The organism is Xanthocytophaga flava (assembly GCF_030068545.1).
Lineage (GTDB): Bacteria > Bacteroidota > Bacteroidia > Cytophagales > 172606-1 > Xanthocytophaga > Xanthocytophaga flava.
The window spans coordinates 1-55,697 of sequence record NZ_JASJOR010000037.1 but is presented as its reverse complement, the minus strand read 5'-3'; the positions used below and the strand labels follow the sequence as shown (position 1 = coordinate 55,697).

At 39.4% G+C, this 55,697-nt stretch carries 66 protein-coding genes and 3 tRNA genes (1 of these 69 running past the window's edge); 51 read left to right on the top strand and 18 right to left on the bottom strand.

The genetic code is table 11. The features are described from left to right. Window positions 1-943, top strand: partial view of a catalase/peroxidase HPI gene (katG, locus tag QNI15_RS33795; RefSeq protein WP_314036268.1) — the final stretch only. Its footprint begins 1,331 nt before the window's first position; 943 of the gene's 2,274 nt are visible here — the last part of the coding sequence; the start codon falls outside the window, past its left edge; its stop codon occupies window positions 941-943. A 126-nt stretch (window positions 944-1,069) separates the two neighbouring features. Here katG and QNI15_RS33790 read toward each other — a convergent pair whose 3' ends face one another. Continuing rightward, complete coding sequence (locus QNI15_RS33790; protein ID WP_314005046.1) at window positions 1,070-1,609, bottom strand: dihydrofolate reductase family protein; 540 nt, start codon at window positions 1,607-1,609, stop codon at window positions 1,070-1,072. A gap of 215 nt (window positions 1,610-1,824) precedes the next feature. Between QNI15_RS33790 and QNI15_RS33785 the strand changes: the two genes are divergently transcribed. Continuing rightward, window positions 1,825-2,865: a serine hydrolase domain-containing protein gene (locus QNI15_RS33785; protein ID WP_314036267.1), complete on the top strand. Its 1,041-nt coding sequence runs from the start codon at window positions 1,825-1,827 to the stop codon at window positions 2,863-2,865. A 313-nt stretch (window positions 2,866-3,178) separates the two neighbouring features. Here the strand turns inward: QNI15_RS33785 and QNI15_RS33780 are convergent, their stop codons facing one another. Beyond that, complete coding sequence (locus tag QNI15_RS33780) at window positions 3,179-3,622, bottom strand: helix-turn-helix domain-containing protein (RefSeq protein WP_314036265.1); 444 nt, start codon at window positions 3,620-3,622, stop codon at window positions 3,179-3,181. 253 nt (window positions 3,623-3,875) lie between these two features. Here QNI15_RS33780 and QNI15_RS33775 point away from each other — a divergent pair, with 253 nt between their 5' ends. The 13 genes from QNI15_RS33775 to QNI15_RS33715 all read left to right on the top strand — a co-directional run bounded on the left by QNI15_RS33775 (window position 3,876) and on the right by QNI15_RS33715 (window position 9,705). Beyond that, the gene (locus QNI15_RS33775) at window positions 3,876-4,082 is read left to right on the top strand and encodes a hypothetical protein (protein WP_314036263.1); all 207 of its coding nucleotides are present in this window, start codon (window positions 3,876-3,878) and stop codon (window positions 4,080-4,082) included. A gap of 100 nt (window positions 4,083-4,182) precedes the next feature. After that, window positions 4,183-4,359 carry a hypothetical protein gene (locus tag QNI15_RS33770; protein WP_314036261.1) on the top strand — a complete coding sequence of 59 codons (177 nt, stop codon included), beginning with the start codon at window positions 4,183-4,185 and terminating at the stop codon, window positions 4,357-4,359. Continuing rightward, window positions 4,356-4,565: a hypothetical protein gene (locus QNI15_RS33765; protein ID WP_314036259.1), complete on the top strand. Its 210-nt coding sequence runs from the start codon at window positions 4,356-4,358 to the stop codon at window positions 4,563-4,565. Before QNI15_RS33770 ends, QNI15_RS33765 begins: the two co-directional genes overlap by 4 nt. A 124-nt stretch (window positions 4,566-4,689) precedes the next feature. After that, a complete protein-coding gene (locus QNI15_RS33760; RefSeq protein ID WP_314036257.1) occupies window positions 4,690-4,929 on the top strand; it encodes a hypothetical protein in 240 nt (79 codons plus the stop codon). A gap of 137 nt (window positions 4,930-5,066) precedes the next feature. Further along, a complete protein-coding gene (locus QNI15_RS33755) occupies window positions 5,067-5,306 on the top strand; it encodes a hypothetical protein (RefSeq protein WP_314036255.1) in 240 nt (79 codons plus the stop codon). A gap of 20 nt (window positions 5,307-5,326) precedes the next feature. Further along, the gene (locus QNI15_RS33750) at window positions 5,327-5,596 is read left to right on the top strand and encodes a hypothetical protein (protein WP_314036253.1); all 270 of its coding nucleotides are present in this window, start codon (window positions 5,327-5,329) and stop codon (window positions 5,594-5,596) included. Next, the gene (locus tag QNI15_RS33745) at window positions 5,593-5,817 is read left to right on the top strand and encodes a hypothetical protein (RefSeq protein ID WP_314036251.1); all 225 of its coding nucleotides are present in this window, start codon (window positions 5,593-5,595) and stop codon (window positions 5,815-5,817) included. The genes QNI15_RS33750 and QNI15_RS33745 overlap by 4 nt, the downstream gene beginning before the upstream one ends. Before the next feature lie 98 nt (window positions 5,818-5,915). Then, entirely contained in the window at window positions 5,916-7,403 is a 1,488-nt protein-coding gene (locus tag QNI15_RS33740) for a hypothetical protein (RefSeq protein WP_314036249.1), read from the top strand. A 4-nt stretch (window positions 7,404-7,407) separates the two neighbouring features. After that, a complete protein-coding gene (locus QNI15_RS33735; RefSeq protein WP_314036247.1) occupies window positions 7,408-7,698 on the top strand; it encodes a hypothetical protein in 291 nt (96 codons plus the stop codon). 47 nt (window positions 7,699-7,745) lie between these two features. After that, window positions 7,746-8,171, top strand: a complete 426-nt coding sequence (locus QNI15_RS33730) for a hypothetical protein (RefSeq protein ID WP_314036245.1) — start codon at window positions 7,746-7,748, stop codon at window positions 8,169-8,171. Between the two features lie 5 nt (window positions 8,172-8,176). Further along, window positions 8,177-8,566 (top strand): hypothetical protein, encoded by a 390-nt coding sequence (locus tag QNI15_RS33725; protein WP_314036243.1) that lies wholly within the window; start codon window positions 8,177-8,179, stop codon window positions 8,564-8,566. Between the two features lie 35 nt (window positions 8,567-8,601). Beyond that, the gene (locus QNI15_RS33720) at window positions 8,602-8,991 is read left to right on the top strand and encodes a hypothetical protein (RefSeq protein ID WP_314036241.1); all 390 of its coding nucleotides are present in this window, start codon (window positions 8,602-8,604) and stop codon (window positions 8,989-8,991) included. A gap of 9 nt (window positions 8,992-9,000) precedes the next feature. Continuing rightward, window positions 9,001-9,705, top strand: coding sequence for a hypothetical protein (locus QNI15_RS33715; protein WP_314036239.1), 705 nt, complete (start codon window positions 9,001-9,003; stop codon window positions 9,703-9,705). Here the strand turns inward: QNI15_RS33715 and QNI15_RS33710 are convergent. Next, on the bottom strand, window positions 9,702-10,397 hold the full coding sequence (locus QNI15_RS33710; protein ID WP_314036237.1) for a hypothetical protein: 696 nt from the start codon (window positions 10,395-10,397) through the stop codon (window positions 9,702-9,704). The genes QNI15_RS33715 and QNI15_RS33710 overlap by 4 nt on opposite strands. A 104-nt stretch (window positions 10,398-10,501) precedes the next feature. Here QNI15_RS33710 and QNI15_RS33705 point away from each other — a divergent pair, with 104 nt between their 5' ends. From QNI15_RS33705 to QNI15_RS33645, 13 genes are all read left to right on the top strand, one after another. Then, window positions 10,502-10,999 carry a hypothetical protein gene (locus QNI15_RS33705; protein ID WP_314036235.1) on the top strand — a complete coding sequence of 166 codons (498 nt, stop codon included), beginning with the start codon at window positions 10,502-10,504 and terminating at the stop codon, window positions 10,997-10,999. Between the two features lie 431 nt (window positions 11,000-11,430). After that, window positions 11,431-12,009 carry a hypothetical protein gene (locus tag QNI15_RS33700; RefSeq protein ID WP_314036233.1) on the top strand — a complete coding sequence of 193 codons (579 nt, stop codon included), beginning with the start codon at window positions 11,431-11,433 and terminating at the stop codon, window positions 12,007-12,009. A gap of 119 nt (window positions 12,010-12,128) precedes the next feature. Beyond that, window positions 12,129-12,764 (top strand): hypothetical protein, encoded by a 636-nt coding sequence (locus QNI15_RS33695; protein WP_314036231.1) that lies wholly within the window; start codon window positions 12,129-12,131, stop codon window positions 12,762-12,764. Between the two features lie 11 nt (window positions 12,765-12,775). Continuing rightward, the gene (locus QNI15_RS33690; protein WP_314036229.1) at window positions 12,776-14,764 is read left to right on the top strand and encodes a hypothetical protein; all 1,989 of its coding nucleotides are present in this window, start codon (window positions 12,776-12,778) and stop codon (window positions 14,762-14,764) included. Between the two features lie 14 nt (window positions 14,765-14,778). Next, a complete protein-coding gene (locus tag QNI15_RS33685; RefSeq protein WP_314036227.1) occupies window positions 14,779-15,576 on the top strand; it encodes a hypothetical protein in 798 nt (265 codons plus the stop codon). A gap of 4 nt (window positions 15,577-15,580) precedes the next feature. Next, complete coding sequence (locus QNI15_RS33680; RefSeq protein WP_314036225.1) at window positions 15,581-16,093, top strand: hypothetical protein; 513 nt, start codon at window positions 15,581-15,583, stop codon at window positions 16,091-16,093. Continuing rightward, window positions 16,090-16,569, top strand: a complete 480-nt coding sequence (locus QNI15_RS33675; protein ID WP_314036223.1) for a hypothetical protein — start codon at window positions 16,090-16,092, stop codon at window positions 16,567-16,569. The genes QNI15_RS33680 and QNI15_RS33675 overlap by 4 nt, the downstream gene beginning before the upstream one ends. A gap of 149 nt (window positions 16,570-16,718) precedes the next feature. Further along, on the top strand, window positions 16,719-17,006 hold the full coding sequence (locus QNI15_RS33670) for a hypothetical protein (protein ID WP_314036221.1): 288 nt from the start codon (window positions 16,719-16,721) through the stop codon (window positions 17,004-17,006). Between the two features lie 155 nt (window positions 17,007-17,161). Next, window positions 17,162-18,523, top strand: a complete 1,362-nt coding sequence (locus tag QNI15_RS33665) for a S49 family peptidase (RefSeq protein ID WP_314036219.1) — start codon at window positions 17,162-17,164, stop codon at window positions 18,521-18,523. Window positions 18,524-18,601: 78 nt separating this feature from the next. Continuing rightward, window positions 18,602-19,549 (top strand): hypothetical protein, encoded by a 948-nt coding sequence (locus QNI15_RS33660; RefSeq protein ID WP_314036217.1) that lies wholly within the window; start codon window positions 18,602-18,604, stop codon window positions 19,547-19,549. A gap of 114 nt (window positions 19,550-19,663) precedes the next feature. Further along, the gene (locus QNI15_RS33655) at window positions 19,664-20,089 is read left to right on the top strand and encodes a hypothetical protein (protein WP_314036215.1); all 426 of its coding nucleotides are present in this window, start codon (window positions 19,664-19,666) and stop codon (window positions 20,087-20,089) included. Window positions 20,090-20,195: 106 nt separating this feature from the next. Continuing rightward, window positions 20,196-20,726, top strand: a complete 531-nt coding sequence (locus QNI15_RS33650; protein WP_314036213.1) for a hypothetical protein — start codon at window positions 20,196-20,198, stop codon at window positions 20,724-20,726. A gap of 61 nt (window positions 20,727-20,787) precedes the next feature. Further along, entirely contained in the window at window positions 20,788-21,006 is a 219-nt protein-coding gene (locus QNI15_RS33645) for a hypothetical protein (RefSeq protein ID WP_314036211.1), read from the top strand. A 56-nt stretch (window positions 21,007-21,062) separates the two neighbouring features. Here the strand turns inward: QNI15_RS33645 and QNI15_RS33640 are convergent, their stop codons facing one another. From QNI15_RS33640 to QNI15_RS33630, 3 genes are read right to left on the bottom strand one after another with little or no spacing between them, the layout of a single operon-like run. Beyond that, window positions 21,063-22,715 carry a hypothetical protein gene (locus QNI15_RS33640; RefSeq protein ID WP_314036209.1) on the bottom strand — a complete coding sequence of 551 codons (1,653 nt, stop codon included), beginning with the start codon at window positions 22,713-22,715 and terminating at the stop codon, window positions 21,063-21,065. A 7-nt stretch (window positions 22,716-22,722) separates the two neighbouring features. Continuing rightward, window positions 22,723-23,511, bottom strand: coding sequence for a hypothetical protein (locus tag QNI15_RS33635; RefSeq protein ID WP_314036207.1), 789 nt, complete (start codon window positions 23,509-23,511; stop codon window positions 22,723-22,725). Beyond that, entirely contained in the window at window positions 23,480-24,142 is a 663-nt protein-coding gene (locus QNI15_RS33630) for a hypothetical protein (RefSeq protein ID WP_314036205.1), read from the bottom strand. Before QNI15_RS33630 ends, QNI15_RS33635 begins: the two co-directional genes overlap by 32 nt. A 256-nt stretch (window positions 24,143-24,398) precedes the next feature. Between QNI15_RS33630 and QNI15_RS33625 the strand changes: the two genes are divergently transcribed. The 9 genes from QNI15_RS33625 to QNI15_RS33585 all read left to right on the top strand — a co-directional run bounded on the left by QNI15_RS33625 (window position 24,399) and on the right by QNI15_RS33585 (window position 30,841). Then, window positions 24,399-24,722 (top strand): hypothetical protein, encoded by a 324-nt coding sequence (locus QNI15_RS33625; RefSeq protein ID WP_314036203.1) that lies wholly within the window; start codon window positions 24,399-24,401, stop codon window positions 24,720-24,722. 16 nt (window positions 24,723-24,738) lie between these two features. Then, complete coding sequence (locus QNI15_RS33620) at window positions 24,739-26,115, top strand: hypothetical protein (protein ID WP_314036201.1); 1,377 nt, start codon at window positions 24,739-24,741, stop codon at window positions 26,113-26,115. Window positions 26,116-26,135: 20 nt separating this feature from the next. Next, window positions 26,136-27,134, top strand: coding sequence for a DUF6712 family protein (locus QNI15_RS33615; protein WP_314036199.1), 999 nt, complete (start codon window positions 26,136-26,138; stop codon window positions 27,132-27,134). Window positions 27,135-27,180: 46 nt separating this feature from the next. Beyond that, window positions 27,181-27,696, top strand: coding sequence for a glycoside hydrolase family 73 protein (locus QNI15_RS33610; RefSeq protein WP_314036197.1), 516 nt, complete (start codon window positions 27,181-27,183; stop codon window positions 27,694-27,696). 27 nt (window positions 27,697-27,723) lie between these two features. Further along, window positions 27,724-28,278, top strand: coding sequence for a hypothetical protein (locus QNI15_RS33605; protein ID WP_314036195.1), 555 nt, complete (start codon window positions 27,724-27,726; stop codon window positions 28,276-28,278). 10 nt (window positions 28,279-28,288) lie between these two features. Next, entirely contained in the window at window positions 28,289-28,666 is a 378-nt protein-coding gene (locus tag QNI15_RS33600; protein ID WP_313976857.1) for a hypothetical protein, read from the top strand. Continuing rightward, entirely contained in the window at window positions 28,663-29,133 is a 471-nt protein-coding gene (locus QNI15_RS33595) for a hypothetical protein (protein ID WP_314036193.1), read from the top strand. The genes QNI15_RS33600 and QNI15_RS33595 overlap by 4 nt, the downstream gene beginning before the upstream one ends. A 70-nt stretch (window positions 29,134-29,203) precedes the next feature. Then, the gene (locus QNI15_RS33590; protein ID WP_314036191.1) at window positions 29,204-30,058 is read left to right on the top strand and encodes a hypothetical protein; all 855 of its coding nucleotides are present in this window, start codon (window positions 29,204-29,206) and stop codon (window positions 30,056-30,058) included. A gap of 57 nt (window positions 30,059-30,115) precedes the next feature. Next, window positions 30,116-30,841: a hypothetical protein gene (locus QNI15_RS33585; protein WP_314036189.1), complete on the top strand. Its 726-nt coding sequence runs from the start codon at window positions 30,116-30,118 to the stop codon at window positions 30,839-30,841. 13 nt (window positions 30,842-30,854) lie between these two features. On the opposite strand, the gene QNI15_RS33580 is transcribed toward QNI15_RS33585, so the two are convergent. The 3 genes from QNI15_RS33580 to QNI15_RS33570 form a co-directional block, all read right to left on the bottom strand. Beyond that, a complete protein-coding gene (locus QNI15_RS33580) occupies window positions 30,855-31,436 on the bottom strand; it encodes a recombinase family protein (RefSeq protein WP_314036187.1) in 582 nt (193 codons plus the stop codon). Between the two features lie 3 nt (window positions 31,437-31,439). Next, on the bottom strand, window positions 31,440-32,153 hold the full coding sequence (locus QNI15_RS33575) for a hypothetical protein (protein ID WP_314036185.1): 714 nt from the start codon (window positions 32,151-32,153) through the stop codon (window positions 31,440-31,442). A 166-nt stretch (window positions 32,154-32,319) separates the two neighbouring features. After that, entirely contained in the window at window positions 32,320-32,928 is a 609-nt protein-coding gene (locus tag QNI15_RS33570; RefSeq protein ID WP_314036183.1) for a hypothetical protein, read from the bottom strand. A 106-nt stretch (window positions 32,929-33,034) separates the two neighbouring features. On the opposite strand from QNI15_RS33570, the gene QNI15_RS33565 reads away from it, so the two are divergent. From QNI15_RS33565 to QNI15_RS33555, 3 genes are read left to right on the top strand one after another with little or no spacing between them, the layout of a single operon-like run. Continuing rightward, window positions 33,035-33,556, top strand: coding sequence for a hypothetical protein (locus QNI15_RS33565; protein ID WP_314036181.1), 522 nt, complete (start codon window positions 33,035-33,037; stop codon window positions 33,554-33,556). Next, on the top strand, window positions 33,556-35,718 hold the full coding sequence (locus QNI15_RS33560) for a SprB repeat-containing protein (RefSeq protein WP_314036179.1): 2,163 nt from the start codon (window positions 33,556-33,558) through the stop codon (window positions 35,716-35,718). The genes QNI15_RS33565 and QNI15_RS33560 overlap by 1 nt, the downstream gene beginning before the upstream one ends. A 9-nt stretch (window positions 35,719-35,727) precedes the next feature. After that, entirely contained in the window at window positions 35,728-37,212 is a 1,485-nt protein-coding gene (locus tag QNI15_RS33555; RefSeq protein WP_314036177.1) for a hypothetical protein, read from the top strand. A gap of 7 nt (window positions 37,213-37,219) precedes the next feature. On the opposite strand, the gene QNI15_RS33550 is transcribed toward QNI15_RS33555, so the two are convergent. Continuing rightward, complete coding sequence (locus tag QNI15_RS33550; RefSeq protein WP_314036175.1) at window positions 37,220-37,669, bottom strand: SLATT domain-containing protein; 450 nt, start codon at window positions 37,667-37,669, stop codon at window positions 37,220-37,222. Between the two features lie 176 nt (window positions 37,670-37,845). On the opposite strand from QNI15_RS33550, the gene QNI15_RS33545 reads away from it, so the two are divergent. After that, window positions 37,846-38,259 (top strand): hypothetical protein, encoded by a 414-nt coding sequence (locus QNI15_RS33545; protein WP_314036173.1) that lies wholly within the window; start codon window positions 37,846-37,848, stop codon window positions 38,257-38,259. 41 nt (window positions 38,260-38,300) lie between these two features. Then, the gene (locus QNI15_RS33540; protein WP_314036171.1) at window positions 38,301-41,645 is read left to right on the top strand and encodes a hypothetical protein; all 3,345 of its coding nucleotides are present in this window, start codon (window positions 38,301-38,303) and stop codon (window positions 41,643-41,645) included. Window positions 41,646-41,648: 3 nt separating this feature from the next. Here QNI15_RS33540 and QNI15_RS33535 read toward each other — a convergent pair. From QNI15_RS33535 to QNI15_RS33525, 3 genes are all read right to left on the bottom strand, one after another. Beyond that, window positions 41,649-41,750, bottom strand: a tRNA-OTHER gene (locus QNI15_RS33535). Between the two features lie 546 nt (window positions 41,751-42,296). Continuing rightward, window positions 42,297-43,562: a Y-family DNA polymerase gene (locus QNI15_RS33530; protein WP_314036169.1), complete on the bottom strand. Its 1,266-nt coding sequence runs from the start codon at window positions 43,560-43,562 to the stop codon at window positions 42,297-42,299. Window positions 43,563-43,645: 83 nt separating this feature from the next. Continuing rightward, on the bottom strand, window positions 43,646-44,128 hold the full coding sequence (locus QNI15_RS33525) for a LexA family protein (RefSeq protein ID WP_314036167.1): 483 nt from the start codon (window positions 44,126-44,128) through the stop codon (window positions 43,646-43,648). Window positions 44,129-44,491: 363 nt separating this feature from the next. On the opposite strand from QNI15_RS33525, the gene QNI15_RS33520 reads away from it, so the two are divergent. Both QNI15_RS33520 and QNI15_RS33515 read left to right on the top strand, forming a co-directional pair. Next, window positions 44,492-44,758: a hypothetical protein gene (locus QNI15_RS33520; RefSeq protein ID WP_314036165.1), complete on the top strand. Its 267-nt coding sequence runs from the start codon at window positions 44,492-44,494 to the stop codon at window positions 44,756-44,758. Between the two features lie 433 nt (window positions 44,759-45,191). Next, window positions 45,192-45,488: a hypothetical protein gene (locus QNI15_RS33515; RefSeq protein ID WP_314036163.1), complete on the top strand. Its 297-nt coding sequence runs from the start codon at window positions 45,192-45,194 to the stop codon at window positions 45,486-45,488. Window positions 45,489-45,558: 70 nt separating this feature from the next. Here QNI15_RS33515 and QNI15_RS33510 read toward each other — a convergent pair whose 3' ends face one another. The 3 genes from QNI15_RS33510 to QNI15_RS33500 all read right to left on the bottom strand — a co-directional run bounded on the left by QNI15_RS33510 (window position 45,559) and on the right by QNI15_RS33500 (window position 47,295). After that, the gene (locus QNI15_RS33510) at window positions 45,559-46,692 is read right to left on the bottom strand and encodes a tyrosine-type recombinase/integrase (protein ID WP_314036161.1); all 1,134 of its coding nucleotides are present in this window, start codon (window positions 46,690-46,692) and stop codon (window positions 45,559-45,561) included. Window positions 46,693-46,997: 305 nt separating this feature from the next. Next, a tRNA-Lys gene (locus QNI15_RS33505) sits at window positions 46,998-47,070 on the bottom strand. Window positions 47,071-47,222: 152 nt separating this feature from the next. Beyond that, window positions 47,223-47,295 (bottom strand) — tRNA-Lys (locus tag QNI15_RS33500). 73 nt (window positions 47,296-47,368) lie between these two features. On the opposite strand from QNI15_RS33500, the gene QNI15_RS33495 reads away from it, so the two are divergent. Next, window positions 47,369-48,106 carry a tetratricopeptide repeat protein gene (locus tag QNI15_RS33495; RefSeq protein ID WP_314005042.1) on the top strand — a complete coding sequence of 246 codons (738 nt, stop codon included), beginning with the start codon at window positions 47,369-47,371 and terminating at the stop codon, window positions 48,104-48,106. Window positions 48,107-48,151: 45 nt separating this feature from the next. On the opposite strand, the gene polX is transcribed toward QNI15_RS33495, so the two are convergent. Then, window positions 48,152-49,840 carry a DNA polymerase/3'-5' exonuclease PolX gene (polX, locus tag QNI15_RS33490; RefSeq protein ID WP_314005041.1) on the bottom strand — a complete coding sequence of 563 codons (1,689 nt, stop codon included), beginning with the start codon at window positions 49,838-49,840 and terminating at the stop codon, window positions 48,152-48,154. 259 nt (window positions 49,841-50,099) lie between these two features. Here polX and QNI15_RS33485 point away from each other — a divergent pair, with 259 nt between their 5' ends. The 6 genes from QNI15_RS33485 (at window position 50,100) to QNI15_RS33460 (ending at window position 55,337) form a co-directional block, all read left to right on the top strand. Beyond that, on the top strand, window positions 50,100-50,585 hold the full coding sequence (locus QNI15_RS33485; RefSeq protein WP_314005039.1) for a hypothetical protein: 486 nt from the start codon (window positions 50,100-50,102) through the stop codon (window positions 50,583-50,585). Window positions 50,586-50,696: 111 nt separating this feature from the next. Further along, window positions 50,697-51,107: an EVE domain-containing protein gene (locus tag QNI15_RS33480; protein ID WP_314005038.1), complete on the top strand. Its 411-nt coding sequence runs from the start codon at window positions 50,697-50,699 to the stop codon at window positions 51,105-51,107. A gap of 140 nt (window positions 51,108-51,247) precedes the next feature. Next, window positions 51,248-52,852 (top strand): hypothetical protein, encoded by a 1,605-nt coding sequence (locus tag QNI15_RS33475; protein ID WP_314005036.1) that lies wholly within the window; start codon window positions 51,248-51,250, stop codon window positions 52,850-52,852. Window positions 52,853-53,011: 159 nt separating this feature from the next. Beyond that, window positions 53,012-54,112 carry a type III polyketide synthase gene (locus QNI15_RS33470; protein WP_314005034.1) on the top strand — a complete coding sequence of 367 codons (1,101 nt, stop codon included), beginning with the start codon at window positions 53,012-53,014 and terminating at the stop codon, window positions 54,110-54,112. Between the two features lie 107 nt (window positions 54,113-54,219). After that, on the top strand, window positions 54,220-54,921 hold the full coding sequence (locus QNI15_RS33465; protein WP_314005033.1) for a methyltransferase domain-containing protein: 702 nt from the start codon (window positions 54,220-54,222) through the stop codon (window positions 54,919-54,921). A gap of 59 nt (window positions 54,922-54,980) precedes the next feature. Then, entirely contained in the window at window positions 54,981-55,337 is a 357-nt protein-coding gene (locus QNI15_RS33460) for a carboxypeptidase regulatory-like domain-containing protein (protein WP_314005032.1), read from the top strand. Window positions 55,338-55,431: 94 nt separating this feature from the next. On the opposite strand, the gene QNI15_RS33455 is transcribed toward QNI15_RS33460, so the two are convergent. Further along, window positions 55,432-55,697: T9SS type A sorting domain-containing protein (locus tag QNI15_RS33455; protein ID WP_314036159.1), on the bottom strand; the 266-nt coding region annotated here is incomplete at its 5' end.

The following is a 55,697-nucleotide window of genomic DNA, read 5'->3' as shown; positions in this document are numbered from 1 at the left end:
AGGTCCTGAAGTACCACAGGAAGAACTGATCTGGCAAGATCCTATCCCAGCTGTTAATCATGCGTTAATAGATGAGAATGATATTGCAGTCCTGAAAGCAACAATATTAGCATCTGGACTAACTATATCAGAACTGGTATCCACAGCATGGGCTTCAGCTTCTACCTTCCGTGGTTCTGATAAACGTGGTGGGGCAAACGGTGCGCGTATTCGTCTGGCACCACAAAAAGACTGGCAGGTAAATAATCCGGCACAGTTGCAAAAAGTATTAAGTAAACTGGAGGGTATCCAAAAAGAATTCAATAATGCACAAACAGGAGGTAAAAAAGTTTCTCTGGCAGATTTAATTGTACTGGCAGGTAGTGCTGCAGTTGAAAAAGCAGCACAGGATGCCGGACAGCCAATCACTGTTCCTTTTGCACCAGGTCGTATGGATGCATCACAAGAACAAACAGATGTAGAATCAATCAGCTACCTGGAGCCTCGTGCTGATGGATTCCGAAACTATCGCAAATCAAAATCTTCTGTAGCAACTGAAGCATTGTTGATAGATAAGGCACATTTACTTACACTTACGGCACCTGAACTGACAGTGTTAGTAGGTGGTATGCGTGCATTGAACACTAACTTTGATGGCTCCAAACATGGGGTTTTCACTGCGCGTCCAGGTCAGCTTACAAATGATTTCTTTGTGAACCTGCTCGATATGAGTACAGAATGGAAAGCCATCTCCGAAGATAAGGAACTTTACATAGGAAACAGTCGCGCTACAGGTCAGCCGAAATGGACTGCTACCCGTGCAGATCTGGTATTTGGTTCTAACTCAGAACTGAGAGCTATCGCTGAAGTATACGGAAGTGCAGATGCACAGAGCAAGTTTGTAAAAGACTTTGTTGCAGCCTGGACTAAGGTGATGAATCTGGACAGATTTGACTTGGCCTGATTGTCAATCAAATTTGTGATTCATTACTAGTGAATAATACTAAAAAAGGGGTATCGTGATTCGATGCCCCTTTTTTATTGACTTCCTTAAAAACCAGAGTTTGAACTATCTTACACTCATAACATATTATCTTTCTCTCACAAAATGATTTTGAACAACTTTACTTAGAAAGATTTTTGTATCAATACATCTGAATGATAACTGTTCAGAAAGATCTGAGAATAATGGAACTCCTCCACCCAATAGATAAGGAATAAGCGTAATTGTCATTTCATCAATCAGATCTTCTTTTAAGAAGCTTTGAATTGTTACACCACCATCAATGTACAGGCTATAAAATCCTTTCCTATGAATTTCTCCTAAAATCTCTCTCAATTCTCCCTTCACTAACGACACCTTATCCTTATATTTCTCAGGGACACTTACCATACTTTTGCTTAAAACAAAAACAGGTTTTTGATAAGGCCACTCTATATCAAATCCACAAACTACTTCAAACGTTTTACGCCCCATTATAATCGCATCAATATGAGACATAAATTCAGCGTACCCCATGTCATTGTTGTCTGGATTTGGAATTGAATGCAGCCAATCTATTCCACCATCTTTATCTGCGATATATCCATCTATACTTGTAGCAATGAACACAAGATTTCTTTTATTCATAACAATCCGTTTTAAAACTGAAAGATAAAAGTATCAATAAGTAGCTATACAAGAAGTTACAGCAAAACCTATAACGGGTGTATATTTCTCAATGGATAGAAAGATCATTGAGATTGTAACAGAAAATCATGCAACCTATCTTATTCAAATTGCATCCTCTTAGTAACTAACCCTGACGTTCGCATTTTATAATTCACCAATAATAGACATAATCTATGAGACCTATACGTTTTGCGATCTTAATCTTATTATTTGCAAACTGCCATGCACAGCAAGTAGATAAGTCCATTGTTGAAGAGTTAAAAACAAAAATAGCCAGCAAAACATATCCTAAAATTGATGCTATTGTAGTTGAGCAGGACAATAAGATCATCATAGAAGAATATTTTAATGAATTTAAAAAAGACAGCCAACACGACATGCGCTCGTCTTTTAAATCCATAACAAGTCTTCTGGCAGGAATTGCCATCGACAAAAAACTGATTTCACTTGATGACAAACTGGGTCGTTTTTTTCCTGAACTCAAGAATGAAGCTAAACGCAATATCAGTGTTCGGAACTTATTGGAAATGCGTTCAGGATTAAATTGTGAAGAGTTTTATGGTATGGGACCGGAATGTGAAGAAGACATGTCTAAATCTGAAGATTGGGTAGCCTACTGTTTGGGCGTTGACTTAATTAGAGAACCAGGACTAAACTGGTCATATAACTCCAACGAACCCATGCTTGTGGGAGAAATCATAGCACGAGCTAGCAGAATGACAGTGATGGAATTTGCAAAACTGAATCTTTTTCAACCTTTGGAAATTAACGAGTACAAATGGACTATCTCACCCAAAGGCCAGGGCATGACAGCCGGTTCCTTTTACATGAAGCCTACAGATATGCTCAAAATTATAGACCTGGTCCGAAACAATGGCAAATGGAAAGGCAAACAGATTATAAGTGCAGACTGGATAAAACTATCAACAGATTGCCACATTAGTATTGATTTTTCGTTTGCTCGCTATTCCAGAATCCCAAATGCAAAATATGAAAGTGCACGTTACGGTTTCTTCTGGTACAAAGAGAACTTGACATACAAAGATATCAATACTGAAATTCTCTTTGCTTCCGGAAATGGAGGACAATACATGATGTTGCTTCCAGAATACAATCTAACAGTGGTATTTACAGGTAGCAACTACGGCAACTGGAGAGGCAAGCTTCCTTTTGAGATAATCCTGAAATATATTATTCCTGCATTACATAAATAAACGCGACTAATGAGTTGTATGCACTATTTTATAAAAATTCAACAGTCAGTCTACCATAATCATAGTCTGTTGCTGAGATGCCTAGAGTAGCTTATTCAGTCTTTCTGTATTCTCAAACCAGAAACAGCATGATTGGTGTTTTTTCCGTATAACACAATTCTTTCGTTTTCGGAAAGGAAATAAAAAAGCTCTAAAAACAATGTTCTTAGAGCTTTTTTAGTGATCCCGCTGGGATTTGAAAATCTTCATTTACAGCCTAATTTCCGACATTTTCGGAATGAGCAAGCAAATTCATTTTATAGGGGTAAAAAAATTATGCAGCTGGTGCATATTCATTATTTTTTACCTCTATAGAATGTAAGGCACCTTCACTTGCTGGAGACTTTCCCGCTAAACTGTTAACGGCTTCGGTTAATAGTTTGTTTTGCTCCAAGAGCTGCTCACTAAGTTGCCTGTACTCTTCTTTTTGTCTGAGAATATCAATTACATCTGCTCCAAATTGTCCATTATCCAGAGGCTTATTTGGTAACACTGGCTTTAACATTTCTCCTTCACCTTTAATCAGCCAATCACTGTCAATTTGAGGATATGCACTTAAAATCTTCAGTATAACTCCGTAACTAGGCTCATTTCTCCCTCCTAATATACTATTAACAACTGAAGGGTTTACATTAATTTTCTTCGCAAATGAGGCTTGTTTATGCCCCGCTAATTCATCAATAATAATTTTTAGCCTTTGATTTACAGTCGTTTCCATATAATAAATCCTTAAATGTGAACAAATTTTTTTCACGTTACTTGTTTTATTCTCAAATGTAAATAAATTTGCATTCGCAATTAGATGCATTGGGATGCAAACGGGCGCAATTGAGCGCAAATGTACGCAAATGTTCGCAACTTAAAATATTTGCGATGTAAAAATTTGCGATGTAAAAAATTACGGCGTAGACAAATTTAGACAAGTTCAGGCAACTAGGGGCAAATTGAAACAACCACTTAACAAAAATGACATGACAGAACTTGAAAGGTATCAATCACTTCCACGAGTCATTCGGGGAAGAATCTCGGAAGCATTCTGTAATCACTTTGGATTGAGTTACGATACTTTTAGAAGGCGATTAAGTGCCAATAAATTCTCTGTGCCTGAGAAAACTTTCATTGATAGCTGGTTTCAGAAGCTAGAAAATGATGCCATGGTATCAAATAGTGAAAAATAAGGCGTAAACTAAAAACACCTCAAATGTAGTTAGCCTATTTTTTTTATTCACAAATGTAAATGATTCATATTTCTTCATGCAACCCCTTAACTCTTTTTATATGAAACAGTGGGCAATTATCACAATAGAGATTGAGTGTAGCCCTTATGGAGAGATGCCAATTCAAAGAAAGCGTATTTTCTTTTTAGGAATTCCCGTCTATGATATGGCTATGTGGTTCAACAACAAAACTATCAGAGATCAAAGAAAGGAAAAAGAAGAAAAAGCGCTCGCATGAAGAAAGGACAACCAAAATCTCAGTGGGAAACTATGCTTACAGGCATGAGCCTGGAGTCCCTGCAGGAGTTACAGACCAAAATGCAGGATGTACTCGATAACTGGAAGACTGGAGAGAATGGGCAGTATGTTTTGCAGTTAGATCAGGTGAAACTAGAGATTCAGAAAAAACAGCCAAAAGAAGCGTCTAAACCTAAAAAGTCATGAAATACCGTTACCCTTTTTCGCAACCCCATCAACTGTATAGCTATCATTTTAGAGTGATTTTCGCTCTTGTGATCGCTGTTTTTATAAGTCTGTTTGCTCTTTACTTAACTCTATACTACAGCCTATGAGCCACCCAGATTTTATTACTGCAATAGATGAGTTAACAGCTGAGATAGATAAGCTTCAGGATCTGCTGGTAAAGCTTAAACAACGTGTAGAAGGTCTAGGAATAGATGAGAGTGATGATCAGGTAAGAAGGCAGATAGATAGTCAATTCATCCTGTGTGTTGGAAAATTGGCAGAGTTTCAGGATCAATATCAAAAGCTTATAAAAAGCAAAAACCCTGGATATACCAGGGCTTAAAAAGTTCTTTGAACTGCTTTCAGATTTCGACCCCTCAAAGCAGATCCTATTTTAAGTTGTAAGTATGGAAGGAAAGCTGTTTGCAGCAGCCTCCCTCTATGCATTTAGTTTATTGTTGTCTCAAAACCCTTATCCAAATGCACAGCAAAATTAGTCAGGAAACACCTGAAAACCAAATTATCATGCTTGAATCGCAAGCCCAACAAATTTTTAATTCAGTTCAGAGACGAATTATCGTTATCACCATTTTTCCTAATAATAAGCTTAACAAAAGCTATTGGGAGAAAATCTCTGATGCCATGAATTTATATGGTCAGATAAAAGCTCAAGCTGATTTTATCAGATATGAACTTTCCAGGAAGGAGGTGGCCGCGTGAAATTCTTTGTACGAATTGCTATGCAATACATACCTAAGAATCAGCTTCAGGAAGCTATCCAGGTATATACAAAAGAGTTGGATCATACCATTATTGAAGACCCGGACACATTTATTACTCAGCTCAATAATAAGATAATTCAGCTTAGGGGCTTGCATCCCCGATGTAATCCGACTTCGGCACAAATCAACAGAATCAGGCATAGTGGAGAAGAAAATATACGGTTACACCTGGAAGGTAACGGATCTAGTTTTCTAACCTTAGAGATACATAAAATCAAAGAAAAATGAAAGGTGGAATTCAATCTGAGATATCGGCAGCGGAAGCTGAGATATCAGAACTGATAGAAAAAAATATTGCTATAAACCTGAAACTCCAGGATCAGGAAAACAAACCGACCTGGCAGGTAAAAATGAAATTCATAGGTGAACGAGCAATCAACACCGCCCGGATCAGAGCGCTTATGTTCCTGATAGCCGAGCGGAAAGAAGATTTGGGGACAGAAGTTTGACTATTGAGGGTTTTACATCAACTCTGCCCGAGAATGAAACAATCCCGGTACGATGTGCCGGGACTGTTTAAATGAATGAAGTCTTAAATATAGAAAATATGCACTTACAAAATATATCGACAACTCCCGGCCAGGAGCAGCCAAACATTCAAATCAAAGATCTGTCTGCTTCGTCTGTAGCGTATTTCAACTACAAACAGATTTATTCCAGGCTTCACACCTGGATAACTGAACATGAGCAGAATCAAACGTATATCAAAGATACGATTCGTGGGAACAAAATCCGAACGCTGGAGCCTATTTTAAATAAATTCCTAGATCAAAATAAGAAATATGATCCAGCCCAAATTCAGAATTTTGAAGATCTTCCTTGTTTGCTTACCTCTCGTCCGGAATTAGCCAGGCTTACCAAGTGGAAAGAAAGAACCGTCTATGAGCACATTACAAAGCTTGTAGAGATAGGCATTTTAAAGAAGGTGTTCAGAGGCTCAAACGCTCGCTTCGCATTGTGGATACATCCGTGGATACTTACAGGCCTCGGCCCAAAGCCACCTCTCCAAACCGCTAAAAGCGAGACCTCCCCCCCCTATAGTGGTAGTGTTTCGCCACGTAAAACATGTAGAACATTTAAATATAACTCTACTAACAGTGGTGTGGACAGTGTGGATTTCCCAAATAAGAGCGGCTATCTTCTGACGAAACATGGTGAACAACCCAAAATAGGTAGTAGTCTGAAGAACATTGATGAACAATTTTTGATGAACAAAGAAGGCCAGCCCGAAACCTTAGATGAGACAATGGAGAACATTGTAGAACATCCAGGGGGCGCGGGGCCGGCTGACATATACCTGTCTGAGGTAAAAGAAAAGTGGTCTCAAATCGATGCTAATGATGCCTCAGAGCCTGAAAACGGCCAAAATTCAGCTCAAAACATCCATTCAGACCAGAATATTGAAGATAAAGAAGGCCAGCCCGTACCGGCTGCAACCCCTAACGCTCGTTTAACCCGACAAGCCAAGGAAGCCGGTACAGCTGCTTCCATCCGGGAAGTTAATATGCAGATATACCTGTCGTATGTGGCAATTTTCTGGGAGTATGCGAAAGAAAAGATCTATCCACACCAATATTTTTCACCTGATCAGGAGCGGACTTTCAAGCAACTGATTTACAAGCAAGTCTACTCAGGATTTTCTGCAGTATGGAACCCGAACCGATGGGAAAAATATCATAATCAGGTACTGGAGCAGATAGATATTGCAGCCAAATTCAAAAGTAATTATCCGGACTGGGTGATTGCCAGTCCTACCAAATACTTCAATTTCAGTTTTACACAGGGTTTTGTTAAAACCTATGAATGGTGGTCTGATAACCAACATAGTAAGCATACGCATAAAGTGAAAGATGAGCTAAGAAAAGCCCGTCGATCTATTCAAACCGGAACTATACCAGGTATGAAGAAAAAGTGGTTTAATCCGCTGGAATTGCGCTCTTACTGGAAAGATCGGATTTCTAAGCTACAAGATGATCAGGCTATGAAATCCCTTGACGCACTATTTATCACTTACACCCAAAATTCAAAACAGTAAAACAATGGAAATGAATGACGGAGCCAGAGGCAGAGCTTTAACGGTAATGCTTGTGTTTTTTCACGATAATGAAAAAGGTCAGCGGATCTATGGTCTGGCAGGAAACAAAACCGGATTAAAACGCAAAACCTATGAGATCAAACGCCATATGAATCTGGTTACTGGCAAATGGAATGGTAAGGTAAAAGCTGCTTACATCCATGAGTACAACCATCCAAACCCTCCAGACTGGCAGGATCTGACAAAACGAATAATGACTTTTGCCAATGGTGTTTGGCAGAGCAACGGAAAATGAATTATGGGGTTGCAAAACCTGATATCCTATAAACCACACCTGAAATTATGATCGACAATTCAGAATTAAGTGATTTAGCTCTCAACCCTAAAGTTGAGTTTCTCCTGGTGTTCAAAAATATTTCTTTATGGAAACAACGCTTTTACTGTGGACAATTGTTAGTCGACTTTCCTCTTGTTACAGAAGATCAGGCAGAGGAATTAAATGCTACAATTGAACAATCTCCTATCTATCCTAAAGGCAACGATCTAATGAAAGAGCCTATGGAAGCAATTCATAGGCTCTTTGATAAAGAGATATTTATCTATAATACGATTGCTCCAGGAAAAGATCATATCATGTATTTCTGTGAAGTGAGAATGACTGAATTTGGAACTTGCATTCGAACAATAGACAACTATTTTGAAGAAATAGGCATGGCTGAATATGCGACTATCTATGCAGCTGCTCCTCCCCAAGACTTTCACAACTAATCTGTATGGATACCATTTTTCAAGAAGATACCATCAAATTAAGTCTGGAACTGGTGCAGCTCCAGGCACTGGCTGAGACAACAGGAGAAAAAGCGAATGATATAGAATCTAAAATGGATTACAACTATCAGACCTTTTCTGTTAAGTACACTTATAATGACATAGCCACTTTACGCGACTTAAAAAGGCTACACCAGGTGTTGAGTAAAAAGCTGGAGAATGCTTTTCTCAAAAGGCAGGCAAAAGTTACGATCAGTTTGCAGGTGAGTTATATATATCTTCTTCACCAGCAGATTGTTTTTAGTTTCAATAATCCCTTTTTACAGTCTGTTATTGACCAACTTGATCATAGTATCAAATCCTATCGGTTAGCGGATCAGATGCAACTCAGATAAAAGTGAACAGGTAGTTTTTACTTAAAAACATTCCTATGTCCATCGGATACAATCACCCTGAAGCGAGGAAGACCAGCAAAGAAATGCTGGAGATCTGGAACACATGCTGGAGATGTGGAGCCACCAATCAGCTCAGTGTACACCATGATGACAGAGACAGACGCAATAACAAAAACTCTAATGTCTATGTGATCTGTGCGGTTTGTCATGGCCGGATACATGCGAAAGATCCGCGTCTGGGTAAAGATCGCTTCAAGGTGAATTATTCGATTTTCACAGTGAAAGAATGGCAAGCTATGACTATTACACCTCCAAATCCTGTATCGGAATCTCCTTCTGAGATACCACTGGAAGATCCTAAAGAGAAACCTCAAAGAGCCAATGCTCAGTCTGAAACAGACGGAGAGCAATTAACTATATTTTAAACAAGCTACATGCGAACCGTTTTTACAATCCTGCTCATTATCGCTATCAGTTGTATTCAGCTTAATCAGATCGGAAATCTTTCTTTGGTACTCAGCCAGGGAGGAGCTAACTGGACAAGTGTGTTTGGCTATGATCTAAGCTTAGCAGCTGCTCTCACCTGGGCAATAGGTATTGAGCTGGGTGTGCTGGTTAGTGTATTAGCTGGAGCTAAAAAGCAGGCAGTTGTTTTAGCAGCTGGTAGCTGTTTGATTAACCTGTTAGCTAATCAGGTGATTGATTTCAGCTGGAGCCATACGGCAGCTAAAATTGTAATCTATGTGCTTAGCTCGTATTTGCTGTGGTATTTCTGTGAGCTGTTTGCTGAACACAGTCAAGAATACAGCCAGCAAGAGCAGAAAGCTGAAATAAAGCCAGTAAGCATTGTTTTAGCTGAATCAGCTGCTCAGCCAGCTACCAGGTCAGCTGAGCAAAAATCAGCTGACCTCATTGAGCCAGCTAAGCAGCTCGTAGCTGAAAAAGTAGCTCAGGTAATTAGCTCAGCTAAACAGGTCAGCTCAGCTGAACCAACTAAAAGGCAGCAAGCAAAAGTAAACTCAGCTAAAGCTGATCAGCTGAACTGTAAATACTGCAACCGAACTGATTTTAAGAACCAGTCGGCTTTAAATGCACATGCAGGTAGATGCAAAATGAATCCAAGAATACAAAAGATTTAGTTATTCGTATCACCTTGACTTTCTATATCCCAAAGTTTATAATATAATTTTTCGAGGCCCACACTTATAAATGAATGGACTATGCTTTCCATTTCTCCGCAAAAGTCTTTATTAATACGTATATATCCATTTCCGTTCAGTTCAAAAATACCTTTATCTGCCAGTGATTGTAAATAATTTTTATCTCTGGATTCGTGAATATTGCCACCACAGTGAATTATACAGTCTCTTACTTTTTGAAATAACATAACTTGCTGCCATTCCGCATAGGTTGATATGTCAAAATCCATATTATCCAACATAAATTGACGAACTCTATCTAAGAAAGCACCTTTATAGTCGGATAGCTCTTTTGGTGCATCTTTTTTAAGCTCAAGAGTCAGTTTTACTACGGCTCTAACTCTTCTTTCCAGAATAGTAAAAAGAAAAATTAAATAAGCATATCTAATTCTCGAAGGTTGTTCAATCTGAAAATAACCAAGAGGGAATGATGTAATTGGCTCTTCTATCTTTTCTTCTTCTAAGTTTTTAGATATGGAATGTCTAAAACCTTTTAAATCCAAAATGTTTTCAAAAGCATGTTGAGTATGCCATGATATCCTTATACTGTATTTATCATGACTTGCATAATATTTTTCTAGCATTTGCTGAAAAAGGCTTTCAGAATCAGAGTTTTCGTTTAATTCATCCATACTATCCATCAAGATTTACGTTTCTATCTTTGATAAAATTAATTGTTTTCATTAAGGTCACTTTCTAGCTTTTTAGACATAAAAGTTAAACAAATTACTGCAATATGGAATATGATCTTTTATTTAAAATTTTTCTCTTTATCTCTCCATTTATTTCTGCTTTTCTAGCTAGTTATTTAACATACAGATTTGGTATTAGGTCTAAAAAAATAGATTATCTCTATCAAAGCAGAATACCTGCGTATAAAGAGATAAGCACTAAACTTGTAGAAGCTAAGCGATATTGTCTTGGAAAAATTTCAGAACATTCCTCCAATGAATTCTCACCTTATTATGATTTGGCAGGAAGCGGGTTACAATTTAGAATTGATATTGCCCATGTAGTAGATGCAAATGAGATGTTTCTCACCGACAAAAGTAAGGCTCAGTTAGCAAATTTAGATGAAAAGTTTTCGTTATTAACTAATGCGGAAGCTTCAATGTTTGGACTTGAAGATTCAGAAGAGAAACAGAGCTTCTATTCGATTTATCCTTTTATTCTTGCTGAAATAGAACTTTGTTTAAATGAGTTATATTCTGAGTTGGGATTTCCAGTGGTATGAGCGGTTTAACAAAAAAATCTCATAGAAAATATGCATTTATTGATTCCATTCTCTATTTTTCCTCTAGTAAGTAAATGGGTTTTAATTGCACCATTCAGGAATTGAAATAAGTAGCATGTTATCTGAAGTGGCTCAAAATCCAAACACTTTAATTGTACCACATAGGAATTGAAATTCGTACTTCTTACCAGACTTGTAAGCTGTTAAGAATGTTTTAATTGTACCATATAGGAATTTCCTTTCTAATCCATTGCAAATCATCATTTATCTGCAAAACAATGCATTTTCTCACACGTTGAGAAAACCTACTATATAGAATACGTTTACTTACTAAAAGTAAGTAACTAGCCCTTACAGATGCCACTGTAAGGGCTGTATTTTTTTTTGCCTGTCTCAAAATCCAACTTTGTATAAAGCGAAACATATCAGCGATGAAAGAGAATGATGTGATAGTCTCAATACGAGTACTACCCTATGTGAAGAAGTACTTAGAGCAGATGTATCCAGCTGAGCACAAGATCAGCCAGAATGATCATTTAGGCAGACAAATTACTATGATGTTGGAAACAACCTATTCAGATGTGAAAAGTACAGTTTATCGGATTGGGACCAGTTCGGTTTTTGATAAAGAGACAGCTGCATTACTGGAGCAGAACCTTTCTCATAGTAAGTATTCAAAATTTATGAATCGGTATACAGAGCGCTGGACATTTCAGATCCACAAATCCAAACACCGTCATTTTACCGATTATACAACCGTTCGGTTTAACAATCTGGTGGATTCTGAGATGAAAAGACGGTTTTACGATCATGTAACCCTTCTCACACAACGCTTTGGATTCAGAAAAGAAAAGGCTGTTTTTGATTTTATGGATATGCACGGCTTCACTGATCAGGATATCAACCACGGAACGCTTCTGAAAGCCTACCAGCGGTACGAGCTGGATCAGCTGGGAGTAGAAAGAAAGAAGGATTTGAAGAAAGAAAGTAAAATACGACAAGCGGCCTAAAAGTAACCGCTGTTTTTTTTGAGTAGAAAGTAAGATTAGTATTCACAATACATCAATAAAAGACGCTGGACTTTGTCCTTTTGCTTACTGGCAATTTGCAGGGTTTTAGCTTAGCAGCTATGAAAAACATAAATCAGTTACCAGGTGACAATTTAGGGGGGGTAGAGTCCTTTTTCTATGCAGATGCAGACGAAATTGAATACATAGGCGCTCCTATAAATGGAGTCATTTCACCTGATATTATTATGAAATCAGGTAAGGTTTTCTATAGTTTTCGTCCAAGTCAGGGCACTTTAGGCTTTAAAGAGCAGCAAAACGACACTAAAGCAGGTCCAATCTTTACTCAGGAACTGAAAGGCTATGTTCCCCGCGACTCTGCTGATTTACAAAGCGCTCTCCTGGATCTGTATGGTCGAAGGTTAGTAGTTATTTACAGAGACAATAACGGACTTTTAAAGCTGGTAGGAGACAAAGACTTTTATCTCACCTTTGAAGCAGATCTGGACACAGGTACAAACCCCACAAATAGAAACGGAATCAGTTTCACTCTCAAAGGCACTAGTCCAAAAGCAGCTCCTTTCTATGGAGGTTCTTTTACCGTATCTGAATCGGGTATTATTTCACCTCCCGTTAAGCCTCCGGTTGATGGTGTGTGTCAGATTTTCCGGGCCGATGGTCAGGTCCTGGCTACACTTCTACCTGGACAGAATGTAATCCTGAAATCAGCCTTTTCATTTGATTTAGATATAGTATAAGATATAAGACAATGGCACAATATACAGCAGCCGAATTTATTGCAAAGTGGCTCCCTGGCTTTGCCGATAACGATACAGGAGAAATCAAAGCAGCTACCTTTCGGGACTTTACACAAGATATAGCCGATTCATTTGTCACTCCTTCTGTTCAGCCTGCCACAACTACCCAATCGGGTGTTGTCATCCTGGCAGAAATACAGGCAGGGAATCTGATACTAAACGATGGAAGAGTCATTACAGGAACTGTTTTGAATCTTGTTCTGGAGGCAATTCGGGTAAATATCAATAAGAAAGAAAATCAGGGTACAGCTCAATTACTCATTGATCAGCTGATTGGTGGCGCTTCGTCTGCTAATAATACCCTGAAAAAGCTTTCAGATCGGATTGATGGAGTTCAGCGTATTGACCGCAGAGCCGAAACCATAGATGAGCGCGACATGCTCCCGATCAGTGGCGTACCCTTGCTTTTGGATCAGGAAAATGTCTATGTTGTGGATGCTACGGATGATCCGACCGTGGAGCCAGGACCGAACGGAGAAGCACGTCCAGCCATTTATAAATACATTGCCTCCCTTCAGGATTTTATTAAAATCTCTGAGCCAGGAGCAATTGACTTTGACCTTTCCGGAAAAGCTGTCTTAATAGATCCCATCCCTGGTTTATCAGCCTGGAATGCACAATTGGCATTAGAGCAGCTCAAAGCCTTACTAGATGCAGGTATAAGTGGTGATATTGATCAGGCAACCTTTACCCCTTCTGTACCTGCTTGGTGGACTGGTTTAGTAACAAATGGTAAAGTTTTGATCACTCCAGCTCTCAACTTTATACAGGCCTCTATTGCTTCTCTTCAGTCTGCGATAGCTAATATTTATACTAAGAGTGAAACGGATACCCTTTTATCTGGTAAAGCCGATTTGCAAGGCGGTAAAGTTCCAGCAGCTCAGCTGCCTAACTTTGTAAAGACAGTCAATAATATTGCTCCGGATGCAAATGGGAATGTGACAGCCTCCAGTGGTGGCCCTGCTGATATCAGAAAGAATACCTATACACAGATGATTGCTGATAAGCCTTACCAGGATGAACAGAACATCTTTGTTGTGGATGCGTCAGCTGATCCGTCTGTCAGTTCAGGATCTGCCTACTATAAATATGATCTGAATACAGATTCATTTACAAAGCTCTCAGAGGCTGAAAGCATGGATCTGACTTTTACAGGTTTTACCAAAGATGCATCTGGAGAGAATACACTAGACTATACACCCACTACTCCAGCTGATGCAACGGGTATCGGAATAACGCTCAATAGTGGTAAGACAAAAATCAGAACCATACTAGATGCAGTTCTGTCCTGGATAAAGATACTGGTAAAGACTGGAGACGGAACAAAGTATCTGGCTGATGATGGAACCTATAAAACAATTACCACTGATCCGACTATGGGAGGTCAGATATCAGGAACTGCCTCAAATGCCACTATATTAAATAGTGCTGTTATAGGAAAGTTGCTGACAGGTTTAGGATCAGTCAGCGGAACTTTATTAGCAACTGACTCTATCGTTTTAGGCTTTAGCAAAGTAGCCTACTTCATTTCCAACTTTGCGATCTCTGTCAGATCTACTGTATTAAGCGCTGTAAATACGAGTCTTTCAGGTACTGTCAGCACATCCGATACAGTTGAAACAGGAATTGGAAAGCTGCAAAACCAAGCAACTACGAATAACACCCTCGCTAAGCAATTTATTCTTGCATTGGATTATACAGATCTGGCTCTGACAGCACGGGTGACCTTTTCTCAAAAGTTTACTATTACTGCCAGTCCTGTCAGCTCCCGAATAGCAACTATCTCATATCAAATTAATTCGGGAACTGTCAGAACTTTAATAGCTGATGCAAACACTGATATAACGGCTGCTTCAACACCATTTGAACTTTCAGTCATTGTAACACTTAACTCAGGTCAGACACAAGGTAACCTTTCACTGCCCTGCCAATACAGTTAATCCCTTGTAATACTATGCAGACGATTTATAAAAGAGCGACCTCCTATTCTATAGTAAATCCGAAGGATGTTTCAAATCTGATGTTTTTATTAGATGCTGATAACCTGAACGGTTTTACTCTAACAGGTACAGGAGGAGATGAAGTAAGCCAATATATTGAACGTAGTGGAAATGCATACACAGGCTCTCAGACAACAGCAGCAAACAGGCCTAAAAGGGTTTTAAATGCACTGGATGGCAAAGCAGTAATAAGATTTGACGGAACGAATGACACTCTAAGCTTTGGTGATATACTCGATCTTCAGAGTACAAGCTGGACGCGAATTGCTATTTATAAGACAACTGCCTTAAATGGTAGTTTCCCATCTGGTCCTTATAGTAAAGGTTCTTCTTCTAATTCGACAGGCACATGGGGTATTTTCTATTTCAGTTCTACAGTAATGAGTTATTACCTAAATGTAAATGGTGGAACTTCGGAATCTGTGGCTTTGCCTGCTACAGCTCTAAATAATTGGTATACGATGGAAGATATTATTAACCGATCAACGCTAACAGCAGGTGTTTCAGTAAACAAAGGAGCTTATCAATCAAATCGTTCTGTAGGAAATAGCAATTTCAATACCGCACTCCCTTTTATGTTGGGCACAGGTTATCTAGTTTCAGACTCAAACCCAAATCCTTCAGTGTACTGGGCTGGTGATCTGGCTTACATGGCTTTCTATAATAAAATACTTAGTGCAACAGAGAGAAAAGGCATTTACAACTATTTAAAAAGAAAATATCCCTCACTTAATTTTTCATACGAAATCTAATATAATGGTAAAAGTATTAATTGATACAGTAGGGGATGTTTCCTACTATATCGCTTCAAAATGTGAATTCACGCATATAGAAGGCAATATTGAATTCATTACCTACAAACTTGTGCAAACGCCTGGTAAACCGGAAGTATGGGTTAAAAGCCCTTTAGAATTGCCTAGAATGTTGGTCGATAATGGTACGAAGATACCTGTTGTAGATAGCAACTATCAGCCCAAAATGATTACTGTACAAGTTCCTACAGATGAATATGTCATGATCCCTGTACCAGGAACAGATCCAATTGGTACGAATGAAAATGGTAATCCTGTTTATGATATGGTGCCCGATTATGGTCAGCCTATCCTGCAGGATGTACAAATACAGAAGACAATAGGTGAATATGATATGATCCTGGCTTTATTTCTTTATCAGATCCCTCCTGTAAGCATTGCCACAATGATAGAAACAGGAATCAAGAGAAGATTGAATATGATTGATCCTGAAACCTATGTCTTTGTAGAGCCATGAAAGTAAAAGCAATCATTTTTGTACATAACGATTTTGAATGGAAGTCGTTTTTCTCGGCTGTTTTTGTCTGGTTTCCGATCAGGCTTGTGACTGGCTCTTACTGGAATCATTGCGCCTTACTGGTCGAGCTGGACGGTAAAGACTGGATTGTTGAAGCTCTTGGAAAAGGAGTCACGATGACCCCTAGCTCAGTGTGGGAGATTCGAGCCAAACGCAAAACCGAATTCATCCTGGTAGATAAGTATCCTGTCTGGCTAATGGATGCCATTGGCAAACGATATGATTATGCCTCTCTGCTTTTCTGGAAAATTCTCAAGTATATCACTGGCTCCTGGTATGGTCCCAAATGGGAACAAGCTCAGAAAGCTGTTTTCTGTAGTGAGCTTTGCGCTATGGTCCTAGAGTATTCTCACCCCTGGGATATTGCACCTGGTGAACTGTATGAAGAAATGCTCTACAGAAGAAAGAAAGCCTGAGCTAAAAGAAATATTTTAGCTCATCCCATGTAAGTAACAGAAGTACAGCACTTTCAACGTTTTACAAAAGACACACTGATCTGTGTCTTTTTTTATGAGATTGAAAATATGAAACTTTATGCGTAGAATTTGACTAAAACACTCCCACAATGTCTGAGCCTGTGAAGCCTGAGCAAGAAATTTACAATTTTAACCATCATTACCGCGATACTTTATGCAGGGCTTTAGGACTTGCTCAGGTATTAACAACCGGAGCAGATCCGGAAACGATTACTTTGTTACTCCAACAGTTAGAACAGCTAGACCAGAAAACCAAATGGCTTAATGATTATGCGGATAAACTTGCTAACAGGTTGGCACAGGTTAGTCAGTCAGAAGAAGTACTACGCAATGCGTTAGAATCGATTCAGGAACGCTTAAAAGATCAGAATAAATAGTTTCGTAATAGACCTTTTTACTTGAAAAGACAGGCCTTTTAGACCTGTCTTTTTTTTCTTTCTACCCCCTAACAACCTTTGTATCCACGATTCACCAATCGATTCATAAAGCCCTGTAAAATGGGGAGATAGAGCGAACAAAACTTTAAAGGTTAATGAAACAAAATAACATTAGTCTGTTATCTGCGGTACTGGGTGGTAAATGGCTTATTGAAACGCGCTATGCACTGGGCTTTCTCACACAGGTAGAACTGTTGTTAAAAGGTCAATCGTTAGATCTGGGTAACGATAAGGAAACAAAGCCGGTATCCTACGCCATCTCTGCCGGTGGTGGCAGAGTCAGACGGTTTGAATCTTTCGACATGGCAGAGCCTGGATCTGTCGCTGTCATTCCGATCCAGGGAGTGATCATGAAAGACAGTTACTGGACTGCTGGAACGCAGGAAATGTCTTTCTGGGCAAAAGAAGCCGATAACCATCCCAATATTTCCGCAACCGTTTTACAACTGGCATCCGGGGGCGGAGCCGTAGACGGGACCTTTGAGTTTGCCGATGTTCTCTCCAGTCTTCAAAAACCAGTCGTTTCGTGGGTGGATGGCATGTGTGCCAGTGCTGCCTATGCCATTGGCGTACGTGCTCAACATATCATGATGTCACATGCAACCGCTGAAATCGGGTCTATTGGTACAGCAATCCGCTTTGCAGATTACACCAAACTGTTTGAAGAATGGGGAATAAAGCTACATAATATCCGGGCAACAGATTCTTATCTGAAAAATGAAGATTATTTCCAGGCCTTAGAGGGTAACTATGAGCCGATCATTCAGAATATTCTCAACCCTACCAATGACATTTTCCTGAACTCAGTCAGACAATACAGGTCCGGCAAACTGAAAGAAGGCAAACCCCTGGAAGGAAAAACAGCCGGTGCTCCTTTAAACGGACAAATGTATCTATCTCAGGCAGCCATTGACGACTATGGACTGGCTGATTCTATCGGAACCTTTGATGAAGCTATTGCCCTGGCTCAGGAGCTGGGCAGAACTCCCAAAACTCAAATCGTAAATCCATTTAATCAAAATACCAATCAAAATAGAACTATGCCCAAATTAACATCAACACTTGTTGCTATTGCCGGCTTCTTAGGCTGGACTCCATCTGCTTCTCAGTCTGAAACTCAACTCACACAGGAGCATGTAGACAAAATCAATGGTGAAATGTCACGCCTCCAGGCAGAAAATCAGACGCTAACAGCTGATAAAACCAATCTTCAGACTCAGCTCGATCAGGCTCAGGCAGATCTGAAAGTTGCCAATACGAGCCTTGTGGCTGCTGAGCAATCTGCTAAAGATTGGAAAGCAAAAGCAGACGAGTACGGATCTCAGCCAGGAGCAACACCTACTACTCCCGTAAAATCAGGTGAAACTCTGGAATCAGGCAATGAGAGTGATACAACTAAAGTGATTGCTAATCTGCCTCACAACAGACAGCTGGATAATAACCCAATGTTTAATTAAGCCTTTTAATTAAGCATTTCAACAAAGAGTCTTTCAACGAATCAATTTCCAAACACAACAATAATATACTAAAGCAAAATGAATATTGCAGACATTAAGGCCGAATTCGGCGCCTATTACCTCGCCTCAGGGCAGAACTTTAAAAATCTGCTTACGCTTCTTTATCACAAATCAGAAATGGAAAACGAGTTTACTACTAAAGTAACCGATTCTGATATCTGGCGTGACTCTAAAGTGAGTATTGGCCGTTTATTGCAGCCATTCCAGAAAGGCTGGACTCCTACCCAAGTAGCTAAGTTTGAGCCTAGTGAAATCCGTCAGTTCCCTGTGAAAGTGGATTATGAAGACTATCCGGATGATTTACGTTCTTCCTGGTTAGGTTTCTTGGTAGATAACAAGTTAAACCGTGCCGAATGGCCTATTGTACGCTGGTTAGTAGAAAACCTGATCATTCCTAAAATGCAGGAAGATTATGAGCTGTACGAAGTATTCAAAGGTGTTTATGTAGCTCCTACACCTGGTGTAGCCGGCCCTGCAGGAACTGCAATCAATGGGGTTGAGTACTGGATTCAGAAAGCGATTACAAAAGGTGTAGCTCCTATTACAATGGGTTCTATTGATGGTTTAACTGATAAAGAAACAGTTGACTATGTAGAAGATTTCTGTAGACAGATTGATAGTCTGTACCGGAATGCTGCGCTTACCTCTCTGGCTTGTAACCAGGATATAGCACTACGCTATTCTTATGGTTATGGTGAAAAATACGGTCAACGTATGGACTTCACAGGAGACAGCATGAAAGTGAAAGGAACCAACATTCAGCTGAAAGGTTTCAAATCTATGCAGGGATCTGACAGACTTTGGATCACTCCAAAAGGAAACGCAGTTCGTTTGCAGAAAGAAAATGTAAGCTCTTCCAATTTCCAGTTGGAGAGTTTAAAACGTCAGATCTTCCTGTATAACGATTCTCACAAAGGACTTGGTTTCTCTATCCTGGATCTGCTTTTCTTCTCTGATCAGGCCTAATCAATTCAGATCAGAAAGTCTTTAACTCTACTCTAGCCCCTCCTTCATGGAGGGGATTTTATCCTTTCATGTACGCATTTTCATTCACGAATAGTATTATTTCTTATACCCATTATGGCAGATCAAACACAAGAATCTACAATTTCTAAGGAATTGACAGAAAAACTGGCAACAGCCGAAAGCCAGCTAAAAGCAAAACAGGCTGAATTAGAAGCAAAACAAGCTGAATTGAAAACATTGGAAACAGCTCATACAGCTTTGAAAGCTGATACAGAAACACAGATAAAAGCTCAGGAAGAAGCAGTAACAGAACTGCTCAAAAGCAATAAAGAATTACAAGAGCAATTAGAAGCAGCCAAAGCAGCTACTGCGTCAGCATCCGGAAAGCTGGTAGTAAAACTTGGTAAGGCAGAGTTTGAAGTAACTGTATCAAGCTTCAAATTCAAAAACAGAGACTATAAGGCAATCGATCTGGCTACTAACAAGGAATTGTTAAAAGAGCTGGTAGATAAAAAGGTTGGCTTTTTGAAAGCTCTGTAATCAGGCAGAGAGATAGTTCTGATTCACTCTACAGCAATTATATCATCAGCAATTATATCATCCAAACACGCACTAGACTAATTATTTAAGCTAACGATCTTATAAGATGGATTATTCAGATTTGACTGGTCTACAGGGCCAGGATAACCAGGGAGGTTTAACCCAAGTTATTTATTATGCTCCTACTTCCTATTTTCAGGTGATACAGGATTTCAACCCTACACCTACAATACCTGGAGTACTGGAGATTATTACAGCGCATACCTTTAAAACAGGTAAAGGATTCCATACAGCATATGCTACACTGGATACAGCTAAAAAAATGATGGAATTAACTGGAGAACGCGATGGCAAAGGATACGCTCCTAAAGTTGAGTTCTTCCATCCAGGTACGACCAAAAAAGCAGCTGGTTTTGCAAGACAATGTAAAAATGATCAGTTCATTGTCCTGGTTCCAAACCCAAACGGGTATGTATTCCAGATCGGAACTAAGAATATTTTTGCTGAAATATCTGCAAAATATGACTCAGGTACACTCAGCTCAGGCCGGAACGGATGGACGTTTGAAGTCAATTCTTATGCAAATGGTATGATCTTCTATGATGGAAACATTGTATTGTATCCTACAGCTCCCTAATATCAACCAGTAAAACCCCTTTTCGAAGGGGTTTTTATATTATTCCCTCTTATTTACTCGTATGGAAACAAGAAAAAATGAATTACCTGCTGAGTTAGCAGAGAGTTATACGGCCCTGATAGAGCCTACACGTGTTCTATTCAGACTGCCTATCAATCAGGAAATAGATCTTAGATCAATGACAGCTGACCAGGCTGCACTGATTGCAACCCATCATCCGGAAATCCTCCAGAAAAAAGAGAAACCCGGATCTAGAAAGAAAGAACAGACAGAACAATAGATGTAGAATTATGTAGTATGGAAAAGCCGACAGATATTTTGTCGGCTTTTTTAGTATTATCCCATAACGTTGCCCATAAACGGTATTTCAGTATCCAATAGATCACCATATAAATGACAAATAATTAAATCCCCACTATCAGAAAAGTGTGTGGCTGTTTCCTGTGGTATGGTAGTTGATTTCTCAGAGGTTTTTACTTTCTCGATTCCATTTTTACCATCCCTGGCCGGTGCATTATCCATTGAGATAAGCAGATACTTACAGTTGTTTTTATTGAAACGAAGCTTTGGTAAATGTGGATCGTTTTCTTTGAGCAGCCTGGAGAGAAGCATATACTTATCATTGTGAAAATTGGCAGCTCCCTCAGTAAGCCTGTATACAGTCCATCCATGTTCTTCCAGTATTTTAGTAAACTGTTCTGCATAGGTCAGCTTTGAATTTGCCATTTGGGTATTACCTGTATGGTCATAAACAAAGTTTACTACCTTCTTCAAATGGTATTTGTAGTAGTTACAAAAGTTTTTGGCTACATCATCAAGGATCTGCGGAGTTTTTACAAACATGGCATTTATAAAATCAAACCCGTATTCTCTTGTCTGGCCGATAGACAGACAGTTTATTTTCGATCCCCAGTCAGCACCTAACCAAAGTTCTTGTGTAGCGATACAGTCTGAATCTGCCCGCGAATCAATCAGTCCGATTTTCTCCAGGTCGTACTCCAGGCTGTGCAGATAATCATTATCATAGGTAGAATACCTGTGCAGATCCGAGAGGTAAGGATAAAACCCTCCTTCTATTTTATCGGTCCGTTTTCCCAGATATTCGACCTGGAAGGTAAACTCTGAGGCTGCTTTGGCTCGTTCCCTGGTGTAATAGTCCAGGCCTAAATTCTTCAGATTGTCAAAAGCCGAAGCCTCCATATAGAATTTACCCTTATCTTTGCCTCGTTTCTGCCTGTAAAAGACACATTCTTTCTCTAGTTTCTGCAATTGTTCCCATGTTCTGATGCGGAAATTACGATCCGGATTATCTAAAAACTGGAGCTGAAGCTTTATAATTTCGTTTCGCAGATAGATAAAATCGTAATTATCCTGCCTTTCATAGTAGTTGCCAAAGTCCATAATCCACTTTCCTTCATTTCCGTAAGGCATTGAGGTAAAATGAAATTGCCCTTTGTGAAACGGAATATGTCCAAACCGTCTCAGGTTGGCTCTCAATGTTGGGACAACATCCTGATCAAACTGTTCTTTGTTAATCATTAGCGCTTCATCAGTAATGACTCCGTCTAAACTCAGACCCCGTGCAGATCCACCTCCCTTGTCCTGTGAAATCAGGTGAAAACCTGTTCCATTATAGAAATGAATGAAGTGGTCAAACTTTAGCGGTTGTGTCAGTGGCATCGGCCAGCGGAGCTGCTCAGGCGCTCGCCTGCCTACAAAGAAATGTACATCTTTGATATAGCCTAACTTCTCCAGGCCAGCCACTGTGGTAGGTAATGTCCGGGTGAGAATACCCATATAGGTATTTCCGCAGATTCCCCAGCTGGATCTTGGCATCTTTTCGACAACTTCCTTTACCAGCCAGGCAATACCAGTAGACTTACCTACACCACGCGGACCATTAAAAACCGCTTCTTTGGCTCCACATGATAGGATACGAAGCTGTGCTTTGTTCAGATCCAGATTCTGCACAGCAATATCTTTACTCATGGCTCTATTACTCTGGATCACCATCGGTAGCTTTGTCTAAGATTTCCCAAAATTCCTCGCTGCTTGCCTGATTCATGTTATTGACTGTATCCTGCAAAAGCTTTTCCTGAGCTGCATCCATTTTATTCAGATCAATGGTTACAGCTTTCTGTTCTCCCGTTTCTGAAATCATATTGATCTGAACCATAAAGGTATTTCCTCCCAGTGTGGCCGGATCTGCCAGGAATGCATCTTCTCTGTCCAGGCCGTTAATGGTTTTCATTTCACGGATAGCCAGTAAAGCAGATTTAAGATCCTGATCTTTCCTAGCCTGTCTGTAGCAGCTTTTAGCCATCTGAGTCAGCATATAGCGTTGTGCCTGTTTGTCTGAAACATTAGCACTACCAAACAAGCTGATTGCGCTGTATATATATTTATAGGCCAACCTTTCAGACAATTCAAATCTCTTTTTAAGAATCTTAGCGATCTCAGAATCCATATAGCCTTGAATCTGTGCGGAGTGAGCTGTCTTAAATACATGGTGATACCATTCATCTTCAGGTGAAAGCTCCTGTGAAGCCCCAGACATATACCAGGCATAGATCCTATCCGCTGGATTGTTGGGATTAAAATCAATATGGCCAGGCCGTAAACCGAGTGCTTTAAAGGGATTCTTTACTTTGCTCGTGAGTGGAAAACCCTGGATATCATCTTCCTGTTCTTGTCCTGAGATATCATCGTCTATATCTGTACCGTTAGGCCTGAATCCTATCCGGCTGGTACGGTTAGCAGGTCTGAATTTCTTCTTTGGAGCCATTGCTTTGAGTGTTTAATCCTAAGTCTTTTAATTGTTGTTCCAGGTCGGCTTTTTCTCTCACCCATTCAGTCAGATCCTCTTTCCGTTTGGGATTCTTTTTGTGTTTGGAAATAGAGCAGCGAAGGTTGAGAATCCGCTTTTGTATTCCGATCTGAGTAGACAGATCATGAGCTGCTTTACTCTCCTGTATAGATTCTGCAGGGAGCTGTCCGTGCTCTCGGATAAACTTCTCTTTCTTCCAGATCTGATTCACTTCTTTATCCAGGCGCAGGATCTCAAAAGCAATTTCTCCGCGTTCCTTTGCGGGCAGGTGTGTCAGTTGCGTATGCAGAAAGCTCATGCGTTTGTAGAGTGGTAACCATTCACTCTTTACCTGATCGAGAAGTGAGCCAGGCTCAGGCGCTGGCTTATAAACTTCTGGTTTGGGAGCAGCTACAGGTTTACTGGCTAGCTTCTCGGCGTGATTCTCTTTAGACAAGTCTGTCAGCAAAGACAGGAGCTTGTCTCGGTTGTATTCTGTTTCCCCCTGGCTGAGTATGTTTTTCCAGACAGAAGAATTACCAAACTTTTGATACAGCTCTACTCCAGCCTTGTAATCCTGGCCACCAATAAGCCATTGTTGAATACTCATCTTGAATTGTTATTTCCTTTTTTTTACAAAGGAAATTCTCTTTCTCATGCCAAAAAAAGACACCAAAATCACTGAACACCTCGGCGTTTCTTCGCACTATCCAACTCATTGATTTTAAATCTATTGAATAATGTATCAAAAAAAGTTTTGGCGCAACCTCTCAACTTTCACCCCGTCAACGCGCTGTCACCAACTGGAAATTTCCACTTGAAAAAATTACGATATATGGATTGGTGGGTGGCCCTGGCCGGCACGAATGAGCTGTCTTTTTTTTCCCTCTCAACGCTTGCCAACTTTGCTATACGATCAGGATTATACACAATACAATATGAACACTATCACCTTAAAGGAAGTACTCAATGAGATAGATACCCATAGAGAGAAGCCCTTTGATATCACATTCATTAAGGCGGATGTGCGTCGTAAGGTAGCCGGTAAGTCTGCTACCTATCAGCAGGTAGTGCTACACTCTATAGATAGGGATAACTCTATACGCAGGGTACTACTTAAAAATGGTAAGGTACGTGCTATACACATACGCCTGATCACTCATTACAATAGTCAACTTGTGATCTATTAGCCCTCTCTATACTATAATGTCTGATATATTAGTTAACGATATTGCTACAGTAGCCTATTCTCAGAAGTCCTCTGTGTTGATGACTATAGGTAAGTCTGGCTCTTCTGCTCCTGGTTCAACACCCGCTGCTACTCCTACCAGTCCTATTATAAAAGATAGCTTTAGCAGTGGGTTTCCAGATATTGAGCCTTGGGGTACAGATAACCTATTCCCTCAAAATGTACTAAGAGACTGTTATAAGAATACGATAGTAGCCCCTACGATAGACTGGAAAACAAGAGCTTTGTATCAGAGAGGACTGGAGTATGGGATCGAGGATCTGGATCAGAATGGAGAAGTCACCTTTAAACGCATCAAGGATAGTGCAGTAGATGAGTTTTTAAGAAGAACAGCCATAAGGCGCTATGCTTTAGAGTCCATTGTAGACTTTTATTGGTACTACAATATTTTCCCTGAAATGATCCTTTCGAAGGATCGTAAAAAGATTGTCGGGCTGACAGCTCAGGAGGCTTCCTATTGCCGGTGGGGAAAACAGGATAAAAAAACAGGTCTTGTCAATACCTGTTACATCAATGCAAACTGGGATCAGGGAGGTACAGCCAGCTCACCAGAAACAACCAAAGTACCTGTTTTAGATCCCTATTATGACCCTGTCATAGCCTTAAAAGAAGATTCCAGAGGCTACAAATACATTTACCCTGTGTCTTATCCCACGCCAGGGAAAAGCTTCTATCAGCTGGCTCACTGGGACTCTTTGCGTACATCGGGTTGGTTAGAAGTGGCTCAGAGTATTCCTGCTTTCAAAAAAGCCATTTTTAAAAATCAGGTAACGATTAAATATATCATCGAAACAGCTACCTGGTGGTGGGAATGGAAATATCCCAATTTTAACAAAATGACAGCCGATGAGCGGGCTAAAATCATGCAAAAAGAGCTTCAGACTTTTGAAGAGTTCATGTCAGGCAATGAAAATGCGGGAAATTCGCTGATGACTGTCTTTAAATCTGATCCGGAACGAAGACAAGAGTATGCAGGCTGGAAAATCACCCCTGTAGACAATAAAATCAAATCAGGTATCTACATAGAAGACTCTCAGGAGGCATCTTCTCATCTTTTGTATGCATTGAGTGTAGATCCGACTTTGATTGGCTCTGCACCGGGTAAGGGTATGGGAGCTGGTAGCGGATCGGATAAACAAGCAGCTTTCAACACCTATTTAAGCCTGGTACGAGTGCATGAAGATTTAATACTAGAGCCAATACATTTTATTGGTCAATACAATGGATGGAATCCGGATATCCGTTTCCGATTCAGACGCGAAATCCTGATGCCTCAAACTTCCGGAAAGCCCAAATTAGAGTCTACAGACACAAATACCCCTAACGCAGCTTAGCCTATCAACTCCGATCTATCATGAAATACCTATTCAAAAACACAAAGGAACTAACGCCCTTTGTCAAAATACATCCGGAGACAAATTTTGAGTCATTAAAGCCTGAACTGGCATGGGCTCAACGAAGCTATATAGTCAAGTACCTCGGATCAGATCAGTATGAGGATCTATTAGCTGCTTACAATAGTACAGATCCTTTGTCTGATGATAATCTGGCACTCCTGGAGAAGATACAGCCGGCACTGGCTAACCTGACTATCGCGCATTTTGTCACAACCGGACAGGTGACTATTTCTCAGTTAGGTGTTATGATCAACTCGGATCAGACAAAGAAAACCGCTTTTCAGTGGCAGAAAGAGGAAGTAAGCAGAGAACTGTTTCATAAGGGTTTTAACCTGCTCGAAGATGTGCTCAAATTTCTTGAATCAAAGAAAGATGTATTTACTCTCTGGAAAAACCAGTCCTATACTGTATTTAAAGAGTTTCTGATCAATGATGCTGTCACTTTCTCAACCCATTATCAGATCCAGGATTCACGCCGGTTATTTCTAGCGATGCGACCAGCCATGAAGAAAGTAGAAATCTTTACTATCAGCCAGGCGATCAGTACTGGCTTACTGGATAAAATCAAAGCCAAAATAAAAGACGATTCGATCAATGGCACTGCTGACACTGACCTGAAGTACAAATCACTCCTAGAGCTGATTCAACCTGCTGTAGCAAACCTGACTATTTCCCGTTCGCTGCTGGAGCTGCCTATTGTCATTCAGCAAGATACGGTATTTCTCAATGAGATAGCTGCTACAGAAGGCAAAACAGAGAAAGCACCTTCTATTGACCTTCTGGCTCAACTCAGAGATCAGACCTATCAGGATGGTATGGCTTATCTGGATATGGCTGTCAGCTGGCTAAAGGCAAATGCTACAGAAACCCTCTTTGAAGACTTTTACAACCAATTTATGAGTACATCTTCTTCAGGCACTAATCAAGCAGGTAAGAGGATTTACGGAGCTTTCTAATAGCCTATTCTAATTTTTACAACTATAAAATAAGAGTCTAAAAACTATGTCAAAAGTCAATCCAACAGTGAAAACGTTTGTAGACAAGTACTATGTATTTGCACTCCAGACTCAGCAAAAGAAAGGTATTAGTGCAGTGGCAATCCTCACTCAGGCAGCTTGTGAGTCAGCCTGGGGAAAGTCTGCACCTGGAAATAATTTCTTTGGTATCAAAGATTTTGATGGGGTCAATGGCAATGAACAGCTATTAACTACTACAGAATACCTGGCAACCAATAAAGCCAAGTTTCCACAGGTTATCTCTATTGTGTGGGATGCTGCCAAAAAGCTGTATAAGTATACAGTAAAGGACTATTTCCGGGCTTATAAAACTCCTGAAGAGTGTTTTACAGATCATGCTGATTTCTTTTTTCGCAATAAGCGCTATGCAAAAGCTTTGCTGGTAAAGTCAGATACGGATCAATTCATTGATGCAATTGCAGCAGCTGGCTATGCAACAGATCCCAATTATGCCAAAACGCTCAAGACTGTAGCACGAATGATTGAAGCAGCAACACACTAATCAAAGCAGCTATTTAAACATAAAATCATGTCCCGACTTCTGATTGTTGCTGCTAAAAATGTATCTGTCAATTCTGAAAAGATCGCTTTGGGTGCTGCCTGGCTACTAACTACGGCTACAGGTTTGATAGAAACTTATATCTGGAAACCAGCTTCAGCGGTCTGGTTTCTGTTTGTAATCTATCATGTGGCTTTGTTTTTAGAGCTGTATTGGATCTATACCTTAAAACAGCTTTCCTGGAAAGTAACCCGAAAGAAAATACTGACAGTCACCAGCTCCTTATTTGGAGCCGTGCTGTTACTGTTTGTTGCTACTGGCGTGGCTACTTACAGCCCATATATCTTTTTCTGGATGCCTCAGGCTATCATGGCTTTGCTGTTTGCGGCTACACTGCTCTCGATTATAAAATTTGCCTCCAGACTAGGGATTATCTCTAAACAAATCGCTGAATTTCTGGAAACCAAAATCAATCAATCTACTCAAAAATTAAAAACCGATGAACCTGTCTCTAATCAAGAAGTTGTTACTCCTGTTGTGGAACAAGAGAACAACCCTTCTGAATCTAATCAAAGCACAAATTGATTTTTCCAAAATGCATACCTGGGGTGTGTTTGTCCTGGCGTGTATTCTCTTTTCCATTCAGATCATTGTCTCCTATCATGATCGGGAAAAGGTAGCCAGTACACAACAAAATGTGCAAACAGTTAAAAAGCAGGTAGACTCACTACGAATTGCGCAAAAGATCAATGATCAGATTAAAACGCAGGAAATGAAACTGATCCGGGAGAATAATAAGCAACTTCAGGAAATAGTGGTCAATCATGATGTATTCATCCGTCAGCTCAAAACCGATATCATCCGTTTGCGAAAGAATGAAAAAGGAGCTTTGCATGAAATTAGTCAGATGAGTGATGAAGATCTGATGCGCTACTGGGCTAATCTGAATGATTTAAATAAAACTCCAAAATGAGATACTTTCTGATTGCACTCATCCTGATCAGCGTAACTCTGCCTGTTTACAGTCAGGAAACAGGTATAGATCTGACCCCGAAACTATACGGCTCGAAAGATAGCAGTCAGATCCGGTTTTGCTTTACCCGTGAACAGCTCAAGGAAATTACCAAGCTGAATACAAAAGGCTTTTTTGCTGCTCAGATGGTCAAAAAGCAAGAGGAAATGATTAGTCATCTAGAGGTGCAGGTGCATACACTCACTCAGATTACTAAGAACAATGAGAAGGAAAAGCAAATCCTAACTTCTCAAATATCAGATAGGGATACGCTTCTGTCAGCTCAAACCAACTACATGAGCAGCCAGGATAAACAGATAACAGAGCTGAATGAGAAACTAAGGCATAAAGATAAGGTCATTGTCCGAAATAAGCTCATTGGTACTGGTTTGGTGGTGTTGGCTATTATAGCAGGCTCTCAACTATAACAAAACCTTTATAACAAAATATTATCAATGTTCCAGAATCCCGGGATTCCATGGAAACCAAATAAAGTTTATGGTACCAGTAGAAATTCGCACAAAACGTTTTGTTCATACCCTGTTCAGAAGCAGGATTAAAAGACAAGTCCCTCAGTCCTGGAGTGAGCTTTCTGCAAAGCAGCTGCTATCTATCATACAACTGCTTCATATGCCTTTACCTTTGGTTGTGATTAAATACAGGATCGTATCCGTTCTGATCAGGCTGAGTACAAAGAAAATGCATAGCTGGTTTACTCATGTACAGGCTGCACAGTTATTCTACTTAACAGATTTTATTTTAAAGGATAATCAGAATGTATTGACCAGGCAACTGTTGCCAGTTGTGAAAGTACCTTTCTTCTCTATTGATTTGGAGCCTTTCAAAATCAGGTTTGGAAAACGAGTAAAATTGTTTGGTCCTTCCGATGGTTTGAAAAATATCATCTATGATGAGTTGATTTTTGCAGATGGACTATTTCAGCAGTATTTTCAAAGTAAAAAGATAGAGGATCTCAATAAGTTTGTCTCCGTACTCTACCGGCCAGGCCGCACAGATAACAAAGAGACAGGTGATCTCCGGGAAGAGTTTAACAAACATACCATTGAAAAGCGGGCTGAGATCGTGGCACGACTACCCATAGCCTACAAACTGGCTATCTTCTTTTTCTATCAGGGATGCAGGAAAACCTTTATTGCCAGATATCCGGATTTGTTTGAAGGTGGAGAATCTGAAGCAAAGCCAGTCAACACGTGGTTAGAAATGGCTCGTCATATTCCCAATGATAAATTTGGAACGATTGAGCATATTATGACACTGAATGCACCTTTTGTACTGATGCATTTGAATGGTACGATTAAGGATGCAAAAGAGGCTGAAAAATACCTCAAATAAGGTATTGATACACCCTTCTCCCTTGTATATATTTGAATATACTAACTGTTTGCTTTTATGGATTATCTATTTCTAATAATAAGCTTAATAAGTGGATTAGTAGCAATTGCAGGAAATACATGGGATTCTACAAAAGTTAGTTTAATAGATAAGCTGACCTTATCAGGAAAAATAGTATTATCCATTTTATTGGTGACATTTGTTATTTCTGTTTATCAAACTTATCAGAAAAACAAGCAAGCCTCATTAATAACAGATGCGGCAAATGAGCAAATCAAAACAGGTATACGATATATACTTACACCTTTAAATTTTGACGCATCGATTAATACTCAAAACTATTTTACCACGATTCAGGATACAACCTATTTATCAAGGCTCTTTAAATCTTCGATTACAAATGTTTTTTACAATGGTTTGAGGGGTAATAGTTTTGAACATCCTTATCGAAATGATTCTATATATATTGAAAAAGGGGAGCAATTACTAAATGATGCTATTGATAAATATAATGCATATCTGGATGGAGAGACTATCCAATATATTAATGAGGTATTCAACAACGAATTTTATAAGTCTCAATACAAAATATGGCAAAATAGAACTTGGATAAATATTGTATTAGAGGATTTCAAAAAAGATGCAATAAACAGAGAAAAAAAGCCTCACTTTTATTATAGCTATTATTACAACACTCACGATAAAAGTGTAAATAGTCCTTACAATGGTATGATTACTTTCATAGAAAAAACAAAGAACTTATATAGTCATATAAATGAATAGTGATTTTCAACCATTAGACATTTAAGTATTTACTAACTGTAGAATGAGAAATACAAAACTGTCTTCCAATTTCTCTATTACTTAATCCTTCACGTTTGGCATTGCGGATCTTGGCTGATAACTCGCTTGAAATCGATTCTCGGCCAATCTTCTTGCCATCTTTGCGGGCTTTCTCCAGACCAGCTTTTGTGCGTTCGGATATCCGGAGCCTTTCCTGTTTTGCCAGTGTTGCCAGAATGGAAATGATAGCCTCTTTAAAAATTCCGGTGCTATCCAAGAACGGCTCCTGGAGTGAGCGGAAACCAATCTTTGCATCATCTAACCTTTGCAAATAGTGTAGCGTCTTGACAGCTCCCTCTCGGCTAAAGCGATCCAGTGACCAGAACAGTACTAAGTCAAACTTTCTTTTTGTGGCATCACTCATGAGCCTGGCGAACTCAGCTCTATCCTTTTCCCCTTTTGATCCTGATACCTGATCTGTATATACCTCATAAATGGTATAGTCAAAACGTTTACAAAACTCCTGAAGGGCGATCAGCTGGTTATCTGCCTGCTGATCTTTGGTCGATACACGTGAGTAGATTGCTACTTTCATTAATTATCTTATATGTGTACTTGGAGGTGGTGTTGTAGTTGGAGCTATAGTAGTATTAGGACTGGAATCAAAAGGATCACATATATCATGATTTACAGGTATAAAAACGTCTCCTATCGCCTTATCTGCCTGATCTTTTTTCTCCCGTCTTAAATAAAAGGTATTTACCAAATCTTCATCAGAACTAAGATCACTCTTAATTATTTTTAATGCGTTTTTAACTATTAAACTGAATCGATTCACATTTAAACTATAGGCAGGATCTCCATTCTCTTTTGTTCCGCTAGAATAGAAAAGATGTTCTAATTCATTTTTACATTTAGGTTTTCCAATGCCACAATATTTTGGAAAATATTGATGAACAATCCCATGACGGTAAATTGCAATCAAATTACCTATATCATTTTCATCAATTTCAGGAAAGTATCTTCTCTTTTTTAAAAAGATCTTGAATGAATCTGTATTGTTACCAGCCTTTAATAAGTCTTCATCTGTTATTGGATCTCCATTGCTTAGTTTTCGCATTTCACTTGAGCCTCTGGTCAAGTAAGAAAATAAATCAACTGCTGAAAATACCAGCATTGCCTGAGCGGTAGCACAAGCTCCAAAACCATCTGCATCTTTCTTTATGCTCAAAAGAACATCCAGATCTTTGTAGAAGTAATCCTCAAACCTATTCATGTACTCCAGTACACTTTGTTGTTTATCCCAACTCATATTCAGGCAGTTTAAAAGTGGAACTGTAAATCTACTAAAAATGGACAAAAAAGGGCACTAAAAAATCTATCCAAAAAACAGCCTTTTTACATAGTTCAAAGAGATGTTATCAACTGGACAAAAAACGTCCGTTTTCTGGCCAACACATAATTGAAAAATATTTCGTTTACTTAAAATAATATTGTAATTCTATTAGGAATTTAAGCTTTGCAGATTTGTATGCCTTTATAAAATCTTGAACTGCTAGTTCAAAATTATAATCTAACACAAATTGATCTACCGTTTTATCCTGGTTCTTATCTTGTTTTAGTTCTTCATTTTTTACAAAAGTATTGTGACTTGCAACTACAATAGCTTTAACGACCTCATATAATTCTTTTGCCTTCATGTTTTGCTTCAAAGCTGGAAAAAGATGATTATCATTTAATTCGATCCAAAGAGAGAGCTCATTCCCTTTATTCATTATCAATGATGCGAAAGTTGCATGATCTCCACTCGTTATAATTTTCTTTGTGGTTTCGTCTGAAATATCATTTAATAACTTTAAGACATTTTTATACTCAGTCTGCCTCAAGGCATAAAGATTTCTAATACTCTGAATTTTGATATTCAATAAAGTCTGAAAGACGCCAAAAGTCAGTCCTGCAATTGATAAGACTACTGGCAAGGCAGGTTCTGATGAATATGTCCAATAAAGATAGATTCCTCCAACTCCTATTAGTAAAAAGAAGGTTGGCCATCCATAAGGTAATAACTTGTCTTTTATGTAGCTCATAATTGATTTTCGATAGAATGGATAGATTAACTTTTACAATATAGATACTGTCTTTTTTTGGTGGAAATTTCCAGTCTACTTTCGTGTTAATCATTCTGATTAGCACATGACACACTCTGAATATACCAATTACTTTCGCGCCCTTTGCGAAAAGCACAAAGACCTCCAGCATTCCGACCAGGAGCAACACTTCGCCCGGATCGTTCTTTCAGTAGATGAACTCGGACACAGTAACCTGGATGATTTCCTGATGAATGAAAATTCAGGCCTGGTTTCTCCTTTTATGATCCTGGCTTCTGCTGAAAATGTATATGAAGATGATAAGTCAGATAATATCAAAAAACATTTTGCCGGTATGTTCTGGCTACTGACTACTTCAGAGCAGGAATTTAACGCCGAAGAAGAAGCCTATGACAGAATGGAAAAGCTTGCAGAGCAGTTTCTTTCCAGGATGAAACTCAATTTTTCAGACCGGATCAACAACCGCATGTATTCTCTTCAAGAAAGCACGATCAGCAAAGTAGGCCGGATCGGTTTGTATCTAGGTGTAAGGGTTGGATTTCAATTTTTCACCACAGCGAATCAGGCACTAGCCTATGATGCTGCTAATTGGATAGGAGGTAGATAATGGATCAGGTAGCCTATTTACAGGTAAACGTTGTAAACATTGTTACCGATGCAGCCGGTGGCTTGTTTTCCATCACTGTTCAGGGAGTAAAGACAACCTTTCTGCATACAGCCGATACGAAAAAAGTACAGGCCAACCCTTCCTATTACTACAAAAATGCAGATGATTTTGTCAATGCGATAAAGCTTCGGATCGGCAATAAGGTAAATGTCTACAATGACTTTAATAACGTTTACATCACCGCTAAGAATTATGGGTGGGAATTTGAACCAATAGAAGACAATAGCAACTTTACCAATGTCATAGAGGTTTATGGAGGATCAGGTACAGCGCTTGCAATTGGTGTACAAAAAACAGATGTAACGATTCGGGGTGGTTCGGATGGTACAGTTGTGTTAACTCCCACCGGAGGCAATGCACCCTATACCTATAAATGGTCAGATCCTGGCGCAGCCCCTGGCAGTGGACCTACTACTAAAGATCGGTATGGTCTGAAAGCGGGTGTATATAAATGTACACTAACGGATGCAGCAGGTATTACCTTTTCAGTTACAGTAACCATCATTGAGCCTCAATATTCGCCTATTGTAGCTAGTGCTGTCATTCAGCATGCACAATGCTATGGATCAACAACCGGCGCACTTACTATTACTCCCTCCGGAGGAGATGGAAACTATACTACCTATAAGTGGTCAGACGGTCCGACTACCAAAGATCGGACAGGCCTGAGAGCGGGTGTATATAGCCTGACTATTACCGATAGTACAGGTAATACAGGTGTTGTCAGCTGGGAGGTAAAACAGAATGAGGAAATAAAGATTGTTGCAACGGTTAACGAAGATGATGTAACCCTTCAGGTAACAGGTGGGAAACCAGGTAATACAGGCTATACCTACAGTTGGTCAGATGGTTCAACCTTAAAAGATAGAACAGATCTTCCAGCAGGCTCCTATATTATCACTGTTACCGATTCGATAGGTTGTACACAAAAGGCAACTGTTCGGATACAATCCTTTCAGTTTTACTTTTCCAAAAATCCGATTCCGTTGCAGCTCCTGGCTAGTGATCCGGCTACAAAGCCGAATCTGACTTTTCTGTGTGAAGTATGGGTGGAAAAGGATTATTTACAGGAAAACTTTGTCCAGGTAGCTGTGCTGGAGCAACCAGCCGACTCAAACGGATCAACAACATTTGAAGTGCAAACGATTCTGGATGCTCAGCTCAAGCCCTATCTTCCGGAAGGAAAAGAAACCATCGTATCCAGAGCCGATTCAGTCTTTAAACGCTTCTATCTCCGGTACACTGAAAAGTTTGGCTCTCCAGCTGTTCCCGGAGCCTATACACAGGCTGATATCCGATATGTGTTACTGGGAGGGTTAAGCTTTGAGGAGTATAGCCGAAATACCTTCTTTACCTCATATCTGCCTTCAGTTCGTCCTTTCTTTTCCTGGGAGCCTGTAACAAAAGAGGTATTTTCCGATCAGCCTGAGTACTTGTATTATATGCCTGACTCGTTTACACTCGGATCATTCCAGATAAACTGCCAGATCACGTTTACAGATGGTACCACACACAGCTTTGTTGCCTTTACCGTCAGTGATGTCAAACGTTATGAGCTGTACTGTATACCAGCAGGCTTTGCTCAGCTCGGCCTGGATACAAAGCAACCTGCTAAAACAGTACAGAGCTGGCAAATCAATATCAGTGGAGCCAATAGCCAAACGATCTCACAAACCAGGTATTATACACTCAAAAGTGAGTATGTAGCACAGAAACGCTATTTTCTGTATTTAAATAGCCTGGGAGGATATAATACTTTATGTGTTACAGGTAAATCTACTCTGGAGCTGGAACCACAAAGCACCAACCTGGAGAAGATCCGACCCGTGAATTACAAGGCTTCAGCAGGTGAAATTACAACTGTCCGAAAGTATGCGGAAACAACCTTAAAAATCACGACTCAGCCCTTTAAGGCTGATCAGCTCAGAGCGCTTAGTGATTTTGTTATTTCAGAATCTGTGATCTTATTTAGGAATAATCGCTATCTGGGTGGAGTGGTGGAAATGAAAACCGCTATTGTCCACGATGAAACCAGTACAGACAATAGCCTTGCTTTTGAATTTACCTTACCCAAATCCTTTTCCTATACACCAGATTTATAAGTATTATCTATGATCGGTTTTAAAATTGGTGATGAGTTCTTAGATCTGGAGCCAGGAGCGACAGTATCTATTGAACTCTATAATCCATTGTTTCAGAAAGAAGATCAAACGCCAGGACTGCTTACCTATCCAATTACAGCACCCTACTCAAGAACCAATCAGCGTTTACTGGGGAATCCGGAAAACCTTTCATTAGCTGAACCACCTCAAAGAGATTTTCCCTGTCAGTTCTTTATTAATCATGTGCTTTGGAAAGTAGGTATTCTCAAGTACAGGGGTTTTAGTGGGGGAAAGTATACGCTCAATTTTCAAAGTGATGCTGGTGATTTTTCAGCCCTGGTCAAAGATGTATCCATGCAGGCAGTCACGTACAGACAGGGTATTTTCTCAGCTACGATCAAAACACTTGATGATGAATACGCGTTATTCCCTATTCGGAATAGTTTGTTTTTTGAAGTAGATGAAGAAAATCCCATTCCTGGCTTTAATGGGTATGTGAACTTATATGCAAATGGCGCCTTTTCAGGTCCGATTGTCCCTTTTCCATTTTTAAAGTTTATACTTAGTCAGATCATGGCTGCCTATGGTTACACTGTTTCCGGAGACTGGCTTAATGAAGACTATGTAAAACGGCTTGTGATTTATAATACTTTTCAGCCTGGATATCTGGGCCAGGCAGCAGGTGCTCCACCATCGGGTTCACTCAATTATCAGAAACATGTGCCCGATGAGAAAATAACAGTCTTTCTCAATGCCTTACGGCAGCTATTTGGCTTGTCCTACATCTTTAATGCTAATTCTAAAACCCTTACTATCATTAGGCTGAAAGATGTGGTACTAGATAATAATTATATAGATTGGACAGATTTATCAGAGATGACCTACACTGAAGGCGTTCCAGATCGGTCGGGCTACACTTTAAAGCAAACTGTTGAATCAGAAGACGAGCTGAATAAATCATTGCCTGTCGATTGGGCAGAGTATAAATATGGTGCAGGTGGTGAAGTTATCACAACCGAAATGTCAACACTTCACACAGTTAAAACGGTACAAAATGGGCGTTCCTGGCTTGTACCTGCTACAGAACAGCAAGGCGCTTCAGTCCTCTATGGAACTGGAGAGAATAAAAAGTTTTCCATGCGTCTTTTACTCTATGGTGGTTCTCAGACAGACTCTTTATCTAACTTATATCCATTGGGATCAGCTGTCAATGAAACCTGGTCAGGAGCGCCTTTCACCAATCGTTCTTTGCAGTATGCTGGTCCTTATGGATTATATGAAAACAACTGGAAAGACTGGATCGAGTTTTTAGACAAAACCCGATCTGTGCAGTATTCTGTTCGCCTGTCAATGTCAGATCTGTTAACACTCGATCCTACAAGAAAAGTACTCATTGACAAAGTCAAATACTTCTATGAAAAGATTAAGTTTACTGTCAGTATGAAAGACGGTATTGGTAAGGCTACCATTGATTTGAAAAAGGTAACAGTCTAATTTTTGATCAGGAAGCATCTGCCTGGAGCAAATCTCTTCCATATAAAATTGCCTTGTTATGCCTGTCAAAAAAATCTTTCCTGGTTTTATCATCCATTGGGATAGGATTTTGTTCCTTATTTTCAATGTGTAATTTGACTAAATCAGATCTAATTAAGCGTAATTCAAATAAAATAAGTTTAGATGTATTTCTCTTGGTATCAAACTGAAAAAGGGTATCAATAGCAGTTAGTGCTGTTATGGATGCTCCTAGTATAAGAATCCACATACTTGCAATTTCAATATCGTCTTTCGCTTTTATTCCTGAAAGTACAGTAACTGTTCCTGCGAATAAAATTTGAATAATTTTAAATGAATAGAAGACTGCATTCAGTCTATCCGTCTTTTTGTCCATAAGATCTATTTCTTCCTGTATTTTTTGATAGAAAGGGTCTTCAATCTTTTTATTTTTCATCATAAGGCTAAGATAAAATTATCATAAACCTAATACTAGAACAAATCAGTGTTACTTACAATACCACAAAATAGGTATTGTAAGTAACACTGATTTTGTTATAGGCCATAGTAATAGCCTGAATTCACAAGTATCAGTCTGTCTTTTTTTCCCTCCTTCTATTCTGCCAACTTTATCACATGGCAGAGAAAACCAATGTGCAAATAGCCCGCTCCTGGGCAGCTGTGACCTTCAAAAAATGGAGGGCAGAAATCAAACGCCTCAAAATTGGTAAAACAGGTACACTCAATAGCTCTTTTCAGGCCTTTGTCACCGCTGAATCAGGAGGAGATCTGACAAAGATCAAAATGCTCTATGCCTATTATGGAAAGTTCGTGGATATGGGTGTTGGCCGTGGTAAGAAACTAGGCTCAGGAAATAGCAGACTGGTCAATAAACTACTGGGAACAAAACCACGAAAGGAAAAAGTGTGGTATTCTAAAATCATTGCCAAAGAAGTCTATATCCTGGCTCAGATCATTCAGGAAAATGCAGGCAATAAATCTGTTTCTGTCCTGGACAAAATAACCGGTACAGTTAGACTGGAAATGTAATTGTAACCTAACAGGTAATAATAAAATGAGGTAATACAACAATGGCAGGTAACAAAGAGACCAGAGAGGTCGAAATCATTGTATCAGGTAAAAAAGCTGAAGCATCCATGAAGGAGATGAAAGCAGCCATTGCCATCCTGAACGCACAATTAGAAAAACTACCGCAAGGCACAGAAGAATTTGTCAAAAAATCTGAAGAGCTTAAATCGGTACGTCAACGGTTCAAAGATCTAAAAGAGGATGTATACGCTTTAGATAAAGCCTCTAAAGATGTAGCTGTCACAACAGAGCAGGTTTCCAAAAGTTCCGGCTCCTCCTGGAGTGCCCTCAGTGGTATGATCATGGGAGGAGTTCTGGCTGCTATCGGTATGGTAGTGGGAGCTGTAATCAACTTTGGTAAAGAAGCCTATGAATTAGCGAAAACCTATTCAGATTCGTTTGCTGATATCAAGAAGTCAACCGGCATGACAGCCGATGAAGTCCAGGCACTAAATGATAAGATTGGACAGCTCGACACACGTACCTCACAGCTGGATCTATTGGAGATTGCCAAAGTAGGAGGTCAGATAGGCATTGCTGCTGATCAGATGGATGGGTTTGTCGAATCGACAGATAAAGCAGTTGTGGCGCTGGGTGATGAATTCAGCGGTGGTGCTGAAGAAGTGGCCGGGAAACTGGGAACACTCAAAACCCTTTTCAAAGAAACCAAAGATCTTGACGCTGGAGCTGCTATAAACAAAATAGGTTCTGCTCTAAATGAGTTAGGCGCTAGTGGATCAGCGACAGCTCCTGTTGTGGCCGAGTTTGCGACCCGGATGGGACAGCTGGGAAATCTAGCTCCTCAAATCTCACAGACGCTAGGTTTAGGAGCTGCTTTTCAGGAACTGGGTTTATCCGCTGAAATTTCTGCAGGTGGTTTATCCAACATCCTTTTGACTGCTTCGAAATCGACTGGATTATTTGCTGAGCATTTGGGAATGACAGAAAAGGCGTTTAAGGACCTGATTAATACTAATCCAAACGAGGTCATTTTAAAACTGGCTACCAGTTTTAAAGGTGTGCCTATCGACCAGGTAGCCAAACGCCTGGCAGCACTCGGTATTACCTCTCAGGAAGCTACAAAGGTAATGACACTGCTTTCCACTAAAACGGATGATGTAGCCCAAAAGCAAAAACTGGCAAATGATGCAATGGAGAAAGGTATTTCTCTTACAAACGAATTCAATGTAAAGAATAATACCGATGCTGCTATTGCCGAAAAACGGGCCAAAGCCTGGGAAAAGCTTCAGCTCCAATTCGGGCAAAGTATAGCGCCTGCAATCGGCGCTGTTCAGGAATTGCTGATTGGTTTGTTTAATACGTTAGGTAGTGTCTATTCTACATTAGGGCCAATCTTCTCAGAGTTATTTTCTGTATTCAGAGATCTGGCTGCTAATCTGGGTTTTGCAGCGGATAAAGGTTCTCTGTTTGCCGGAATCATGGAAGTACTGGGAGTAATTATGAAAGTATCTCTGATTCCTTTTAAACTGCTTCTTACAGTGATCACGGCTCTGGTAGGTGGCTTTAATTATGTCTATCAGAAATCAGCTTTATTTCGCTTTGCTATTGAGCAAATGCTTAAACCACTAAAGATGCTCTGGGAGGGTATTAAAGAGGTGATTTCCTGGCTTGGTAAACTGGCTGAGTTTGCCGATGTGAAAGTCAAAGCTAAGGTAGAAACGGAAATCAAAACAAAAGATGATTCCAAAGGGAATAATCCACCAGAGGATACCACACCTGCCACACTAAACGATCTTTCCTCAAAAGATAAGAAAAAAGGTAAAGATGATTCGCTAAAACTTCAGCAACAGTATGCAGACGAGCTGACCAAAGCAGAGCAAGCGCTGGAGGCGTTACGTACTGCTATTGCCTCCAAAGGTCACATAGACCGGATTGCACAATTAGAGCTGGCTCATCAAAAAGAAGTCGATGCATTAGAGAAGTTACGGGAAAAAGTACTTAGTAACACTAATTTAAGCCAGGCTCAAAAGCAGGAGCTCCTCTACAAATATCACCAGCAGGAAGTTTTAATGGAACAGAAGCTGGGTATTGATAAAGAAAATGTTCAGAAAGAAATAGACGAAAAGCTCCGTCAGGCTCAGAATAAACGTGACCTGGCTAATGCAGATCTGGCTATTGTCCTGGCTGGTCAGAATGCTAATAAGCTATTACAGGCTAAGCTAGCAAAGCTCGAACTGGAGAAAAATATTGAGCTGCAAAACAAAGAACTCACTGAAGAAGAAAAGCTTCTGATAGAGCAAAGATTTCAGGTAAACAAGCTAGAGCTGGAAGCTGAAACAGAAAGAAAGCTACAGGAGCAAAGAAACAGGCGTAACCTGGCTAATGCTGAAAGGGAAATAATCGAGGCTGGTAAAAATGAAGATCTTCTTTTACAGGCCAAGCTTGAAAAGCTGGATATCCAACGGGAAATAGAACTTCAGAATAAAGAACTGACAGAAGAAGAGAAAGCCCTGATAGAAGCTCAGTATGCAGCTCAGTCAGAAGCCTTGTTTTCAGAATCTATTGAGAAGAAAAAAGCGAAAGAACGAGAGTTAGGGCAGGCTGCTATCCAGTTTGGACAACAGGCGCTGGCTACTGTAGGTGATTTTGCTAAAATTGCTACTGATAAAAAAATTGCTCAGTATGATCGGGAAAAGGCGGCTGCTACTACCAAGCTGGATCAGCAGCTCAAAGCAGGGCTACTCAGCCAGGATCAATACAATAGAGCAAAAGCTAGAGTTGAAACTGAGTATGATAAGAAAGCTACTGAAGCCAAACGCAAACAAGCGAAGGTAGATAAAGCCATTGCATTGACTCAAGCAATCATTAATACGGCTCTTGCAGTTGTAAAAGCTTTGCCAAATATTCCTTTAAGTATTATAGCTGGTGCAACTGGCGCTTTAGGGATTGCCAAGATAGCAGCTACGCCCTTACCTGAGTTTGCTGAAGGTGGATACACAGGCAAAGGATTTGGAAAAGCTGATAACACTGGATTCCGTCCTGTGGGTGTGGTGCATGAAGATGAGTGGGTTGGGCCGAAATGGATGGTTGAGAGTCCTCGTTATGCCAATGTTTTCAAATATCTGGAGGCTGAGCGTACCCGTAAAAATGGGTTTGCGGATGGTGGGTATACTTCATCCTCTTCAAAAGCTCCTCTGCCAGAAATACAAAGCAGTAAGTCTGTAGATCCATCTATACAAATGATGCAGGAAGTTTCCAATAAGCTAACCAGAATTCAGGAAACATTGGAGGCCTGGCCTACACGCTTGGAGGTTCACAATGATGTAGGGGATACTCAGGAGAAAATCAAAGTGCTTAACAAACTGATCAAAGATGCTAGTATGTAGGAAAACAGAAGGCAGGGCTTGAACCTGCAAGTGAGATATCGCTGAAAGGAGAAGAAATCTCGCAGCTTCTCCTAGAGCCGCGTTTTCCAATTCCGCCACTTCTGTATCCTTATCACAAATGTAACAAGAAACTCAGGACAAGATCTATTTGCTTAATAAACTTAGGAAAGATTCATCCATGTGATTTATGAAACCAGCTACTCTACTCTATTTATTTCTTTCTTTTCAGTCGAGTCAAAGTTAATGAAACTTGATACGTATAAAATCATACATATATTAACAATCAACAAAGAAGTAGAATACTTCAACAGTAAATACAATGTATTTAGGAATAATAACAATAGTATGTTAATAATACTTTGGCTATGTACAGTGAAGGCTCTTCCCAAAATCTTACTAGTTACTTTTCTATAAGGCATTACAAAAATAAACCTATTTGCAAAAGTCAGTATTACTAACAAGGAACTTAATAGTATTGTAAATGCCCCAACTGACTGACGGTATGAACCCGAAAAAACATAAATAAGGTAAAGGGCTATTATAATATAAAAGGGTGCTTCATCAGCTTTAATCTTTCTCATAATTTAATTATGGGTTAACTCTCTTTAATACTTTAAGGTATCTTAAAGTGAGTAATTGTCTTTAAGCAAATTAAACTTTCACTACAGGCAGTTCTTTCCACCTGGTAGTAAACCGCTTGCTCCTCATCGTCGAGAGCATCTGCCATTCCTGAGTAGTACCATCACTTGCCAGATGAACTGTACCAGGCCCCCACCGTTTATTGATTTTATCAATAGTTTTCATTAAAGCAGGATTAGAAGGCCGTTCTTCAAAAAGTTGCGTCTGCATGTTTTTAGCGGATATAATCCCGTTTAATACAATCCCTGTTTTCTTGTATTCAATTCCTGGCTTGTAGATTTTTTTAAGCCCCTCTATTGCATGATACACAATAATTCGACTATCTGAACTGGGTGAAGGCAGAGTAATCGTTAAACCTGCACTAAATGGCTTTTCTTTGAAACGAGAGGATTGAATAAATATAGAGATGACAGCAGCAACAGTGCCCTCTTCTCTGAGCTTCTCAGCTGCTCGACTGGCATAAGTTGAAAGAGCTTCTGAGATCTCCCCTAGATCTGTTACAACTTTGCCAAATGAGCGACTAACACATATTGTTTGTTTTGCTCGGGGTACCAGTTCCATTTCAATACAGCTCGTTCCATTGAGTTCAGCAATCAGCCTCTCTCCTACAACTCCCCCCAAATGTTTTTTCGCCCAGGCAGGCCGTACTCGTGCTAGATCAGCAGCATTCGTAATATTATAGCTATAAAGCTTCTTAGCATACTGATGACCTATACCCCAGATATCAGCTACATTCAGCTGAGACAAAGCATGTTTCCATTTCTCTTCAGTATCTAGAAGGAGGACACCACTTTGAGAGGGATCTTTACGAAATAGTTTCTTTGCTAGGTTATTTGCAGCTTTAGAAAGCGTTTTGGTGGGAGCTATTCCTACACAGGTAGGAATCCCAATATGTTGTAAAACTGTTTCTCTGATCTTGATTCCATACTCTTCTAAATTCCAGCGATCAAATCCATTTAAACCAACAAAACACTCATCAATTGAATAGACCTCAATCTCATCTGTAAAGGCAGATAACACATCCATCATGCGCTGTGACATGTTCCCATAAAGGGCGTAGTTTGAAGAAAAGACATGTACATTGTGCTGCTCCAGGAGGGATTTTATCTGGAAATACGGCACACCCATTTGAATACCCAGAGCTTTAGCTTCATTACTCCGGGCAATAACAGAAGAGTCGTTGTTAGAAAGCACAACAACGGGTTTATTTTCAATGGCAGGGTTGAACACCCTTTCGCAACTAACATAAAAGTTGTTGCCGTCTACTAATCCGAACACCGGATTTTTAATTTAAAAGTGCAGTTATTTGACCTCTCAATAACTGCTGAGAATGACCTACCTAATTTACCTAAAAGATAGGTTTAAAAACTGGTGACAGTTGCCGTTACAACTCCCCAGACTCTGAAATTCATATCTTCTGTGACAAGGATATCCTGATAATCCTTATTCTCTGCACAGAGATAAACAAGACGGTTTTCAATTTTTAGCCGTTTGCAGGTGAATTCACCATTGACAACTGCTATAACTATTTTCCCGTCCTTTGCTTTCAGGGATCTGTCCACGATCACGATAGAGCCATCGAAAATACCACATCCTTTCATTGAATCTCCAGTGACCTGAAGGTAAAATGTAGACTGCTTATTTTGGATAAGCTTTTCCATCAAATCAAGTTCCTTATCTAAATGGTCGTCAGCAGGACTGGGATAGCCAGCCTGAATCCTCGACTGATACAGAGGTAACTTCATTCTGAAGTGGAACAATGGTTTGTAAACGTCAATCACCTTTGAGGCATTCGCAGGTAGAAAATCTATCCGTTGAATACGGCTGATTGGTTTAGCATTCATGGAATAACCATTTAGCGTTTAATAAAATAAAAAAATTAGGAGCAATGTATACAATAATCAGATACAGAAATATGTTAGGGCCATATTTTTATTCTTGTAGGGTATAAATAGTAAAAGCCAGGCACTCCCGTCCGGCTTTGTAATTGTAGACAGGGTACTTGAGCCTGCCACTTAGAAGTTATCAAATATACTATTAGGCTTAAAAAATAAAAAAATATAGATTTTCTCTTTAACATTTGGAATACTTACAAATTGTCATTACATTTAATCATTACAATAAATAAATACATATTGTAATGATATCGCGCTAACCAAGAAAGGGTCAGGAAAATCCTGGCTTTAATTATTCACCTTAAAAAAACAATGATATACATGCCTGATGAATTAAAGGAAAAAGAAATTTTTCAAAAATCTGGTGAGTCCAAACTAGTGCAAATGCGAATTCAACCTAGGACTCTTACCAAAATTGAAGAATTATCTTCTATTACCGGAATAAGCAATAGAACCCAGCTTGTAGCGGGTTGTATTGAGCTTGCTCACGATGTGGTAATAAGTATAAAAACAGGAGCTAAAGTCTACATTGAGCATCCTGATGGGAGTCGTGAACGCATACAACTCACGTTCACGTAATCCTATTTTTAACAAGTAGATCAACTTTAAAACAACCTCAATGATCACAGCAACACCCAAACGAGTTATAACTATGCAAGGCATAGTAACTCACGCTAGAGGCAGACCTCTTAAGTTTTTTTGTAACTATTCATGTCACATTTCCAATCAATTTAACCAGCTAGCAATGAGAATGTTAAATAACACTAGTGACTGTGCAAGGCACAAGGGCCACAACTTATGACGTCTAAATGATAATAATAGTTTAGGTCATATACAATTGTCTTATAAACTGAATAGAGACGTGTTATGCTAGGCATATTCGCGAATCATCAGGAAGGGTAATAAACCCGGTTAGTATGCATAGGTAACTTGTCTTTAGAGGCAAGTGATTTTTTGTCAAAAGCAACACCATTTATCACTAAATTTTACATAAACCTTGTTAGCGCGAGATATGGAAAATGAAAAAGAGAGTACCAAAGAAGAAGAAGTGACTGACTTTGGAAGTGAAGAAGGGAATAGCAAATTTCATACAAAGAAATACGAATCTTTTAAGGAGAGATTTGCGTTGGTTCTTATAGCACTCACATTTGGGTTGCTATTAATAATAAGCGCTGCGTTTATTATTATAAATCCTACAGAAGGAGTAAAGCAAGTATTTGATTTTTATATCCTATTTATGTCAAATATTGTGACATTAATATTAGGATACTTTTTTGGTAACCGAAATAAGCACACTGAAAGAAATTAAGTAAACGGTTAAATTATTAAAAAACAAAAAGAACGCAGACTTTCTGCGTTCTTTTTGTTTTTTAATAATATTATCCAAAGTAGGACTGTAGTATGGTTAAATCCACTCTAACATAATGTTTTTGAGTAGTAGTGATATTAGCATGCCCTAGCATGCTTGAAACTAAAGCATAAGGTACACCTTCTTGGAGCCAGAGCGCACCAGCAGTTTTGCGCATCACATGAGAAGATAACTTAAAAGGTAAGTTTATCAACTCTCCTACTGTTCCTAAGTACGCATTATACTTTTGATTGCTAATCTTAGGTAATGTGTATTCATAGGCTTGTAGGATCTTGTGAGCCTCATCAAAAAAAGGCAATAGTGCTATCTGTCCAGACTTACCGCGTACCTTCTTTATCCATCTTTTGTTATTAACAATGATCACATCTGTCTCATAATCGAAACTCATCATATCACCAAATGCAAAACCAGTATATCTCTGAAATAGTGCTAAATCTCTGGTTTTAATAAGGCTAAAATTTTGGTGATCAAATGCGGCCAGGTCACTGATCTGTTCTCGAGTCATATAGATAGGAGTTTTAGGTTTGCCTCTTGTTATCTTATAGTCCAATGTTCCCAAGTGGACAGGGATTTGTTTTGTTTTACAAAATCGTAATACCTCTCTTACACAATCGATATACCGATATAAGTATTCCTGTGATTTGATCTTTTTCTCAGTTCGTAAATAGTGTTCTAATTCTTCCAATAGATTAGGGCTGAACTCTTCAGGTAAAATCTTGTCTTTGCGCTGACTTTTCAGGAATAGCTCTATGTGTTTGAGTCTCCTTTCATACCGTTTTTTTGTCGCCTGGCTGAGAGCCGTTTTGCGACTGAGGCATTTTTGAAACATTTCTAAAAATGTAGAACGGGCAATTGTTTTCCCTAAAAATTGATCTTTGATTAAGGCAGGTGTTACTATCTTCTCCTGAGCGTGGCTTGCTAATTTGATGTCCAGAAGCTTTTTAGTGATTAGCTCCAGTTGAACATTGATGTAACCAGCAAGATGACCAGTAGCGATTTGATTTTTTTGATCCCAATTAACAGGATCAATAGTAATTTTGCAGGAGAACTCTGCTTTACTTTGTTCAATGGAGATAGTACACCATAGTGGACATTCGCCTTTTCTATTAGCTTGGTTCTTCCTAAGCCAGAAAAGAATACTCATTTTTTAAGCATGATTAAATGAATTAGTGAAAAGTTAGTAGATGTTAACTCTATTAATTTTTCACAAAAAATAGAAACTTTTTCAGAAAGCAAGTAACACTTACAAACAAGCACATAAAGTGAGCAAGTAGCACATTTAGGTGAGCAAGTAGAGAAAGCAAGTGAAATGAGCAAGTGGTTTGTAAAACAGGGCAAGCGAATTCAGTAGAAAACACGGAAAATAGTATCAGCAAGGCGCTTTTTCGTCCGGTGAGGGCATAAAAAAAGCCCTAAAAACATCGTTTCTAGAGCTGTATTTGATGATTGTGATCCCGCTGGGATTCGAACCCAGGACCCATACATTAAAAGTGTATTGCTCTACCAGCTGAGCTACGGAATCTGGTACCTTTTTAAAACAGACTTTATATGTCTATAGTCTAAACGCGATTCTTAACGAATCAATATTGTATAATCTTCCCTGATCCAAGTGCTACTTGGATCAGATAAACTAAAAAACCTGCGTCTTTTGCAGGCTTCAGGCAACTTAACTTGTGATCCCGCTGGGATTCGAACCCAGGACCCATACATTAAAAGTGTATTGCTCTACCAGCTGAGCTACGGAATCTTTTACTTTTTTACTTTTTTTCTTACCCCTTTTCCGTAAATTGCGGTGCAAAGGTATGAACTCCATAAACACAATGCAAGCATCTCTTACAAAAAAAACTACATTTATTTATATCACACTGATTATAAGCCAAATATTTTTTCAAAAAGCTTTTGCTGTATCGAGTATTCAAGAAGGCGATTCTCTTTTTGCTAAAAGAAATTACACTCAGGCACTGGCTGTTTATGAAGATATCATGCAAAGGCAACAGGAAGTGTCATCTGCTATGTTGTTAAAAATGGCATTTATTACAGAAAGTCTTGGAGACTATACCCGAAGTCTGCATTATCTAAATCTGTATTATCAGCAACATCCAAGTCAGCAGGCAGCAATCAAGATGAATGAAATAGCCATGCGCAATAACCTGATAGGCTATGATTACAGCGACTGGGATTTCTTCATGATCTTCTATCAGCGTTATTATCTGTTTGTGGTACTTGGTTTAAGTCTGCTTAGCCTCTGGATGCTGGCGGGAATGATTCGCAAAAAAATAAGAGGCACATTTGTCGCAGGTAGACATGGATTGGCACTAATCTTTTTTCTGGGAGCAATTCTGGCTATTTTTAACCTACAATTTAACAACCGTAAGGCAATTGTATCTGAAGATTACTCATACATGATGAATGCTCCTTCTGCTGGAGCCAGATTGGTTCGGGTGATTCGTAAGGGACATCGTGTCGATGTACAGGGGGAACAAGACATTTGGATACGTACAGAGTGGGCAGGGAAGCCAGCTTTTATCCGAAAACAAAACGTATGGATGATAGAATAAAAAACAGAGAGGTAACCATTCTACCTCCCTGTTTTTTAAAGTCTTTTATCTGGAACGACGTTTCTGAAAGTATGCCTCAACATCAGTCAAAGACAATGCATTAAATGTCATAGAAGTCAGCAATCCCCCTTTACGGGCTGAATACACTCCATAAGCCATATCATGCAATCCGGCAGTTTCATGTGCATCAGGGTTGATGCTTATCATCACTCCCTTTTCCATGCAATACGGTACCCAATGCCAGTCAATGTCCAGTCGCCAGGGATTTGCATTGATCTCAATAATCACACCATTGGCAGCACAGGCATCAATCACTTTCTTATGGTCAATCGGGTAGCCTTCACGACGTAGAAGCAATCGTCCGGTAGGATGCCCCAATATAGTTGTATAGGGGTTTTCAATAGCCTTAATCAGTCTCTGGGTTGCTTTATCCTCATCCATACGAAGATTAGAGTGAATGGATGCCACAATGAAATCAAAAGTCTTCAGCACACTTTGATCATAATCCAGCGACCCATCATTCAGAATGTCTGACTCGATTCCTTTAAAGATCCGGAATGGAGCTAATTTTTCATTCAACACATCAATTTCAGTCTGCTGACGTGCTACACGATCTTCCTGTAATCCATTGGCGTAAAAAGCGGATTTGGAGTGATCTGAAATACCAAGATATTCATATCCCATAGACTGACAATAGGTTGCCATCTCTTCAAGTGTATGTTTTCCATCACTGTATGTACTATGATTATGTAAAGTTCCCTTTAGGTTCTTCAACTCAACAATCTCTTCTGCAGCATGAGTCTTCATCCAGGTAAACTCATCCAATCCTTCTCTCATTTCTGGAATAATATAAGGCAATCCAGCTTTTTCATAAATCTGTTTCTCATCTGTATAGGAATTTCCTACAGCAACCTGAAATAATGTTTTACCTAGTTCTGTACTATGTGCTGAGTGCTCAGGAGTGGCTGAGTATACAAATGTAATACTTACAAATGCAGTTGGTTTCACAGAAAGTATTTCTACTGGTAATCCGCTGGCAGCCAAGCGTCCCCTCCAGGCAAAAGGTCCTGAATCTCTGGATTTCTCCAGCTCGGGTAACTGATCTAGTTTTTGTTCAACACTGGCAGGTGAATCTGTTGCCACTATCAATTGTATCTTTTCAACCACATCACTCTTTCTGGACATCTGTCCAGTTAACTGTGCTGTGATATTCCAATCACTGAATGCCTTTAGCAGAAAAGCTGCAGATGTTTCGGCATCAGCATAATGCATCTTACCTGTATTGGCTTGCTGAAAAAGTAATGCTTGCCTGATATTCTCCTGTGTTTTCTCACCAAATCCCTTTAAAGTAGCAACTTTGTTCTCTTCACATGCCTGTAGAAGCGCATCTGTAGTTTCTATTCCCAGATCTTTCCACAATATTTTTACTTTTTTTGGCCCCAATCCTTTGATATTCAATATATCGATTATTCCTTCAGGAGTTTGAGCAAGCAGGTTTTGTAACTCAGGAAAGGTTCCTTCCGTATTCAGTAGAAATATTTTATCAGCAATGCTTTTACCTATTCCTTCAATGTGGGTCAGTTGTTCAACAGAGAGTGTGTCCAATGGCTGGCTTACTTTTTCAAGAGCTAGGATCGCATTGGTGTATGACCGTATTTTAAATGGATTTTCGTCATATAGTTCAAACAATTTAGTAGTAAGTTCAAACAACCGGATAATTTCATTGTTTTCCATTTGTATTCATTTTTTAGATTCAGATACCAGAAAGAAGATTGGCAGTCAGTTAAGTAATGGTTATGAATCATTGTAAACAAACCCTATCCTATTTTCCTTGAAAAATACTCCAGAAGAAAACTTCTGCACACTGATTTCTACTGAGAAAACAGAAATCAGATATAGTGCTATGGATCTGTTTTTGCATGATTGTAATCTATACTTGTAACTACCTCAAATCTATACATAATAATTTTCACATTTTAACATCTTCATTTTTATGAAACATCTCTCACTTGTTGTACTATTGACATTGATTTCATTTGTTGCCTATTCACAGACTAAGCCCAAAAGTAAAACAAAGAAATCCAAAACAACAGCTTCAACATCCAAGAATACCTCTTCTGCCAAGACTACTACATCTACGGGATCTGCATCGGTTAATAATACAGCTCTCTATCAAAAATGGGTAAACTCCTTTGAAGATGAAAAAGGTGATGGGATAGAAGTTTATCGTCCGGAAGGATATGTGTTCCCTCCTGCCCGCGGACGCAAAGCTATTAAATTTCAAAAAGAAGGTATGGTAGTACGGTTTGATATTGGGCCCGCAGATGGTCAGAAAATAGTAATGGGTCAATGGGAACGAACTAAGTTTGGTAATACCATGAAAGTAACGGTACAAGGTGCTGAAAGTGGTGTATACTTTCTGGAAGTTATTTCAGTAAGCAAAGATATGTTGAAGGTGAAACGTAAATCAGAAATCTAATCCATACACTTCTAATTGAGACGATCCAATAAAATCACGCAGGTCTGGCTTTTTTGCATAGATTTGCGTGATTTTGTTTTTGCAATCCATTATACAACCTTTATTCTTAGCATGAACTATTGGCTCGTCAAATCCGAACCTGTCAAATATCCCTGGGAAAAATTTGAAAAAGATAAGCGAACTTTTTGGGATGGAGTACGCAACTATCAGGCACGCAACAACTTGCAGGCCATGAAAGTAGATGATCGGGTACTATTTTACCATAGCAATGAGGGAAAAGAAATAGTAGGCATTGCCAAAGTCGTACGTGAAGCCTACCAAGATCCGACTACAGAAGACCCTGCATGGGTAGTAGTAGATCTGGAACCAGAACAAAAATTAGATAAACCTGTTACGCTTGAGCAGATAAAAAAAGATGATCGCCTCAACCAGATTGGATTGATTCGTCAAAGTCGCTTATCTGTCATGCCTGTTAAGGCTGAAGAGTTTGACATAATTGTAGGTTTAGGAAGTAAAGAATGAAAAAAATATAGATATTTGCAGATAAATCCAGACTAGACATGGCTTATAGCTGGATTTATTTCTTATTCTGACTCCTCTGACACGATTTTTGCTTTAAATTCGTTAATATCTTATAAGATAAAAAATCGTTCCTATCACCTATGAAGAAATCGTTCATTATAATTTTTCTCACATTCTGTGTGGTTGTAAGCTATGCCCAAAGCGGACGCAGAGTAGAGATACAAGCTCGTACCAAAGCAGAAAACATGCACATTGTTCCGGTTGAGTCAGAAGGAGTTGTGCTATTTTCAGAAGCTGATCGAGGCAAATATGTATTTACCCGGTATAACACAGATCTGCAACAGGATTGGTCAGTAGATTGTCTGGTAAATCCTTCACTGGACTTAACTCGATATGTCTACAGAAACAAAGCTTTATATCTTCTGTTTAGTCGTTACAAAACGCCTATCTATCAGGTAGTAAAACTGAATGTACGTGCCGGATTCGCAGCCAAATATGAATTTAGCTCAATAGATCGCCTGGATATTATTGACTTTGATGCCATTGACAATAACATATTTATGGCAGGCAAAACACGCAATGAGCCTGTACTGGTACGTATTAACCTTCTTGAACGTCAAACTAAGGTATTACCTACAGCTTTCCGGGCACGTACAGACTTACAGTCTATTGAGGCAGATAGTGTGCATGGCGTTATCAATGCAGTGTTTGTGACAACCAAAGGCAAGGATAAAAATGTTTTTATCAAAACATATTCTCCAGAAGGCAATGTTCTTCATAACGTAACTCTTACTGCAGATAAAGAGATTCGGTATGACTTGTTGGGAGGGAAAGTTTCCAATCTGGATAGTACCAACCAATTAGTTATAGGCACCTTTGGAACTCAGGGTCCGGTGTATAGCCGTACTTCAACCTACAACTATTGGGGTATGGGCCAGGGATCTGTTTTTACAGGTACAGCGGATTACTCGCAAGGATTGTATATCACCAAACTACAGGAAGGTCAAGAAAAGTTTACCCGATACTATAGTTTTACAGACTTTAAAAACTTTTTCAAATTCATGAGTGGACGTCAGCAGGAAAAGATGGCAGCACGAATTGAAAAACAGAAAAAGAAAGGAAAGGATCTGAAATTGCAGTATCGCTTACTGGTACACGATATCATCCAACGCAATAACCAATATATCATGATTGCCGAGGCTTACTATCCGGAATATCGGAATAGCAATAGTGGATTTGGCTCTCCCATGGTTGGTGGATTTGGCATGGGAGGATTTGGTATTGGATTTGGTAGTCCCTGGTCTTACGGACCTTACTCCGGTTACCGCAGTTATCCTGTATTTGATGGATATGTGTATACTCATGCAGTTATTGCGGGCTTTGATTTACAAGGTAACCTTCTCTGGGATAACAGCTTTGAAATTAATGATGTAAAAACTTTTGTATTGAAAGAAAAGGTTAAAGTTAATTTTGATAGCAATGATCAGGTTACTCTTGCCTACAACCAGGGAGGAAAACTTCGGACTAAGGTAATTCGTGGTACTGAAGTAGTGGAAGGCAAAGAGTCTGTACAGTTAAGTACGGAATATACAGGAGACAAAATAAAAAGATCTCTTACCGATGACATTGAGTACTGGTATGGCAATCACTTCCTTGCATGGGGATATCAACGTATCCGAAACGACGAAAATGCACAGGCACGAGGTCGTAGGGAGGTCTTCTATCTGGAAAAAGTCGATTTATAATAATGTAGACTATTCACCTATTGGCTACCCGTGAGTTTATCTCACGGGTTTTTTATTATTTATAGTATCTGACAGCACGATTTTTTATACTATTCAAACAAAATGCCCCAAAAAGTATTTTCATTTGTACATATTTGATTTTTGTTTTATCCACTATTCATGAAGAGCCATATTACAGCCATAGGTACAGCTGTTCCACCTTATCAGATTACCCAATTACAGGTAGCCGATTTTATGTCCAATGCGCTGGAAATAGATCCGGAAGAATCCCGGCGTTTACGGGCATTGTATCGTGCTACAGGGATACATACACGACACACTGTTTTGTCAGATTATACACATACTTCTGGTGAGTTTGAATTTTATGGCAATAATCCTGGAATGGAGCCATTTCCTGCCATCGATCAACGAATGGAATTATATCGCAAAAATGCAACACCATTATGTATTCAAGCCATTGAAAACTGTTTTGAAAAAATGCCTGGCTTTGCGAAAGAACGTGTCACACATTTGATTACAGTTAGTTGTACAGGCATGTATGCACCCGGTGTAGATATTGAAATTGTGGAACAAGTTGGTTTACCTACCAATGTACAACGTACTGCCATAAACTTCATGGGATGTTATGCTGCATTTCCTGCTCTGAAAGCAGCAGACCATATCTGCAGGGCTAATCCGAATGCTGTAGTACTGATTGTATGTGTAGAGTTATGCAGTATTCATTTTCAAAAACATAATACAGATGATCATTTGCTGGCCAACGCTTTGTTTGCAGATGGAGCAGCAGCAGTACTGGTACAATCTACTCCAACGCCCGGTTCATTATATATAGAATCCTTCCATGGGGATCTCATTTCGGTAGGTAAAAAAGATATGGCATGGCATATTTCCAACTTTGGGTTTGAAATGACTTTATCTGCCTATGTACCTGATTTGATTGAACAAGGTATCCAGGTTCTTACTGAAAATCTTTTCCGAAACCTTACAGTCTCACTAGAAGATATTTCACTTTTTGCCATACATCCAGGAGGGAAACGAATTCTTGAGGTTATAGAGAAGCAACTCGCACTATCACCTGAAGATAATTACCATGCCTATGAGATACTTCGTAATTATGGGAATATGTCCTCACCAACTGTCTTATTTGTACTTCAGTCTATTCAAAAAACATTAGAAACTTCAGACAAAGGTAAGCGTATACTGAGTTTTGCATTTGGCCCTGGTCTTACCCTGGAATCAATGTTGTTACAGGTAAACTAATCTTTTAGCTAATGCAGTTATATGTGTCAAAGAATCACTAAAGAATACTCTGATATTACAAGAAAAAGAGCTACCACATTTATTTTATCTATGTAAAGCTATGCCAGATGAAAACACGCAGTTATGAGAAAGAGATCATGGATGAGTTTAGTACGGGTGGTGAAGTTATGGACCAGACTCTTCGGGAACTTAGGTTTATCAATAAGTGGCTGGGAGGTAACAAAGTAACTTTGCAAGGTCTTGCAAAATTGTTCCGACAGTATAATACATCAACTAAAACGCTACAAATTGCAGACCTTGGATGTGGAGGTGGCGATATGTTAATATGTATGTCACGATGGGTAAGAAAACGGCAACAACCTGTTCAGTTTACAGGTATTGACGCCAATGAATACATTGTCGGGTATGCCCAGAAACACACATCTTCTTATCCGGAAATATCCTATCTGAATCTGGACGTTTTCTCTGAAGACTTTAGACAGCAATCGTATGATATAGTTACGGGTACTTTGTTTTGTCATCATTTTACAGATGAACAACTCATTTCACTTTTTCGAAACCTCAGACAACAGGTTCGCGTAGGAATAGTCATCAATGATCTTCATCGCCACTGGTTTGCCTATCACTCTATCAAATGGCTTACCCGATGGTTTTCACGATCCGATATGGTCAAGTATGACGCAAAACTATCTGTTAAGCGGGGGTTTCTTCGCTCTGACTGGGAAAAGATTCTGAATCAGGCAGGCATCAAAAAATATGAACTAACCTGGTGCTGGGCTTTTCGCTGGCGATTGGTTATTTTTGCCTGATACATATAGTAGTGAACAAAGTGACTTATTTTATTATTTTCTTTTATTCTTCTAGACCTATGAAAAAAGCAGCACTTGGATTACTTATTTTCACTCTCCTTTCATTTGCATTTACAACTCCTAAACAGATAACAACTACAGCTTTGCGTGTGACTGTTCTGGATGATGCAGGAAATATCCAGGAAGGAGCTAAAGTAACACTATATAAAACACAGGAAGACTTTGAGAAGGAACAGAATCCTGTTTCGGCAGCTCAGACTACTAGCAATAAGGGCTTTGTTATCTTTAGAAGTCTGGAACCAAAGATTTACTATGTTGCTGTTAGCAAAGGAGATCTGGATAATTCGGGTGGTTCTACACAAACACAGGAATTAAAATCAGGTGCAGTAAACAAAGTAAATATCATTATTGAATAGAAATTACTTTGCAACTACCCATAAATAGAAACTCCCTATATAATACAATATAGGGAGTTTTGCTTTTCAGAGAATCTATCTTTAATAACTTCGTTTACCTGATAATGAGTTTCTGATGTGAAACCTGTTTGTCAGTGGTGATTTCCATTACATAAGCTCCTGATGACAAGCCGCTTACTGGCAACAAAGTCTCTCCGCTACCTACTTCCAATTTCAGACTCTTCACACATACCCCCTGAATCGTATACAGATTCAACATTGCCTTTCCACTATAGTCTGTCTGCAAATATAAACTCTGACCATCCGATGGATTGGGATACAAGGCAAAACTATATCCATCACTGCCCTGACCAATCTTCA

Excerpts from the sequence above, each read along its gene's own strand:
- QNI15_RS33470 (WP_314005034.1), top strand. The coding sequence starts at position 53,012 with ATGAAGAGCCATATTACAGCCATAGGTACAGCTGTTCCACCTTATCAG.
- QNI15_RS33600 (WP_313976857.1), top strand. The coding sequence starts at position 28,289 with ATGCATACCTGGGGTGTGTTTGTCCTGGCGTGTATTCTCTTTTCCATT.
- QNI15_RS33770 (WP_314036261.1), top strand. The coding sequence starts at position 4,183 with ATGAAACAGTGGGCAATTATCACAATAGAGATTGAGTGTAGCCCTTAT.
- QNI15_RS33605 (WP_314036195.1), top strand. The coding sequence starts at position 27,724 with ATGTCCCGACTTCTGATTGTTGCTGCTAAAAATGTATCTGTCAATTCT.
- QNI15_RS33670 (WP_314036221.1), top strand. The coding sequence starts at position 16,719 with ATGTCTGAGCCTGTGAAGCCTGAGCAAGAAATTTACAATTTTAACCAT.
- QNI15_RS33745 (WP_314036251.1), top strand. The coding sequence starts at position 5,593 with ATGAAAGGTGGAATTCAATCTGAGATATCGGCAGCGGAAGCTGAGATA.
- QNI15_RS33615 (WP_314036199.1), top strand. The coding sequence starts at position 26,136 with ATGAAATACCTATTCAAAAACACAAAGGAACTAACGCCCTTTGTCAAA.
- QNI15_RS33465 (WP_314005033.1), top strand. The coding sequence starts at position 54,220 with ATGAAAACACGCAGTTATGAGAAAGAGATCATGGATGAGTTTAGTACG.
- QNI15_RS33775 (WP_314036263.1), top strand. The coding sequence starts at position 3,876 with ATGACAGAACTTGAAAGGTATCAATCACTTCCACGAGTCATTCGGGGA.
- QNI15_RS33585 (WP_314036189.1), top strand. The coding sequence starts at position 30,116 with ATGGATTATCTATTTCTAATAATAAGCTTAATAAGTGGATTAGTAGCA.
- QNI15_RS33580 (WP_314036187.1), bottom strand. The coding sequence starts at position 31,436 with ATGAAAGTAGCAATCTACTCACGTGTATCGACCAAAGATCAGCAGGCA.
- QNI15_RS33545 (WP_314036173.1), top strand. The coding sequence starts at position 37,846 with ATGGCAGAGAAAACCAATGTGCAAATAGCCCGCTCCTGGGCAGCTGTG.
- QNI15_RS33525 (WP_314036167.1), bottom strand. The coding sequence starts at position 44,128 with ATGAATGCTAAACCAATCAGCCGTATTCAACGGATAGATTTTCTACCT.
- QNI15_RS33680 (WP_314036225.1), top strand. The coding sequence starts at position 15,581 with ATGGTAAAAGTATTAATTGATACAGTAGGGGATGTTTCCTACTATATC.
- QNI15_RS33700 (WP_314036233.1), top strand. The coding sequence starts at position 11,431 with ATGAAAGAGAATGATGTGATAGTCTCAATACGAGTACTACCCTATGTG.
- QNI15_RS33705 (WP_314036235.1), top strand. The coding sequence starts at position 10,502 with ATGGAATATGATCTTTTATTTAAAATTTTTCTCTTTATCTCTCCATTT.
- QNI15_RS33520 (WP_314036165.1), top strand. The coding sequence starts at position 44,492 with ATGATATACATGCCTGATGAATTAAAGGAAAAAGAAATTTTTCAAAAA.
- QNI15_RS33610 (WP_314036197.1), top strand. The coding sequence starts at position 27,181 with ATGTCAAAAGTCAATCCAACAGTGAAAACGTTTGTAGACAAGTACTAT.
- QNI15_RS33595 (WP_314036193.1), top strand. The coding sequence starts at position 28,663 with ATGAGATACTTTCTGATTGCACTCATCCTGATCAGCGTAACTCTGCCT.
- QNI15_RS33735 (WP_314036247.1), top strand. The coding sequence starts at position 7,408 with ATGGAAATGAATGACGGAGCCAGAGGCAGAGCTTTAACGGTAATGCTT.
- QNI15_RS33625 (WP_314036203.1), top strand. The coding sequence starts at position 24,399 with ATGAGCTGTCTTTTTTTTCCCTCTCAACGCTTGCCAACTTTGCTATAC.
- QNI15_RS33710 (WP_314036237.1), bottom strand. The coding sequence starts at position 10,397 with ATGGATGAATTAAACGAAAACTCTGATTCTGAAAGCCTTTTTCAGCAA.
- polX (WP_314005041.1), bottom strand. The coding sequence starts at position 49,840 with ATGGAAAACAATGAAATTATCCGGTTGTTTGAACTTACTACTAAATTG.
- QNI15_RS33555 (WP_314036177.1), top strand. The coding sequence starts at position 35,728 with ATGATCGGTTTTAAAATTGGTGATGAGTTCTTAGATCTGGAGCCAGGA.
- QNI15_RS33560 (WP_314036179.1), top strand. The coding sequence starts at position 33,556 with ATGGATCAGGTAGCCTATTTACAGGTAAACGTTGTAAACATTGTTACC.
- QNI15_RS33590 (WP_314036191.1), top strand. The coding sequence starts at position 29,204 with ATGGTACCAGTAGAAATTCGCACAAAACGTTTTGTTCATACCCTGTTC.
- QNI15_RS33675 (WP_314036223.1), top strand. The coding sequence starts at position 16,090 with ATGAAAGTAAAAGCAATCATTTTTGTACATAACGATTTTGAATGGAAG.
- QNI15_RS33760 (WP_314036257.1), top strand. The coding sequence starts at position 4,690 with ATGAGCCACCCAGATTTTATTACTGCAATAGATGAGTTAACAGCTGAG.
- QNI15_RS33740 (WP_314036249.1), top strand. The coding sequence starts at position 5,916 with ATGCACTTACAAAATATATCGACAACTCCCGGCCAGGAGCAGCCAAAC.
- QNI15_RS33685 (WP_314036227.1), top strand. The coding sequence starts at position 14,779 with ATGCAGACGATTTATAAAAGAGCGACCTCCTATTCTATAGTAAATCCG.
- QNI15_RS33475 (WP_314005036.1), top strand. The coding sequence starts at position 51,248 with ATGAAGAAATCGTTCATTATAATTTTTCTCACATTCTGTGTGGTTGTA.
- QNI15_RS33790 (WP_314005046.1), bottom strand. The coding sequence starts at position 1,609 with ATGAATAAAAGAAATCTTGTGTTCATTGCTACAAGTATAGATGGATAT.
- QNI15_RS33550 (WP_314036175.1), bottom strand. The coding sequence starts at position 37,669 with ATGATGAAAAATAAAAAGATTGAAGACCCTTTCTATCAAAAAATACAG.
- QNI15_RS33660 (WP_314036217.1), top strand. The coding sequence starts at position 18,602 with ATGAATATTGCAGACATTAAGGCCGAATTCGGCGCCTATTACCTCGCC.
- QNI15_RS33565 (WP_314036181.1), top strand. The coding sequence starts at position 33,035 with ATGACACACTCTGAATATACCAATTACTTTCGCGCCCTTTGCGAAAAG.
- QNI15_RS33665 (WP_314036219.1), top strand. The coding sequence starts at position 17,162 with ATGAAACAAAATAACATTAGTCTGTTATCTGCGGTACTGGGTGGTAAA.
- QNI15_RS33570 (WP_314036183.1), bottom strand. The coding sequence starts at position 32,928 with ATGAGCTACATAAAAGACAAGTTATTACCTTATGGATGGCCAACCTTC.
- QNI15_RS33730 (WP_314036245.1), top strand. The coding sequence starts at position 7,746 with ATGATCGACAATTCAGAATTAAGTGATTTAGCTCTCAACCCTAAAGTT.
- QNI15_RS33755 (WP_314036255.1), top strand. The coding sequence starts at position 5,067 with ATGCACAGCAAAATTAGTCAGGAAACACCTGAAAACCAAATTATCATG.
- QNI15_RS33690 (WP_314036229.1), top strand. The coding sequence starts at position 12,776 with ATGGCACAATATACAGCAGCCGAATTTATTGCAAAGTGGCTCCCTGGC.
- QNI15_RS33540 (WP_314036171.1), top strand. The coding sequence starts at position 38,301 with ATGGCAGGTAACAAAGAGACCAGAGAGGTCGAAATCATTGTATCAGGT.
- QNI15_RS33620 (WP_314036201.1), top strand. The coding sequence starts at position 24,739 with ATGTCTGATATATTAGTTAACGATATTGCTACAGTAGCCTATTCTCAG.
- QNI15_RS33715 (WP_314036239.1), top strand. The coding sequence starts at position 9,001 with ATGCGAACCGTTTTTACAATCCTGCTCATTATCGCTATCAGTTGTATT.
- QNI15_RS33725 (WP_314036243.1), top strand. The coding sequence starts at position 8,177 with ATGGATACCATTTTTCAAGAAGATACCATCAAATTAAGTCTGGAACTG.
- QNI15_RS33510 (WP_314036161.1), bottom strand. The coding sequence starts at position 46,692 with ATGAGTATTCTTTTCTGGCTTAGGAAGAACCAAGCTAATAGAAAAGGC.
- QNI15_RS33785 (WP_314036267.1), top strand. The coding sequence starts at position 1,825 with ATGAGACCTATACGTTTTGCGATCTTAATCTTATTATTTGCAAACTGC.
- QNI15_RS33635 (WP_314036207.1), bottom strand. The coding sequence starts at position 23,511 with ATGGCTCCAAAGAAGAAATTCAGACCTGCTAACCGTACCAGCCGGATA.
- QNI15_RS33575 (WP_314036185.1), bottom strand. The coding sequence starts at position 32,153 with ATGAGTTGGGATAAACAACAAAGTGTACTGGAGTACATGAATAGGTTT.
- QNI15_RS33645 (WP_314036211.1), top strand. The coding sequence starts at position 20,788 with ATGGAAACAAGAAAAAATGAATTACCTGCTGAGTTAGCAGAGAGTTAT.
- QNI15_RS33765 (WP_314036259.1), top strand. The coding sequence starts at position 4,356 with ATGAAGAAAGGACAACCAAAATCTCAGTGGGAAACTATGCTTACAGGC.
- QNI15_RS33485 (WP_314005039.1), top strand. The coding sequence starts at position 50,100 with ATGAAACATCTCTCACTTGTTGTACTATTGACATTGATTTCATTTGTT.
- QNI15_RS33780 (WP_314036265.1), bottom strand. The coding sequence starts at position 3,622 with ATGGAAACGACTGTAAATCAAAGGCTAAAAATTATTATTGATGAATTA.
- QNI15_RS33515 (WP_314036163.1), top strand. The coding sequence starts at position 45,192 with ATGGAAAATGAAAAAGAGAGTACCAAAGAAGAAGAAGTGACTGACTTT.
- QNI15_RS33720 (WP_314036241.1), top strand. The coding sequence starts at position 8,602 with ATGTCCATCGGATACAATCACCCTGAAGCGAGGAAGACCAGCAAAGAA.
- QNI15_RS33750 (WP_314036253.1), top strand. The coding sequence starts at position 5,327 with ATGCAATACATACCTAAGAATCAGCTTCAGGAAGCTATCCAGGTATAT.
- QNI15_RS33630 (WP_314036205.1), bottom strand. The coding sequence starts at position 24,142 with ATGAGTATTCAACAATGGCTTATTGGTGGCCAGGATTACAAGGCTGGA.
- QNI15_RS33650 (WP_314036213.1), top strand. The coding sequence starts at position 20,196 with ATGGATTATTCAGATTTGACTGGTCTACAGGGCCAGGATAACCAGGGA.
- QNI15_RS33640 (WP_314036209.1), bottom strand. The coding sequence starts at position 22,715 with ATGAGTAAAGATATTGCTGTGCAGAATCTGGATCTGAACAAAGCACAG.
- QNI15_RS33695 (WP_314036231.1), top strand. The coding sequence starts at position 12,129 with ATGAAAAACATAAATCAGTTACCAGGTGACAATTTAGGGGGGGTAGAG.
- QNI15_RS33460 (WP_314005032.1), top strand. The coding sequence starts at position 54,981 with ATGAAAAAAGCAGCACTTGGATTACTTATTTTCACTCTCCTTTCATTT.
- QNI15_RS33495 (WP_314005042.1), top strand. The coding sequence starts at position 47,369 with ATGCAAGCATCTCTTACAAAAAAAACTACATTTATTTATATCACACTG.
- QNI15_RS33480 (WP_314005038.1), top strand. The coding sequence starts at position 50,697 with ATGAACTATTGGCTCGTCAAATCCGAACCTGTCAAATATCCCTGGGAA.
- QNI15_RS33655 (WP_314036215.1), top strand. The coding sequence starts at position 19,664 with ATGGCAGATCAAACACAAGAATCTACAATTTCTAAGGAATTGACAGAA.